This window comes from Halopseudomonas sp., from assembly GCF_036960865.1.
Taxonomy (GTDB): domain Bacteria; phylum Pseudomonadota; class Gammaproteobacteria; order Pseudomonadales; family Pseudomonadaceae; genus Halopseudomonas.
This window is the reverse complement of sequence record NZ_JBALWE010000006.1, coordinates 1-57,671: the sequence shown is the minus strand read 5'-3', so window position 1 is coordinate 57,671 and position 57,671 is coordinate 1. Positions and strand designations below refer to the sequence as shown.

The following is a 57,671-nucleotide window of genomic DNA, read 5'->3' as shown; positions in this document are numbered from 1 at the left end:
CCGGGTTTTTTGTTTGTCCGTAGAGTTCTCGGTGAGAGCCTTTGTTGGTGCGAAAGACGCTGCTTTGATGGTAAGTGTGTCTGGCTGCGGTGCGGGTATCGCAGAGTGTCACCTACGCCTCATGGCTAGCAGCTCCGTTTGTAATGCCTGCCGGACACTGACGCTAGTTGCCGCGCACCAGATACGGAACTGCTTCTCGTGTTGATGTGCGGCATCCATCAAGCGATCTTGCGGGGTTACTCCTGCGCCTTCATCCGCTTGTCGAATGCTGTGATGCTCCCATACTCCCCACACAATTACGCTGCAGGCGCTCACTCAGGGCTGGGTCCAAGCTGCGCGGAAAGACGTCTAGAGGGCAGGGGGGTGAGATCAGGTAGCCCTGAATTTCATGGCAGCCGGCGCTCCAGATAAGCTGAAGCTGTTCTTCGGTTTCTACGCCTTCACACACGGTACGTTTGCCCAGCTCCCTGGACAGTGCGGTAATCATTCTGACAATGGCCCTGGCATCCACCTTGGAAAGCAGTTCCGTCACGAAGGAGCGATCGATTTTCAGAGTGTCGAATGGGAACCGACGCAAGTACGACAGGGACGAGTAGCCCGTGCCGAAGTCATCCAGCGCCAGACGAACGCCCGTGAGGCGTATGTCATTAAGCAGGGACATGGCTTGATCTGCGTCTTCGATCAGAACCGACTCGGTGAGCTCCAGCTCGAGTTTTTCCGCAGGCATGCCGGAGTTTTTCAGTACCGTTTTCAACTGGCTGAGATAATCCCCGAACTGGAATTGGGAGGCAGATACATTGACGGCAATGGTCAGCCCGGACAACTCGTTGGTGCCGGCGCGGCAGGCCTCGTTCAGCGCCCAGATATCAAGGCGGTCGATCATGCCGCATTGTTCTGCGATAGGGATGAACTCCATCGGACTAATGCTTCCCAGCTCAGGGTGCTGCCAGCGCATCAAGGCCTCCGCGCCGGTAATCTGCCAGCTTTGCAGGTCAACCTTGGGTTGCCAGTACAGGCTGATCTCGCCGTTGTCGATGGCATGGCGCAAACCATGCTCGATGCTTAGTCGCCGACGACTGGCCTCGCCAAGCTGGGGTGAGTAGGCGACCCAACGGCCGCGGCCGGACTCCTTGGCGGCGTACATGGCGATGTCTGATTCCACCAGCAGATCATCCAGGCTGCAACGGGATTCGTGTCGTACGGTGAAGCCTACACTGGCGCCAATACGGAACTGGCGCTCGGCCAGGGTGATGGGCTCTGAAACGCTCTCAACGACCTTGCAGGCCAGCGCCTGAGCAGCCTCAACACCGTTGGTGGACCACAGGGCAATGGCAAACTCGTCGCCGCCGAGGCGGGCAATCAGCGCATTCTCACCGACACAGGAACGCAGCCTTCTAGCGACTACCCTCAGGATTGAGTCGCCAACACTGTGGCCATAGTTGTCGTTGACAGCCTTGAACCTATCCAGGTCGATACACAGAAGGGCCAGCGGCTGATCGTGTTCGATGGCTCGGTTGAGGGCTTCTCGCAGGTGAAAACGGTTGGCCAGTCCGGTGAGCGAGTCGGTGTGGGCCAGCTCGCGCAGCTTGTGCTCGCTTTTCACTTTGTCGGTCACATCCGTGAGAACGCCGCGCCAGCCCAGAAATGCGCCATTCACTGAATATAGGCATTTGCCGGTCATCAATAGAGTTTTATCGCCATCTGGCCTCGGCATGGTCAGGCGCAACTCACGAAAGGCCTGCCCGGCTGAGCTCAATACTGCCAGCTGCGTAAGGTGATCTGGGCACCGCACGCCAAGCAACTGCTGAAAGCTGTCGGTGTCGTGTTCGCCGTCACGCAGCAACAAAACATCGGTCAGGCGTGGAGAAACATGGTTCAACTTGCCATCAAGCCCGGTTTCCCAGAGCGCATCGCCGGCATTGTGCTCAAAGTCCTGCAGCAGCGCGGACATCTCATGCTCCTGGCGTTCCGACTGTGCCTTGGCGGCAATCAGATCGGTAGATTGTCGCCACGCTACCAACGAGCCGATCAACACCATCGGCGAGTAGAGCAATACCAAGAGGGCAACGCCAACATAGACAGTTTGCGCCGACAGCCACAGCGCGCCTATGGCGGCAAAAGAGTAGATAACGGTGTAACTGATACTGGCGTAGGGCAGTGGGCTGAGCACAAAGCTGCCAGCGCTGATCATACCCGTCACTATGGTGGCGATGGCCATCTGCTGGCCGCGAGAGGCATCGGGGAACCACGTTAGAACCATCCACGCCCACATAAGTGCAAGGAGGGTGGCATGCACGGTGGCGTTGTGTGCGCTTCTGGTTGACGCCTGAACAAGCGGGCGCTTGCGCGACTTGTACCAACCCAACGCCGAAAAGGCGCAAACTCCTGTCAGTAAAGCGAGCCAAATAACTAGGCTGGTAGGAACGTCCGGTGCAAAGGCCAGAAGAACGCAGGCGCCACTGCCGACGTTGGCCAGCATCATGGGCAATGAAACGCGGACGATCGAAGTGAGCTGGGTGCCGCGCAGGCGAGCCATATCCGCATCGTTTGATGAATACATCGTCGCTATATCTGCGAACAGCTGACGTACCTTGGCTATGCGATCTTTCAACGACGCTCACTCGGTTGGCAAGGCAAAAGCGGGTCTTTTACTAATGACTCTAGCAGAAGGCCACAAACTGGAATAAAAAGGCGAGCCGTGTGGTCGGCCTTGCCTAGGGCACGGGGTCGACGTCGCTGGGCGACGTCGACCATTAGTTTCTTATGCCTTGGCTGTAAAGTCACTGGCCGCGTGACGTTCTGGGAGTTGTTCTGACTCGTCACCCCACACCCGATTGACCATTCGGCCGCGCTTCACCGCCGGGCGCTGCGCTATGCACTTTGCCCAGCGCTGCACGTGTTTGTACTCATGCACGGAGAGAAACTCCCCGGCACTGTAGAGCGCGCCTTCCGCCAGCAGGCCGTACCAGGGGTAGATGGCGATGTCAGCAATGCTGTATTCGCTGCCGGCCATATATTCGCGTTCTGCCAGATTGCGATCAAGTACATCGAGCTGACGCTTCACTTCCATGGCAAACCGGTTGATAGGGTACTCAAACTTCTCCGGCGCATAGGCGTAAAAGTGACCAAAGCCGCCGCCCAGATAGGGTGCCGAACCCATTTGCCAGAACAGCCAGTTCATCGCCTCGGTACGCTGGGCGTGATCCTTTGGCAAGAGCACGCCAAACTTCTCCGCCAGGTAAAGCAAAATGGAAGCAGATTCAAACACCCGCGTTGGCGGAGTGGTGCTGTGGTCCATCAATGCCGGAATTTTGGAGTTGGGATTAACCTCGACAAAGCCGCTGGAAAATTGATCACCCTCGTTGATGCGGATCAGCCAGGCATCGTACTCGGCATCGGCCAGACCCAGTTCCAGCAGCTCCTCAAGCATGATGGTGGCTTTTACGCCGTTGGGCGTGGCCATTGAGTACAGCTGAAACGGATGTTTGCCGACCGGCAGTGCTTTTTCATGTGTGGGGCCGGCAATCGGGCGATTGATGTTGGCGAATTTGCCGCCGCTTTCGGCGTCCCAGGTCCAGACTTTTGGCGGTTCGTACTGCTTTTCGTTGCTCATATTGCGTGGTCCTGAACTGTGGATGGCGAGCCCGAGTGAGTCACGGACTCGGTGCAGGTAGCCGAAATCCTAGCATGGAGACGGCTACGCCACCTGATACGATGCGTCAGACTTTGTAATACGCCAGCAGGGCGCGGAGCTTCTCCGCCAGCTGCGTCAGGTTCTGGCTGGCAATGCGGGTCTGCTCCGTCTGCTCGCCGTTCTTCGAAGCTTCATCACTGATGCGCAGCACATTGCGGTTGATCTCTTCCGACACGTGGCTTTGCTCTTCGGCCGCACTGGCAATTTCCGTATTCACCTGATTGATACGGGTGACCGCGTTCATCACGTCACTGAAGGCCCTGCCGGCGGCCTCGGCGACTTCGGCGTTGCGCGCGGCCAGCGCGCGGTTACTTTCCATCATGCTGGAGGAGCGGCTGACCCCGGTCTGGACTCGGTCGATCATGCTGTGAATCTGTTGAGTGGAGGCTTGGGTGCGTTGGGCCAGCGAGCGCACTTCATCGGCGACCACGGCAAAGCCGCGACCCTGTTCACCGGCGCGGGCGGCCTCGATGGCGGCATTCAGTGCCAGCAGGTTGGTCTGTTCGGCAATGCCGACAATTACTTCCAATACCTTACCGATATCGTTGCTGGCCGAAGCCAGCTCGTCGATGACCTGCATGGAGGCGCTGATTTCGTCGGCTTGCTGCTGGATGCTGCTGACGGTGCTGTTCATGGTGCCGCGACCCTCTTCCGCTTCACGGCTGGCCTGGTTGGCGGCCGTTTCTCCAGCAGCGGCGCTCTGGGCGACACTCTGGGCGGTAAGACTCATTTCGTGCATGGCCGTGGCGACCATTTCGGTTTCGCGGTTCTGCACGCTCACCGAGGTGGCGGATTGCTCGGCGATACGCGCCAGCTCGTCGGCTTGCTTGAGAATGGTGTGGGACGATTCCAGCGCCTCACGGATGGTGTGCTGGATACGATCCAGCAGGCGGTCGAAGGCGCCAGCTAGGATGGCAAACTCATCACGACCGCGCGCGTTGAAACGCACGGTGAGGTCACCCTTGCCGTCGGCAATATCCTCGATCGCGGCAATGGTGGCATTCAGCGGGCGGCTGACAATGAACTTCATCAGCAAACTGATACCAATCACCAGAATGACGCCGGCCAAGGTGATCAGCGCGGCGACCGCCAGCGAATCCTTGACGATAAGCGCGCTTACCTCGTCATTTGAATAGCCCAGCACAATGTCGTAGCCCCAGGGCGCGAACGGCGCTGTCTCTATGTGCCACTGGCCGTCGGTATCGGCCAGGGCGGCGCTGACCTGTTCGTCGGACAGGTGGGAGGAGTGCATACGAATCTTGCCGGTGGGGTCGCGCAGCGCTACAAAACCGTCTTCCAGAATACGCGCATCAGCAATTGCCTCGGCCAACGAGGAGAGATTGGCGGAGTAGCCGACATACCAGATGCCCAGAACCCGACCGCTGGCGTCCTTGATCGGCTCATAACCTGTGAGGTAAGGCTGCCCGAGAATATCGACCTGACCATAAAAGGCCTGCCCGGCGAGTATCGCCTTGATCGCCGCGCCGTCTGGCGCCAGTTGCGTGCCGATGGCACGTTGGCCATCGCGCATCACGTTGGTTGAAACGCGGATGAAGTTGTCGCCCTGCCGGGAGAACAGCGTTGCGGTGCCGCCCATCACCTTGGTCAAGCCATCAACCAGCGCAAAGTCGTTCGCTTGCGGTTGGTAGCCCAGTTGCAACTGCGGCGCCGTGGCCGAGCCGACTTGCACGTTGCCCCCCAACGAAGGCTCGCCCAGTTCGGAGCCACGCTCGATCAACAGCGCCATGCTGTTGCGTACACGCTCACTCATGATCGCGTCGGTAACGCCCAGTAAACGCAGCACGTCGTTACGCAAGCCGGTCGACTCGCTGGTTGCGCGAACATGGATCAATCGTGTTTGGGTGATAGAGCTGATAACCACGCCGACCAGAATGAAAACAATCAGCAGGGCGGCCAACGTGGCGACGAACTTCTTTTGCAGGGTCATCAGGGGGCTCTCCGGGCTGCCAATAGTGATGGGACCTGCAAGTGATATCGGCCGAACTGGGGCGTTGTTTAATTAAACAGTTGACCGTGGGGTCCGTCGCGTAATGGTGACTGAGGAGTGCTTCAGGCTGCGCACTACTGGTGCAGGTTGATGCGCAGGCGCACTACCGTTGTGCGCGTTACAGGCGATTGCCCTCTGCAGGCCGCATGGCCGGTATACCGCGTGCTGGCATGAACAATGCTTAGAGAGTCATCTTGTATACAAGTTGGTATTCAAAGATTTTTTGGTGGCTAAGCGCTCGCAGGGTGACGCCGCGCTGCCTGAGGTTAATCAAGGAGCTCTCCATGTCGAATATTGATCGCCGTACTCTTCTCAAACTCGCGGGCCTGATTGGCGTAACAGCAGCCATGCCCTTCAGTCTGGCCCGCGCTGCCGACAAGCCGCTCGTGGTGGGCTTCATTTACGTGGGCGCCCGTGATGACTTTGGTTACAACCAGGCCCACGCTGAGGCGGCCGCCATCATTAAAACCCTGCCGAACGTGGTCGTCATTGAAGAAGAAAACGTACCGGAAACGGTTGCGGTGCAGAAGTCGATGGAAGCCATGATCCGTCAGGACGGCGCCACCCTGATCTTCCCGACCTCCTTTGGTTACTTTGACCCGCACGTGATCAAGATGGCCGAGCGCTTCCCGGACGTGCATTTTGCCCACTGCGGTGGTCTGTGGACCGAGGGTGTGCACCCGACCAATGCCGGCAGCTTCTTTGGCTACATCGACGAGGGTCAGTACCTCAATGGCGTAGTCGCCGGTTTCGCCAGCAAGAGCAAGAAACTCGGGTTCATCGCCGCCAAGCCGGTGCCGCAGGTGCTGCGCAACATCAACGCCTTTACCTTGGGTGCGCGCTCGGTTGACCCGGAAATCACCACGACCGTGATTTTCACCGGTGACTGGTCATTGCCGATCAAGGAAGCCGAGGCAGCCAACAGCCTGATCGACCAGAGCTGCGACGTGCTGACCTGCCACGTAGACGGCCCCAAGGTGATCGTTGAAACGGCAGAGAAGCGTGGCGCTATGACGTGCGGCTATCACGCTGACCAGTCGGCGCTTGCGCCCAAAGGCTATCTGACCGGCGCCGAATGGAATTGGGAAACCCCGTACCGTGCCCACGTCGCGGCGTCTGAAGCGGGCCAGCCGATGATCAACTTTCTGCGTGGCGGTTTGAAGGAAGGATTCGTCAAGACATCGCCCTACGGGCCAATGGTGAGCGATGAAGCCAAAGCCAAGGCGGATGCTGTCAAGGCCGAGATGCTGGCAGGTGGATTCTCTATCTTCAGAGGCCCGCTGAAGGACAATCAGGGTAACGAGGTAATTGCTGCGGGTACTGCGCTGGGTCAGACCGATGTCGTGCTGGAAAGCATGGACTATCTGGTTGAAGGCGTACGCGGTCAGATCTGAGGCAACTGATGATACCTCGCAATGCGATATACCGGACCGGGGCGCTGTTGCTCCCCGGTCTGCCGACACTTCTTGCTGCGCTGACAACCTTTGTCTTGTTCATGCTGTTCCTGCTGGTACAGGGCAAGCCTGCGTGGCAGGCCTGCCAACTGGTAGTACAAGGCGCATTCGGTTCGGCGTTTGCCTGGGAGAACACCCTACAACGCGCGGCGCCGTTGATGTTGACGGCGCTGTGCGTCGCGCTGCCGGCCCGTGCCGGGCTGATCATCATCGGTGGTGAGGGCGCGCTGGTACTGGGCGGGCTTGCCGCTGCGGTAACCCCGCTGTGGCTGCCGGCCATGCCGGTCGCGCTATTGCTTGTGTGCATGGCGCTGTCGGCGATGGTGGTGGGTGGCTTCTGGATCGGCCTGAACGGCTGGATGCGCCAGAAACGTGGCCTGAATGAAACCATCGGTAGCCTGCTGCTTTCCTACGTGGCCATCGCCATCTTCAACCAGCTGGTCGAAGGCCCGCTGCGCGACCCGGCCAGCCTCAACAAGCCCTCAACCATACCGCTGGATGACAGCGTGATGATCGGCCCGATCAGCGATGCCTTTCAGGTCCACTGGGGGCTGGTGGTCGGCGTTATCGCCTGCATTCTCGCGCAGGTGCTGGTGCGCAACAGCGTGACCGGTTTCTCGCTGCAGGTGGTCGGCGGCAATGTACGTACCGCACGGATGATTGGCCTGCCGGTGGATCGTCTGGTGATTCTCACCTGTGTGCTGGGCGGCGCCTGCGCCGGGCTGGCCGGGATGTTCGAGGTGGCCGCAGTGCAGGGCAGTGCCAACGCCGCAATTATTGCTGGCTACGGCGCGAGTGGGATTCTAGTCGCCTTCGCGGCACGGCAGAACCCGCTGGCAATCATCGGCTGCGCGATCCTGCTGGGCGGTATCGAAGCCAGCGGCAGTCTGCTGCAACGTCGTCTGGGATTACCGGATGCGACCACACTCATTCTTGAAGGGATTCTGTTCACCAGCTTGCTGGCCTGGGAAGCGTTAACGCCGCGCATCGTCGCCTGGCGGCTGCGTCTGAACGAACGAGCACTCCAGACGCAGGGGGCGTTGCAACATGGCTGATCTTGATCTGGCAACTTTCTTTCTGGCGCTGCTGGCCGGCGCCATTCGTGTCGGTACGCCCTTCATCTTTGTCAGCCTCGGTGAGTGCCTGACGGAGAAGAGCGGGCGCATCAACCTGGGCCTTGAAGGCATTCTGGTCAGTGGTGCGATGGCGGGTTACGCGGTGGCCTACCTCAGCGGCTCTGCTTGGACTGGCGTGCTGGCCGCAGGCGGTACCGGGCTGCTGCTGGGCCTGCTGCACGGTGCGATCTGCTCGCTGCCGCGGGTCAACGACATTGCCGTGGGTATCGCCTTGATGGTGCTCGGCACCGGGCTGGCGTTCTTCCTTGGCAAGAGCTTCATCCAGCCGCAGGCCCCGTCGCTGGTGGCTATTGGTCTGGGCGGCTGGAGCGACGACGAGCGTGTGCGCTCGGCGCTGAGCATCAACGTGCTGTTCTTTATCGGCGTGGCACTGGCCTTTGTACTGCATTGGGGGCTGCGCAGCACCCGCTGGGGTCTGATGTTGCGGCTGGTCGGTGATCACGCCGAGTCCGCTCGGGCGCTGGGCTACCGCCCAGTGCTGGTGCGCATTGCCGCGACTGCCGCTGGTGGCTTTCTGGCCGGCATCGGCGGCGCCTATCTGTCGCTGTATTACCCCGGCAGTTGGAACGAGGGACTGTCGAGCGGGCAGGGGATCATGGCCGTGGCGTTGGTGATCTTTGCCCGCTGGCAACCGCTGCGCTGCCTGTGGGCCGCCTTGCTGTTCGGCGCTGCCGGGGCTGTTGGCCCGGCGCTGCAGTCCGTTGGCATCAGTTCCGGCTACTACCTGTTTGCCGCTGCACCCTATGCACTCACGCTGGCAGTGATGTTCATCACTTGCCGCCCCAATCAAACCCTGAGTGGCGCCCCGGGCGAACTCAGTCTGACTCGATAGGAGCTAACCATGTCCAGTGGTCTTGGTGGTCTGAACAAGTCGCCGAACGGTGTTGTCATCGGTCTGGCGCAACTGGCCTTGCCCGATCCGCATACCCGCGCAGAACTGTGGGAGCAAACCCAGAAGGTCGTTGCCATGGTCGGCAAGGCGCGTCGCAGCGTCGCCGGCATGGATTTGATCGTGTTTCCGGAGTACTCGCTGCACGGTCTGTCGATGGATACCTCTGACGACATCATGTGCACCCTCGACGGACCGGAAGTCACCGCGCTGCGTCAGGCCTGTGTCGACAATGCGATCTGGGGCTGCTTCTCGATCATGGAAGCCAACCCCAACGGCAACCCTTACAACAGCGGCATCATCGTCAACGATCAGGGCGAGATTCAGCTGTATTACCGCAAGCTGCATCCGTGGGTCCCGGTCGAGCCGTGGGAGCCGGGCAACCTGGGTATTCCGGTCTGTGACGGGCCCAAGGGCAGCAAGCTGGCGCTGATCATCTGTCACGACGGCATGTTCCCCGAGATGGCGCGTGAGTGTGCCTACAAGGGGGCGGAGATCATGATTCGTACCGCCGGGTACACCGCGCCCATTCGCCACTCCTGGCAGATCACCAATCAGGCCAACAGCTTCTGCAACCTGATGCAGACCGCCAGCGTCTGCATGTGCGGCTCGGATGGCACCTTCGACTCCATGGGCGAGGCGATGTTTGTCGACTTTGACGGCACGCCGATGGCGGTGGGTGGCGGTCGCGCCGATGAGATTGTCAGCTGTGAAATGCGCCCAGACCTGGTGCGCGAGGCGCGTATTCACTGGGGTGTGGAAAATAACATCTACCAGTTCGGCCACCGCGGCTACACGGCCGTCAAAGGCGGCGCGCAGGATGCGCCCTACAGCTACATGCACGATCTGGTTGCCGGCAAATACTGCCTGCCGTGGGAAGACGAGGTGGTGCACACCGATGGCACCTCCTGCGGCTTTGACACTCCCGAGCGTACCTATCAACCGGCTGAGGAGAACTGAGCCATGACCGAACGTTATCTGCAGTCTGCTCCCTATCCCTGGCCCTACAACGGCAACCTGACGCCTGAGAACACCGCGCTGATCGTTATCGACATGCAGACCGACTTCTGCGGCAAGGGCGGTTACGTCGACTCGATGGGCTATGACCTGTCGCTGACCCGCGCGCCGATCGAGCCGATCAGCCGAGTGCTGGAGGTGTTGCGCGAGCAGGGCTTCTGGATCATTCACACCCGTGAAGGGCATCGCCCGGATTTGTCTGATCTGCCGGCGAACAAGCGCTGGCGTTCGCAGCGTATCGGCGCGGGAATCGGCGACACCGGCCCCTGCGGGCGCATTCTGGTGCGCGGTGAACCAGGCTGGGAAATCATCCCGGAACTGGCCCCGATTGACGGCGAGATCATCATCGACAAGCCGGGCAAGGGCTCGTTCTGCGCTACTGACCTTGAGCTGATTCTGCGCACCCGCGGCATCGAGAACATCATTCTGGCCGGCATCACTACCGACGTCTGCGTGCACACCACCATGCGTGAAGCCAACGACCGCGGCTTCGAGTGCATTCTGCTCGAAGACTGCTGCGGCGCGACTGATCACGCCAACCATCTGGCTGCCCTGAGCATGGTCAAGATGCAGGGCGGGGTATTCGGCGCGATTGGTGACTCCGCCATGCTCATCGACTGTCTCAAGCGGAGCTGAGCATGCGAGCTCTGAGTCTGGAAACCATTGGCGCTGGCAAGGTATTTGGCAGCTTCCGCGCGCTGAGCAATGTCTCCATGCGGGTACGCGCCGGAACGGTGCATGCGCTGCTGGGTGAGAACGGCGCCGGCAAGAGCACGCTGGTCAAGGGGATTGTTGGTTACGGCCCGCTGGACGAGGGCAGCGTACTGGTGGGCAGCAAGGAGCAGAGTATTCAGTCCCCGCGTGATTCTCACGCCTTGGGCATCGGTATGGTGTACCAGCATTTCACCGTTGCCCCCGGCCTGAGCGTGGCCGAGAACCTGGTGCTCTCGCGTGGCGAACTGCCCTGGGCGATCGACTGGAAGCAGGAGCGGGCGGCGCTGGATACGTTCATGGCTCGCATGCCGTTCAAGCTCGATATTGAACGGCCGGTCAGCTCGCTGGCCGCTGGCGAAAAGCAGAAGCTGGAAATCCTCAAGCAGCTGTACCTGGATCGGCGTTTCATCATTCTCGATGAGCCAACCTCGGTGCTGACCCCGCAGGAAGCCGAAGAAGTGCTGGGCCTGATGCAGCAACTGGCACATGCCGGCGAGCTGTCGGTGCTGATGATCACTCACAAGTTTGGTGAGGTGATGCGCTTTGCCGACGATGTGACGGTGCTGCGGCGCGGCAAACTGGTTGCCAGCAAGGCGGTGGCCGATACCGACGAAGCCGAACTGTCCGCCTGGATGATGGGCGAGAGCCGCGAGCAGCAGACCGCGCTGGAGCGGGTGGAGCATCTGGCCGAACGCACGCCGGGGCTGGAGGTCAGCAGCCTCAAGGTGGCCAACGACCGCGGCACGCTGGCGGTCAAGGGCGTCTCGTTGTCGGTGCGGCCGGGCGAGATTGTCGGGATCGCCGGTATTTCCGGCAACGGCCAGCGCGAGCTGACCGAGGCGCTGCTTGGGCAACGCCCAGCCAGCTCGGGCGAGGTGCGCGTCAATGGCCGGCCCTACGGTGCCAGCCGCGCCGAGATGCAGCGGGAAAAGGTCTACAGCCTGCCGGAAGAACCGCTGCGCAACGCCTGCATCGCCGGCATGAGCGTGGCGGAGAACCTGGCCCTGCGTGATTACGACCACGCACCGCTGTGCCGCAGTGGCTGGCTGATCAACCGCCGGGCCATTCGTAAGCGTGCCCGCGAGCTGATCAGCCGCTTTCAGGTGCGCCCGGATGATCCGGACCGGCCCATCGGCACGCTGTCTGGTGGCAACGTGCAGCGCGCCGTGCTGGCCCGTGAGCTGACGGAGGATGTGGCGGTGCTGATCGTCTCCAACCCGGTATTCGGTCTGGACTTTGCGTCTGTGGCGCTGATTCACCGGCGCCTGTTGGAGGCGCGCAACCGGGGCGCCGCCGTGCTGCTGCTCAGCGAAGACCTGGACGAGCTGCTGGAGCTGTCGGACCGAATTCTGGTGATCCACGATGGCGAAATAAACCACGAAACCGTCCCCGCAGCGGCCGAGCGCCAGGTGCTCGGCCGCTATATGGCGGGTACCGAACAAGCGGCTCAGCAGGTGGCAGGATGATTGAGGTAACAGCGGTACCCGATAACTTTGCCTTTGATCCTCAGCGCACCGCGCTGGTGGTTATCGACATGCAGCGTGACTTCATTGAACCCGGCGGCTTTGGTGCGGCGCTGGGTAACGATGTCACACCGCTGGCGTTGATCATCCCCGCGGTCCAGCAGCTGCTGGCGCTGGCAAGGCAGGCCGGGCTGCTGGTGATACATACCCGTGAGTCGCACCTGCCGGATCTGTCTGACTGCCCGCCGGCCAAGTGCGCAGGCGGGCCGCCGGGCATGCAGATTGGCGACGTTGGCCCCATGGGTCGGATTCTGGTGCGCGGTGAACCCGGCAACCAGATTCTGCAAGCCGTTGCGCCGCTGGCGGATGAGTGGGTGATCGACAAACCGGGCAAGGGCATGTTTTACGCCACCGGCCTACACGAGCGCCTGCAGGCGCAAGGTATCGAATCGTTGATCTTCGCTGGCGTGACGACAGAGGTTTGCGTGCAGACCAGCATGCGCGAGGCTAATGATCGCGGTTATCGCTGCCTGCTGATCGATGAGGCCACAGAGAGCTATTTCCCCGAATTCAAACAGACAACGTTGGCCATGATTACCGCGCAAGGCGGCATCGTCGGCCGCGTTGCCCACCTGCAGCAGCTGCAGGCGAGCCTTGGAGTGAGCAATGACTGACATCAACTTGCCGGCGGTCGTCAAAGAGGTGACCGAGGCGTTCATCGATTACGAGCGGGCCTTGCTGGTCAACGAGATGGATACGCTGGACCACTACTTCTGGGACAGCGAACACACCGTGCGGTACGGCGTGGCCGAGAACCTGTATGGCGCTGAGGCCATTGCGGCCTATCGCCGAGTCTGCGTGCCGGTCGGCCCTGGCCGCGAGCTCTACAATACGGTGGTCAGCACCTTTGGCGAGGATTACGCCACCGTCAGCACCCAGTTCCGCGACGGCGAGACCGCCCGCGTTGGCCGCCAAATGCAAACCTGGGCGCGGATTGACGGGCGTTGGCAGGTGGTTGCCGCGCATGTCAGTATCGATCTTTCGACACTGCAGGAATGAGCGCACATGGCGCAACCACAGGCTGCTTCGCTGGCCGATCAGGTCTACCGGCGGCTCAAGCAGGACATTTTTGAATTTGTGCTGCTGCCGCACGACCGTTTCAGTGAAAACCAGATTGCCGAGCGTTATCAGGTCTCGCGCACGCCCGTGCGCGACGCGCTCTACCGACTGGAGCGAGAAGGCTATCTGGAGGTGGGCTTTCGCCGCGGCTGGTCGGTCAAACCGCTCGATTTTGCGCGCATCGATGAGCTTTACGAGGTGCGTATCACACTGGAGTGTGCTGCGCTGGAGAAGCTGTGTGCGGCGGTAGACCTGCGCGAGCTGCTCGCCCCGCTGTGCAAACTTTGGCTGGTGCCCGAGGCTGAGCGTGAAACCGCCATGCAGGTTATGGCCGAGCTGGACGAAGCCTTTCACTGCGAACTGGTGCGCCTGGCGGGCAACGGCGAGATGACCCGCATGCATCAGGAGGTATGCGAGCGCATCCGGATCGTAAGGCGGCTGGATTTCTACAAGTCGCACCGTATTGCCCAGACCTACGAGGAGCATGCCGACATCCTGCGTGCGCTGCTGTCGCGCCGGCGCGATGAGTCGCTGCGTATGCTGCGGGCACACATTGAGCAAAGCCGGCAGGAGGTACACAAGATCAGCCTGTCGATGCTGGAGGCGGCGCGGCGTACCTATCGCGGTGGTTGAGCTGCTGCCAGGCGCAATGACAAAAAGCCCCGTCCATGCGGGGCTTTTTGTTTCTGCTCACTGTTCAGGTGCGCAGGATCAGCGCCAGCGGGCCGCCGCCGTTGGGGCCCTGGTGTTCGGCGCCGCCGGAGACGAACAGGCGAGTGTCACCCAATCTGCCGGCGAGTACGCCTCCTACCAGTGAGCGTGCATGGCGCGAGCCGTTGATGTCGCTGTCATCACTCATGACGTGACGGTTGCCGCGAATCTCACCGGAGGCCGAAGGCTCGGCCTTGACCAGCAGGCCGGTCAGATTCTCCGGCGTGATGGTCAGTTGAACGCCGCCGGGCATGCTGGCCAGTGCGCGGTCGATGGCGGCGGTATCCAGGGCGTCTTCCATTACTGCGTGGCCAATGCGGTAGGCCGGGTCCCAGCCGGCGGCGTTGCCCAGCACCAGCACTTCGTTGCGCAGCAGCTCAATGCCGGCTGAGGTGCTGGCGCGGGTGGAGTAGAGCGACCAGTCGCTGCAAATTTTCTCGTTGCTGAGCTGCTCTTCTATCAGATCGCCCAGCGCCACCGCTACGCCAAGTGCCGAGGCACCGCGTGAATAGCCCATCGACTCGTAGGTGTCGTGGCACGCGGTGGTATGCCCCCGGCTGGCGGCTTCGCTGATGCGTGAAGCGGTCAGCAGCGGGCATTTGATCTGCACAAAGTGCACATCATCTTCATGCTGGATGCCGGCGCTGGCCATGGCGCGGCGCACCGCGTCGCGGGTCTCCATGACCTGTTCCATGCGGCCGATTTCTTCCGGTTTGAAGTCGCGGGTAAAGGCGACGCCGGCCGCCAGACCAGGCAGGCTGTAATCGGCGTTCTGCTCGCTGCTGTCGACTTCAAATACCAGCCAGTGCGGGCTCAGACCGCCCTCGGTGCCACCGGACATGACAAAGGCAATACGCTCCTCAACCTTGGCTTCCGACAGGGTCAGTTTCTGGGCAAAGAAACGGCGCAGGGTGCTGGTGGCAAAGGCACGGGTGAAGTCGTTGACGCAGCCGTTGCCTTCGGTCTTGCCGAGCACGGCAATGACGCGGGTGGGGTCGATCTGGCCGTTGCTGATGGCCTGGGCCAGGGTAGAGATGTCGTCTGGCGAGCTGGCGCTCAGACGGGTGACGCGCGTTTTCATGGGCAGTACCTTCTTAAATGGGTCTGGTCAAATAGGGCAGGTCGAATGCGTCAGGCGAATTCGAAACTGATGTCCTGAGCGCCCTCCCAGAGGGTCTTCAGGCCGAGGGCGCGCAGGTTCTCGCGGCCCTCGATGATGGTCAGAAAGTGGTTTCCGGCCAGCTGCCCGAGCTTGCTGGAGAAGCTGCAGGCGCCGTAGGCCATGATGATCTCGGTCTCGCTGTAACCACCGGGATAGAAGAGCACGTCGCCAACCGAGGGGTGGCTGGTGTGGTTTTCAAAGCCGATCGGCTGCTCGCCGTTCTTGAGCTGATAGTCGCCCAGCGGCACCCAGGCGCCTTCGCCGCTCCAGCGCACGTGGATCAGTTTCTGGCGGTAGGGCAGCAGCGAGAGAAAGGCCGCCACGGTGTCGGGCGCGTCGGGGTGGCATTCGGCGATGAAGTCGAAGCCTCCGGCGCTGATCTTGATACGGGTCATGGGATATTCCTTCATGTCAGGAGCCTGGCTGGCCGATCCATTTGGTGACGGTGGGTGCTTGCCACTGGTCGATCTGCTCCAGGGCTTTGAGCGGATCGGCTTCGAGAATCAGCATGTCGCAGTGCTCGATCTTCATGAAGCCTTCCGCGGTGGCGTGGGTCAGCAGGGCGCGCAGCGGCACAAAGAAGTCGCGCACGTTGAGGCAGGCCAGCGCCTTCTGGTGCTCGGCCAGTTGGGTCAGGGTGGCGACCTCGAACAGCTCCTCCAGCGTGCCCAGCCCGCCGGGCAGGGCGACAAAGGCGTCGGCCAGCTCGGCCATGCGCGCCTTGCGCTCGCGCATGCCGGAGACCACCTCGTGTCCGGTCAGCTTGGGGTGCAGATGCCCGCGCGCCTGCAGGCGCTCGGTGATCACGCCGATCACCTCGCCGCCAGCGGCCAGCGCCGCATCGGCGACCACGCCCATCAGGCCCTTGGTGGTGCCGCCGTAGACCAGACGTTGGCCCCGTTCGGCAAGGGTCTGGCCGAGCTTTTTTGCTTGCTCGATGTAGTCTTCATGGGCGCCGAAGTTGGAGCCGGAGAACACTGCGATGCTGTTGATGTTCGGGTTGCGGGTCATGCGGCCTCCGAGCCTTTGCCACGTTGGGTCCAGCTGGTGAAGCGACTTTCAACCAGCGCTGATACTGAATAAAGCGCGACGCCCAGGGCGGCCAGAATGAACAGCCCGGCAAACACCAGCGGCACATCGAAGTTGCCACTGGCAATCATCATCACGTTGCCGATGCCCTTGTTGGAGGCCACGGTTTCGGCCAATACGGTGCCGATAAACGCCGAGGTGAGAGCGATCTTCAGTGAGGCGAACAGGTACGGCAGGGTGCGCGGCAGGCCGACGTTCCAGAGAATGTCGCGCTTCTTGGCGCCCAGTACGCGCAGCACGTCTTCCAGCTCCGGCTCGGTGGTGGCGAGGCCGGTTGCCACGTTAACCACCACCGGGAAGATGCCGATGACCATGGAGGTCAGAATCGCCGGGATGGTGCCCGAGCCGAACCAGACCACGAAGATCGGTACCACGGCGACCTTGGGAATACTGGAAAAGCCCACCAGCAGCGGATAGGCGATGTCGTAGGCGACCCGTGAGGAGCCGATGATCACGCCGATCAGCAGGCCGATAAACACGCCGAGAAAGAAGCCGATCAGTGTGGTCATCAGCGTCTGCTGGGTGTGTGGCCAGAGGATCGGCATCTTGTCGATCAGCACGGCAGCAATCTGGCTGGGTACCGGTAACACCAGTTCGGAGACGCCCAGCAGCCGGCACAGCACCTCCCATAGCAGAAAGAAGCCGATCATCGCGGAGAAAGACAACAGGTTGCGCCGCCAGCGCGGCAGGGGCTTGTTCATGCGGACACCTCCTCAAGCTGACGTTGTGCCGCAGTGCGCTGGGTGCTGCCGGGCGCGCGGGCCTCGGCGATGCTCATGCGCAGCGACTGCACCAGGCTGGTGAAATCTGCTTGGTAGCTTGATTCCAGCGTGCGCGGTCGCGCGAAGGTGACGCGCTGATCTTCGATGATGCGGCCGGGGCGCGAGCTCATGACGCAGATGCGGTTGGCCAGATAGGCCGACTCGCGTAGATCGTGGGTCACCAGCAACACGGTCGGTCGACGGTTGATCCACAGATCCTGCATGGTGTCCCACAGCTCTTCGCGGGTGAATTGATCAAGCGCGCCGAAGGGCTCGTCGAGTAGCAGGATGTCGGGTTCATGCACCAGCGCCCGGCACAGAGACGCGCGCTGCAACATGCCGCCGGACAGCTGCCAGGGTCGCTTGTTGCCAAAGCCGGCCAGGCCGACTTGTTCCAGCAGCGCCTCGGCGCGTTCGCGGAACTCGCCCTTGCGCTTGCGGCGGTAGTCCTGGCGGAACGGCTCGACGATCTTCAGCGGGATCATCACGTTATCCAGAATGCTCAGCCACGGCAGCATGGTCGGGTTCTGGAAGGCCAGACCCAAGCGCTTGGCGTGGCTGCCGATGGCGCCCACCTCGCGGCCGCCGACAATAGCAGCGCCGGCGGTCGGCTCCAGCAGGCCGGCGACCAGCTTGAGAATTGTGGACTTGCCGCAGCCGCTGGGCCCGACCAGGGCAACAAAGTCGCCCTTGTCGATGCGCAGCGTGGTGTTGTCCAGCGCGACCACATTGCCGCCATAGCGAACAGTCACATCGGACAGTTCGATCATGGGGCGATTGGCGCTGGTGGATGAGGTGTCAGTCATGAGTCTGCTCCTGCGGCTCAGCGCCGTGGCTCCGCGGTCGGGCGCACACCTTCAGGCGTGCTCAGGATCGCGTCGGTGTAATGCTCGGTGTTCTGCGGGCGCGGTGTCGGCATTTGCTGGATAGCTTTGACCGAACGGCCCCAGCCGGCAGCCTCGGTGACCAGTTCGCCGTTGCGCATGACGAACTTGCCGCGCACCAGCGTATGCAGCGGATAGCCCTTGACCGGGCGACCATGCCAGGGCGAGATCTTGCTGGTGCTATGCAGCTGGTTTTCCGAGAGGATGCCGCTGCGCTGCATATCGACAATGGCGATGTCGGCGTCGGCGCCGGGGGTGATGATGCCCTTCTTGCCGTAGATGCCCCAGGCCTTGGCCGGGCTGACGGAGCTCCAGCGCACGTAATCCATCAGGCTGGCGCGCTCGCGGTTGACTTCGGTGAGCATCAGCGCCATCTGGGTTTCAATGCCGGGGAAGCCGCAGTCGCACTCCCATATGTTCTCGCGGGTCTTTTCTTCCGGGGCGTGCGGCGCGTGGTCGGTGGCGATCATGTCGATGGTGCCGTCCATCAGCGCATCCCACAGCGGCTGGTTATGCCGTGGCTCGCGAATCGGCGGGTTCAGGCGCAGGATGCCGCCCAGGCGGTCGGTATGGTCGGTGTTGAGCAGCAGATACTGCGGGCAGGTCTCAACGGTCACGTCCACGCCACGGCGCTTGGCCTCGCGGATCAGAAACAGCGAATCGGCGGCGCTGTGGTGGGCGATGTGTACCCGTGCGCCGGTCCATTCGGCCAGGGTCAGCACGCGGCCAATGGCTTCAATCTCGGCCACCACGGGGCGCGCGGCCAAGTGCGCCAGGGCGTCGATGCGTCCTGCGTCCTGCATGCGCTTCTGGCGGCGGGAGAGAATGGAGGAGTTCTCGGCATGCACCACGGTGCGAATGCCGAGCGGGGCCAGCTTTTCGAAGCCTTCGAGCAGCGCGCCATCGGTGGGCGCTGGCAGGTTGCCAAAGGTGTTGCCAACAAAGGCCTTGAAACTGGTGCAGCCGGCGTCGATCAGTTCTTCCAGGTGGCCGACGGTGTCGTCACCCAGCAGGCCGTGGATGCCGTAGTCAACATAGGATGACTCGGCGGCTTTCTGCTTCATGCGCAGGGCTTCGATGGTGCCGGTCGGCGGGTTGGTGTTGGGCATGTCGAAGACGGTGGTCACGCCACCGCAAGCGGCGGCCGCCGAGCCGGTCTTCCAGGTTTCCTTGTGGGCGTAGCCCGGGTCGCGGAAATGCACGTGGCTGTCGATCGCACCCGGCAGCAGGAACAGGCCATCGGCTTGCACTACCTCGCGAGCAGAGGGCATCAATTCATCACGGCCCACGGCAACGATCTTTTCGCCGTCGATGGCCACGGAGGCTTCGATTATCTGGTGGTCTGATACCACGCGAGCGCCGCGGATCAGCAGGTCAACTTGATTCATGTGTTACTCCTAAAGCATGGCCCAGCCGCCATCGACCGGGAGGTCGACGCCGGTGATCTGGCGGGAGACGTCGCTACCCAGAAACAGGCAGGCGTTGGCAACGTCCTGGTCGGTGGAGACGCGTTTGAGCGCGTAGTCGGCCGCGTGGCGGGTGGCGGCTTCTTCCGGGCTGATACCCAGGGTTTTGGCCATGTTGGCGCACACCTTGTCGCGAAAGCGCGGGCCGTCCACCATGCCGGGGGCAACGCAATTGACGTTGATGCCGTGCGGCCCGGCTTCCAGCGCAAAGCTCTTGGTAATGCCACGCAGTCCCCATTTGGAGGCGGAGTAGGCCATGCGACCGGCGCGGCCGCGCATGCCGAAGGTGCCGCCAACGTTGACGATCTTGCCGCTGCCTTGCTTGATCATCGCGGGCATTACTGCGCGCATGGTGTTGAAGCAGCCGGTCATGTTGAGCTGAACGATCTCGTCGAACTCGCTTTGCGTGGTCTCCCAGCCGGTCTTGCCGATCGGGCCGGAGCCGCCAGCGACGTTGACCAGTACGTCGATGCGGCCGAAGCAGTCGACTGCCGCGGCTGCTAAGGCCTCGGCATCGGCACTGCGGGTCATATCGCAGGGCACCACTTCTACTTCGCTGCCCAGCTCGGTGACTTCGCGGGCGACTGGTGCGATAGCGTCGAGGTCTCGCCCGGCTAATACCAGGCGGGCGCCTTCGCGGGCAAAGGCGAGGGTGACGGCCCGGCCCATCCCTTTGGCCGGTCCGGTGATGACAACCACTTTGTCCTGCAGATCAAGATTCATCAGTGTCTCCCGTTGCTCAGAGTTTGCTCGGGCGGTCAGCCCGTGCTGGCAGGAAGCTGCGGTCGAAGATCTGCGCCGGTGCCGGGGCGTTCTCCAGCTGATTGGCCTTGACCACGATGTCGATGTTGTTCTGCAGGCGCTGGTCGCTGACATCACCCAAACCAATGTCGGCCACTTCCGGATGGCTCATGTCGTTGCGTACGGTGGTCAGCATCTTGTCGGTTTCGACGGCGCGGTTGAGCAGCGGCTCGCGGCGCATCAGCGCGTTAATGGCTTCTTCGGGGTTGGCGACGGCGTCCTGTATCGCCTGGTTGATGGCGGTGACAAAGCCGCGTACGGCTTCGGGATGCTCGGCGATGAACTCCTGGGAGAAGAAGATCGAGTTGGAGTACAGGTCCATGCCGTGATCGCCGTAGCGAATGAAGCGCAGCTCCTCATCCGGGTTGATGCCCATGCCCTTGGCGCTGAAGCTAATGGTGGTGATGTAACCAAAGGCGGCGTCGATCTGGCCGCGCATCAGCAGCTGCTCACGCAGGTTGGGCGCCATGTTGTTGATGGTGACCTTGGACTGGTCGATGTCGGTCATCTCGGCGAAGGCCGGGAACAGCTTCAGTGCGGCGTCGTTGGCCGGAGCGCCGACGGTTTTACCCTCCAGGTCCTTGGGCTCGGTGATGGGGCTGTCTTGCTTCACCGCGATGACGAAGGGCGGGGTGTTGTAGATCATGTAGACGCCCACCGGCGCGCGCTCAGGCTGGGTCGCGGCCAGTTGGATCAGCGCGTTGGTGTCGCCAAAGCCCGCGTCGTAGATACCGGAGGCCACCTTCGGAATAGACGCAGCAGAGCCTTCGCCTTGGTCGATGGTGACGTTGAGGTCGTGCTCCTTGAAGTAGCCCTTGTCTTCGGCGAGGAAGAACCAGGCCTGGGCGCCTTCGTACTTCCAGTTCAGAACCAGATCGATATCGGTAGCCGCCTGCGCGTTGGCAGCGGCGAACATTCCCAGGCCAAGGCTGAGGGCTGTGAGGGTTTTGGCCAGACGTGGCCGACGGATTTTTGCTGACATGTTCATGACTCCTGATGGTGTGATGCGATGGCGGTATTCAGCGCAGCGGCCGTGGCAACAAAGCCGTGGCACTGCGCAACAAGAAAGCGGATGGCGCGGCTGACATAGGCGGGCGACGGCGTGGCGCAGGCGTCGCGCAGCAGAATGCAGTCGTAGCCGAGAAAGGCAGCATCCTGCAGGGTGGAAAAGACACAGCGGTCGGTGTTGATGCCGGCGAACAGCAGGGTGGTGATGCCCTGGCCGCGCAGGACGGCGTCCAGCTCGTTGTCCCAGAAGCCGCTCAGGCGGTGTTTGAAGACGCGAATATCCTCTGGCTCGGCAGGCAGTTCAGCAATGTTCTGCGCACCCCATTGGCCCTGTACCACGGCCGGACCGTGATCAATGGGCGAATGATCGCCGTAGCCAATGCCGGCAGCACTGCGTTTGCCCATAAAGTGCACGATTGGTGGCAGGTTCATCCGGTCGGCACGAATGCCCCAGTTGAGCCAGATCACCCGGCCGCCGGCGTGTCGCCAGCTCGGCAGCAACTGCCGCAGACGCGGTACCGGCCGGCGCGTTATGCGGGTGCTGATGCCTTTCTGGGCGAACCAGCCTTCGGGATGGCAGAAGTCGTTCTGCATATCCACCACGATCATGGCGCTGTGTGCCAGATCGAGTTCAAGCGCGCCCTGATCGCTTGTCAGCGTGAGCAGGTTGGGCTGCACTGCGGCGCGCGCCAGGCTGATGACGCCGTCCTGCTGCTGCCAGGCGTTGCTCGGGTGGGGGCCGTAAGCGGTGATGTTGCTGTGGTCGTTTTTCATGCCGGGACCAGAAGCAGCACCTGTGCCATAACCGATGCCAAAAAGACAGCTTATTACGAGCATTGCGTTGCCGTTTTGGCAACGGTTATGCTGAAGCCTTGTGCTGAGTGGCCCGGCGCGTGCGTGTCTTGTATCACAGCCCCTTAGCGGCGCAACGCGGAGCGGGCCAGTTTGCCTGGCACGGGTTGGCACGAGAATAGTGCGCTATCGGTCAGTACCGGTCGGGTGCACCAGTATGCGGCCTTGTGCTGCACTAACGCGGTGCCGATAGCGTGCGGCTTGGTTAATAACAGGAGTCAGGCTGTGAACCATCTGAGGTTTCTGCATTATCTGGATGAGGTGGCTCGGGTAGGGTCCATTCGGCAGGCCGCCGAACGCTTGCATGTAGCACCTTCGGCGGTAAATCGGCGGATTCAGGATCTGGAGGAGGAGCTCGGCACCCCGTTATTCGAGCGGCTGCCACGCGGCATGCGATTGACGGCGGCGGGCGAGTTGTTTGTGAATTACATTCGCAGCCGCGCGGCGCACCTGGAGCAGGTTCGTTCTGAGATCGAAGATCTGCACGGCTTGCGGCGGGGGCGGGTGCGCATTGTGGTTAGCCAGGCGGCGGCGGGCGCCTTTCTGCCGGAGCGCATTGCCGGCTTTCGGGCCAAGCATCCGCTGGTCGAGTTTCAGGTGCAGGTGGGCGACCACAGCCGCGCGCTGGATGCGCTGCGCACCTTCGAGTCGGACCTGGCGCTGATTTTTCACCTCACCCCAGAAGCCGGGATCGAGCGCATCGATGAAATGCAGCAGCCTCTTTGTCTGGTCATGCATCACAGCCATCCGTTGGCGGCACAACCGGGCCCGGTAAGGCTGCGTCAGTGTCTCGACTACCCGGTGGTGTTGCCCACACGTGATATTGCGGGGCGCCAGTTGCTGGATGCCTACCTGGCCAAGCGCTCGATCAAGCTGCGCCCGGCGATTGAAAGCAACAGTTTCGAGTTCCTGCTGGGCTATCTGCAGCACGAGCAGGCGCTGAGCTTTCAGATCGAGATCGGTATCGCGCGTAACAACGGTGAACTGGTTCATCGCGAGATTGCCGACCGCGGCTTCCCTGCGGCAAATCTGGTACTGGCGTCGTTGCAAAATCGCCAGCTGCCGGTGGTGGCCTATGCCTTTGCCGATTACCTACGGGGCACCTTCCGCTGAGACGGATAGTGCCGCCGCCCACTAAACCAGCTCGCTGCCAACCTCCCACCAGGTGGGTAACAGGGCGCGTACGCTGCGCTGCCCAAATCGGTCATCGAGCAGGTAGACCACGCCGTTGTCCTGGGTGGTACGTATCACTCGGCCGGCGGCTTGTACCACCTTCTGCAGCCCGGGGTAGAGGTAAGCGTAGTCATAGCCGTTGCCGCCCTGATCAGCAAACATGGTTTGCATCCGCTCTTTCATTTCCTCGTTCACCGGGTTGATCTGCGGCAAACCTAGGGTGGCGATGAACGCGCCAATCAGACGGCTGCCGGGCAGATCGATGCCTTCACCAAAAGCGCCCCCCAGCACCGCAAAACCAATGCCCTGGCCGTGCTCGGTGAAGCGCGCCAGAAAGGCACTGCGCTCACCCTCGTTCATGCTGCGCGACTGCGCCCAGACGGGGATTGCTGGGTAGCTCTGCTGAAAGCGTTCCAGCGCCTGTTGCAGATAGGCGTAACTGCTGAAAAAGGCGAGATAGTTGCCGGGCTGTTGGGCAAACTGCTGTGCAATCAGGTCTGCGATGGGCTGCAGGCTGGCGGTGCGATGCTGGTAACGGGTGGAGAGGTTGCGGATCACCGCTACGCGCAGCTGAGCGGGCTTGAACGGCGATTCAACTTCCAGCCAGCGGCTCTGCTCCGGTAGCCCGAGCAGGTCTGCGTAGTACTGCGCCGGACTCAGGGTGGCCGAAAACAGGGTGGTGCTGTGGGCACTGGTAAAGCGTTGTTTGAGAAAGGGCGCCGGCACCATGTTGCGCAGACACAGGGTCGAGAGGGTACGCTGGCCACCCAATCCTTCGTGTCGGGTTATATCGAACAGCGAGTGGGGACCATAGGCTTCCGCCAACCGGCAGAACAGCATGGCGTCGAAATAGAAGCGCAGCAGCGCCGCATCGTTACCCGTGGGCTGCTCGGTCAGGTGATCGGTGATGGCGCTGACCGCTTTTTGCAGGCTGGCGATGAACAGGTCGGCGATGGTCGGATAGATCTGATAGTCATCGACCTGATCGCGGTGCAGGGCGTTCCAGTGGCGGGCTACCCGGTCCAGCGAACTCTTCAATGCCTTGGGGGCGCTACGGCGCAACACGTTGAACACCTGTTGATCAAGCTCGGCGGTGTACATGCCGCGGGCGCGGTCAATCAGGTTGTGCGCCTCATCCACCAGCAGGGTGACGCGCCAGTCGTTGAGCACGGTCAGGCCGTAGAGCAGGGCAGTCATGTCGAAGTAGTAGTTGTAGTCGCCCACCACCACGTCACTCCAGCGGCATAGCTCCTGGCTCAGGTAGTAGGGACAAATGCTGTGCTCAAGGGCAATGCGGCGTACGTTTGCCTGATCCAGCCAGCGCGCGTTTACCGCCGCCAGACGCGCGGCTGGCAGGCGGTCGTAGAAGCCTTCGGCCAGGGGGCAGGAGTCGCCGTGGCAAGCCTTGTCCGGGTGTTCGCAGGCTTTCTCGCGGGCGGTGTGTTCGAGCACCCGTAACGGCATGTTGTCCTGTTGGCTACGCAGGGTGCTCAGCGCCTCAAGCGCCAGTTGCCGGCCGGGTGTTTTTGCGGTGAGAAAAAACAACCGGTCCAACTGCTGCTCGGGGAAGGCCTTGAGCTGCGGAAACAGAGTGCCCAGGGTCTTGCCGATGCCAGTGGTTGCTTGCGCCATGATGGTATCGCCATCGCGCGCCGCGCGAAAAACCGCCTTGGCCAACTGCCGCTGACCGGCGCGAAAACTGGCGTGCGGAAAGCGCAGCTCCTGCAGACAGGCATCACGCTCACCGCGGTGCTCGGTTTCCTGTCTGGCCCAGGCAATGAAACGGTCGCATTGCAGGGCAAAGAAACGCCGCAGGTCGTCCGCCTTGAAGGTCTCACGATAGGGCGTTTCTTTCTGGCTGACAACGTTGAAGTACACCACCGCCAGGTCGATCTCTTCCAGCGACAGCTCTGCGCACAACAGCCAGCCGTAAACCTTGGCTTGCGCCCAGTGCAGGCTGCGGTGGTTGTCAGGAATGCGCGATACGTCGCCGCGATGGGTCTTGATCTCTTCCAGCAGGTTTTGCGCGGGGTCGTAGCCATCGGCACGGCCGGTAACCAGCAGGCCCGGGTAGCTGCCAGCCAGCGCCAGCTCGCTGACATAGCCATCACCACGCCGGCTGACCACGGTCTGATGCCCGGCGATCCCCTCCTGGGCGGTAGGGGCGGGGGTGAAGCGCAGGTCGAGATCACCTTCCTTGGCGGTGAACTCGCAGAGCGCGCGAACGGCGACCCGGTAACTCACGCGCTTTGCTGCCACTGCACGTAACACACCTCAATCGGCATCTGATGCTCCGCGCAAAAGGCCAGCCAGCGCCGCTGGTTATCCTGCAGTCGGTCGCCTGGCCCCTTCACCTCGATCATGCGGTAGCGTCCCTCGTCGGGCCAGAACTGGATCAGGTCGGGCATGCCGGCGCGGTTGGCCTTTATATCGCGTAACAGGCGTTGGAACCAATGCTTCAAATGTGCCGCCGGAATGCACTGCAGGGCAGTCTCCAGCAGTGCCGGATCTACCGCCGTCCAGAACACGAAGGGCGATTGAATACCCTGTTTTTGCTGAAAGTGATGGCGGATGGTTTGCTGGTACTGCTGGCTGTCGAGCTGGGCCAGGCAGCGGTCGAAAAGAGCGCGGCGCCGCGGATAAAAATCGGCGCTATGCAGATCCGCCGGCGCGCTGTGAAAGGGGTGAAAAAACGCACCGGGCAGTGGGGCGAAGATAGCCTCCCAGCAGAGCAGACCAAAAAGGCTGCTGATCAGGGTATTTTCCACGTAATACACTGGCGCAGCGCCTTGCTCAAGATGCCTGGCCACCGCCTGCTCTACACCCATATCGGGCTGCAGTGGCAACACCAGATGCTGCTCGGGCGTTTGGATTGGGGCGCCAGGTGCCGCTTTAGCCAGCTTGAGTTTGCGAGCAAGGCGGGTTACCGCGCGCTCAACCAACTGCCGCTCGGCTTCGTTCTCCGGGACGAGCAGGGCGTGTGTGGCCAACTGGTAGGCGTCCTGCGCCTGACCAGACTTTTCCAGCAAGCGGATACAACGTTGCCGGGCACCGGTATGAGTGCACCGTTGGTATAGCGCCAGCGCCAGCGTCTGCTGCTGTTCGCGCTCAAGTTGCTGCGCCAGTTGAAACAGCAACCGTTGATGGCGTTGTTCGATCCAGGTGTTATCACTGTGAAAATCGCCGAGCAACGCCAGGGTCTCGCCTACGCTGGCGCCATCGTTGAAGGCATCGCGGCAGTGCCGCAGCCGCAGGTAATCATCCATGTCTTGGCGCCGGCCAAAGGCGCGTGACTCTGCTGATAGCGCCACTTGTTCATAACGGTAGATACCCAGATCGGCGAGTACGAACTCCGACCAGCTCTGCGCCAGATTGCCGAAGAACAACAGGCGAAAACGCTCACAGATATCGCTGATAGTGAGGCTGACGATGGGTTCATCAGGTACGCCCGGCCAAGAATGATAAGGCAGTTGCGCAGGGTGCAAGGCCCCCAGGGCGGTGGTCAGTAGGGCTTTGCTCTGGTGCCTGGCGGCCGCGGGATTGGGGAACAGGGCGCAAAGCTCATTCTTCAGCAGCAGGGTGGCCAGCTCGCCTGGCTGCAGGGGCAGGTCATCACGCAGCCAGCCGTTGATCAGTAAGGGCGTTGCGGCGGTCTCCATATCACCTATCTCGTCATACTGCAGTTTGCCCAGCCGGAAGTGCTGGCCTTTGCGCATGATCAGGCGCACCAGCAGTGCACGCGAGATTTTTGGCGTGGCGGCAAAGGTGTGGGCAAAGCCAAGTTCCTGTTTGTTCAGCAGATCGGGATAGCGCGCGACCACCCAATCAAGGACGGTCTGAAAGTTGCTGAGGTAGTAGAAGTCGGCAGCGTTGGGTATAGGCATAAATACAGTACTGGTTGTGCGTACAGTATTGTGGCGCCGTGACGCTGCGCTTGCAAGTGAGAGCGGGGGCGGCTGCGCTGCCGTTCATCAGCCCGCTGGTGGTCAACCAGAGAGCAGCGGAGTGATGTCAGTAGAGATCATTCAGGTTCAATGCGAGCATGGCGGCCAGCTCAGTGACTGGCAGTGGTTTGCTCAGGTAGTAGCCCTGCACCATATTGCAGCCGAGCTTGCGCAGGAATTGCAGCTGCGCCGACTGCTCGACTCCTTCGGCCACGACCTCAAGCCCAAGCTTGTGCGCCAGCAGTATGGTTGCCTCTACGATGGCGCTGTCCCCAAGGTTATCAGGTAGTTCACTGACAAAGGTGCGGTCGATTTTCAGCGCATGCAGTGGAAACCGTTTGAGGTAGGCAAGTGAGCAGTAACCGGTGCCAAAGTCATCAATGGCTACGCGAACTCCCAGCCGCTGCAGGGCCTCTAGGGTGCCGGCGGAGGTCTCAAGATCGTTGATCAGCATCTGCTCGGTAATTTCCAGCTCCAGCTGATTGGGCGCAAAACCGGTGTCCGCTAGCACCTCGGCAACCTTCGCGGCCAGGTCGCCAGCGGCGAACTGCCTGGCCGACAGATTAACCGACATACGCAGCGCCTGCTGGGTGTCGGCCTGTTGCGCCATGGCGTCAAGGCAGGCTTGTTTGAGCACCCACAAGCCTACCTTGACGATCAGGCCGGTCTCTTCCAACAGCGGTATGAAATCATCGGGCTGGATCAGGCCGCGCTCGGGATGTTTCCATCGCAACAGCGCCTCCATACCCACTACCTTGCCACTGCGCATATCTGCCTGAGGCTGGTAGTAAATGACAAACTCGTTGCGCTCCAGCGCCCAGTGCAGGTCGGACTCCAGTGCGAGCAGGTCTTGCTGGCGCTCATTCATGGCCGGCGCATAGAACCGGAACGCACGCCCACCTGCGGCCTTGGCCTGATTCATCGCGGAATCGGCGTTGCGCAGCAATGCCTCTACCGTCTCACCGTCGTCTGGCCAGATGGAGACGCCGGCGGTAAAGCTGAGAAAAATGTCCTGTTCGGCCAGGCGAATGGGGGCTTCGAACGCGCGCTTGAGTTTATCCAGCACACCAACGATGGCTTCTGGTGCGTTCAAGTCACTGGCAACGATTACAAACTCGTCCGCGCCGTAGCGCGCGAGCAGGTCATTCGGTCTGATGTGGCGGCTGAGACGCCCACTGATCTGCTGCAGCAACAGGTCGCCAGTACCATGGCCGAGGCTGTCGTTTATCCGTTTGAAGTTGTCCATGTCGAGAAAGAGCACGGCCATTCTGGATTGGTGTTGCTCGGCGCGCTGAATCTCGCTTTGCAGCTGTTGCCCCAGCATCACTCGGTTGGCCAGGCCGGTAAGACTGTCATGGGTTGCCTGATGCTGCAGCTCGGCTTCAAATTGTTTACGCTCACTGATGTTGCGGGCGATGGTTGAAAAATAGGCGGTTTTTCCCGACTTGTCGCGATGCGCCATGATCACTTCTGACAGATACAGCTGCTCGCCATTCGACAGTTTGAGCATGGACTCACGCTCGACAACGCCGTGCTTGTCGGCTTGAGCCAAGGCACTGAGTATCAGCTCCTGTGCCGTTTGCATGGCGTGGTTGAGCTGGCTTTCTACTCGATAGGGGGTTTCATAATCGGCGTCACCAAACAGCTCGTGGCCGGAGCGGTTCAGGTACATCACCTTGCCTTCTGCATCGCTGATGGCTACGGCGTCGGTGGTTGCCTCCAGGATCGCATTCAGTCGCAGGCGGTCCTCTTCGGCCTTGATTCGCTCGGTCACATCGCGGCCAGTAGAGACGAAATGGGTGATACGGCCCTCGGCATCCACCAGCGGTGAGATGACCTTTTCTTCGAAGAACACGTCCCCTGCGAGCGTGCGGTTGAGCAGCGTGCCACGGTAGGTGCGGCCTTCGCGCAGGGTCTCGTTGATGGCAGCGTAGGCTTCGGGATTCTGCTCTGGCGCTTTTAACAGCGTGAAGTGTTTTCCCTGGGCCTGGGCAGCGCTGTAACCGGTCATGCGCTCGAAGGCCGGGTTGACGTACTCGATATGGCCCTCGCGGTCGGTGATGAAAATACTGTCGGCTGCTTGGTCCACAGCCTGCGAGAGTTTGCGCAGCAGTTGCCGCGAGGCACGGTTGGTCTTCTCTGTGGCGCGTTCGTCGATGGCGCGCTGAATGACCGGTGCCAGCCGCTGCAAATCATTCTTGACGATGTAGTCCTGGGCTCCGGCCTTGATGGCTTCTACGGCGGCGAATTCCCCTAGGGTGCCGGAAACATAGATGAAGGGCAGATCCTCGCTGTACTGGCGAACCGAGGCAAGGGCATGGGCGCCGTCGAACAGAGGCATGCTGTAATCGGACAACACGACATCCCAGTCGCCGTTGGTGAGAGCCTGTTGCAGCGAATCTTCGGTCTCGACCCGCTCCCAGAAGACCGACCAGCCCTGAACTTCCAGGTGGTTGATAACCAGCAGCGCGTCATCCTCGTTGTCTTCGACAACCAGGATGCGCCACTGTTTTTGCGGGTCTTCCGGTTTTCGCGGTTCCATTGTCCCTCCTGCCTAGGCTTCCATTGCCGGGTTGTTGAGTTGTAGCCAGTAGTGCCCAAGGTCACGGGTAACCTGTACAAACTCCTCAAAATCGACCGGCTTGCGCAGATAGCTGTTGGCGCCACATCCGTAGGCATTCTGCAGGTCGCTGTGTTCCAGCGACGAGGTGAGCACGACCACGGGTATCAGGCGCGTGTCGGCGTTGGCACGCAGCTGGCGCAATACTTCCAGCCCCTCGACCTTTGGCAGGTTGAGATCCAGCAGAATCAAGGCGGGCTGATTGGCCGCGCTCTCCTTGTCGGCGAACAGCAGGTGCAGAGCCTGCTCTCCGTCCTCGGCCACGCTGATCTGATTGGTGATGCGGTTGCTCTTGAGCGCATGCAGCATTAGCGCTACATCGTCCGCGTTATCCTCGACCAGAAGTATCGATCGGTTTTTCATGGTCTGCCTTTTACCAGCTTGAGTTTGAGGAAAAAGGTGGCGCCCTGACCCGGTGCTGATTCGGCCCAGATGCGGCCATTCAGTTTGGCCATTATTCGTTCGATGGTTGCCAGGCCGACGCCGCTGCCGGGAAAGTCATTGCCGCTATGCAGTCGCTGAAACGGGATGAATAGTTTATCAGCGTAGTTCATATCGAAGCCTGCGCCGTTGTCACGTACGAAAATCACTTCGTCGTCACCCTGCATTTCTGTCCCAACCTGTATCTGCGGGTGCTCGGTCTTGCCGGTGAACTTCCAGGCGTTACCTATTAGATTCTGGACCGTGACCTGCAGTAGCGCCAGATCTCCTTCCACGCAGATGTTGGACTGTATCTGTATGTCGATTTCGCGCTCGGGCTGCAGCTCCCTGAGGTTTTGTACCGCCGCTGTGGCCAGATTGCTCAGATTGACTTCGGTCGACAGAACGTCGGCCCGGGAGACGCGGGCAAGCAGCAGCAAATCGTCAATCAGCTTGCTCATTTTCTGCGCCGCCTTGCGGATGCGGTTGAAGTAATCGGCCTCCTGTTCATCCAGCCTGCCAGATAGGCTGCTGGACAGAATCTGGCTAAAACCGTCAATCGCTCGCAGCGGTGCGCGCAGGTCGTGTGATACCGAATAGCTGAAGGCCTCCAACTCGCGGTTCACCACTTGCAGCTCGGTGTTTTGTGCGGTCAGGCCGTTATTCAATTGCTTGATCTTGTCCTCGGTCTCGCGACGCTCGGTAACATCCCGGATGGCGCAGAACACCAGCGTTTCCGACGGCGTACGAATGGGGCTTAGGCTGACTTCGACGGGGAGCTCGCTGCCATCCTTGCGTTTAGCCTGCAAGCGCAGGCCTGACCCCATCAGGCGCGGCCGAGGCGCGCTGACATAGCCTTGGCGGTGCTGTATATGGCCCTTGCGCAGCTCTTCGGGTAGCAGCACTTCAACCTTCTGCCCGAGCAGCTCCTGCTGGGTGTATTCAAACAGCCGTATGGCCTGTTCGTTCAGCAGCACTATGGTGCCATTGGTATCGGTAATGATGATGGCATCAGGTGCTGCCTCTATCATGGCGCGAAATTTGGCTTCACTGTCCTGCAGGCTGGATTCGGTATGCCAGCGCTGGGCGATCGAGCGCGCCAGCAGGTAGGCCAGGCCGACTGACAGCAGGACAATCAGCGCGCCCGCCTGCCATAACCCTTTTTTCAACGGGCCCGTCAGCTCGTCAAGCTGCGTGCTTGAAAGGTACGAAACAACGTAGAGACGCCCCAGTGCCTGCTCGAACTCAGGGCTATCGGCGGGCGTTAGGTCAAGGGGGGCAAAGGCGTAGTGGTCGTCGGCATCCAGCAATTGGCCTATGGATTCACCCTGAATAATCTTGCTCCACAGCGTGGCTTTTTCATTGGTCAGGCTATGCTGGCGGTGCTCCGACAACATGAAGCCCCATTCCTTCTCCGTGGCGGGGCCTTTGAGCCAATAACCGTTCTGATTGATCAGCCACAATTGGCCGGTGCGCGGTGAGTCGAGCGCTGCTAGGGCATCAAGCAGGTTGTCACCGCGGTAATTCATCACCAGCAGACCTGCGGTCTTATCCTGTTCGTCGGCAACCGGCGTGGCTACTCGAATGGTCGGGTTCAGCGGCCGTTCGATTTCGCCGTGTTCAATGTTCAGATCGAAGGGGGAGAAATACAACTGCCCAGGATGCAGTTGCAGACCGGATTCCACGTAGTAACGAGCGCTCTTGTTCTGCAGTTGGTCTGACGGCTTGGTGACGATTTGATTGTTGCGTCGTTCAACGCGCACGCGTTCGAGCCCTTGCGGATCCAGCAGGCGTAACTGATCGTACTGTGGGTTGAATTGCAGGAAGGACTTGAGCGCGTGGGCGTTGTCTGCCAACTGCGGTGCCAGATTGCTTGGCGTTGGCGTCAGGCTGGAGAGGGTTGCCAGATAAAGCGCATCACCGCGAATGTCACCGAGGCTGGTCTCCAGCAGCATCAAGGCTGCCTGGACCTGAGCTCGTTGCTCAGCATGGGCGATCACTGTGCGTGCGGCTACGTTGCTGTTGATCAGTAGTGCTATGGCCAGCAAGGTAATGATGACCAGAGGAACCCAGATCACCATGAAGTAATAGCGCACGCTTTTACGCGGTTTTATTTTTTCAGGCATATATTCATCCTTGCTGCCAACGCGGGCCTTTGCGCCTGACCACAAGTATAGAAGCTGCGACGGAATTTGCCGTGGGGGGCTACAGCAGATTTGCGGTGCAGAGTTCACTCTTGCGTCATCAATATGCCGGCCTCCAATCGGCTTCAGGGCATGACAAACTCGCTAACAACATGGTGTAGACTGCGGCTGTCTGGCGATAGGCCGCCTATATCGAGGGCAAAGGGTGTGACATGCTGTTGAGTCTTGTATTGCTGCTGGCGCTCCTGCTGAATGCCTGGGTGCTACTCGCTCTGTGGTTTCATCGTCCGCATCGGGCGCAACTGCGCTATGTGCCCATCGCGCTTTGGGTGTTGCTGTGGACCACCTCGGTGGTGTGCCTGTGGCGTGGAGAATACCTGGCTGCCGCGGCGTGGCTGGCAGCCGGACTAACGCCGGTCCTGTTATGGTGGCGCGGTCTGCTGCCAACGGGGCAGGGCGACTGGGCAGATGATGTCGCCTACACCACGACCGGCGCGGTCGACGGCGATACCCTGAGTCTGCAGCGCGTACGTGAATTTCGCTGGTTCAGCCGCACCGAGTATGAACAGGTCTGGAGTAGTCGCGAATATCAACTGTCTTCTCTGCAAAGCGTAGACATGATCACTTCGTTCTGGGGCCTGCGACCCATTGCCCATGTACTGGTGTCCTTCGGCTTTGGCGACGATCGCTACCTGACCTTTTCGGTTGAAATACGCCGCAAGCGTTGCGAGGAATTCTCGGTACTGGGTGGTTTTTTCAAACACTTCGAGTTGAATATCGTGGCCAGTGAAGAGCGCGACATGGTGCGTGTGCGCACCAATTGTCGTGATGAGGATGCCTACCTTTACCGCACGCGAATTTCCCCGGAGCACGGCCGCGAACTCTTGCTGGGCTATGTAGAAGCTGCCAACAAGCTGGCCGTGGAGCCGCGTTTTTACCACACCCTGAAAGCCAACTGCACCACCATCGTCTATGCCTTTGCCAAGCGCACCTACCCCGGGTTACCGCTGGACTATCGACTGCTGCTCAGCGGCTATCTCGATGAGTATGTGTTTGCGCGTGGCGGGCTGCAACAAGGCTATTCTCTGGCTGAGCTACGTCAGCGTGGCTGTATCACCGAGCGGGCGCGCGCGGCAGACGACGCCGCCGATTTTTCTCGACGCATTCGTGAGGGTGTGCCGGGCTGCAACGGCACAGCCAGTCCGACAATCTAACGGAGTCAGCATGCACAATTTCAAACGTCTGGTGTTTTTGACCGCACTGGCCATGCCTTTGGCCGCACAGGCACAGCAGGCCCCTGAAGTGTCGGACAATGTGGCGGATATCGTGGCCGACGCAAGTATGGCTCCGGATGTGCGCATCAAGCGCAGCATGGCGCTGTTGCAGGAGCGCTCCCGGGTGCTGCGCGATCAGGGCGACAGTGAGGCGGCCGACCAGCTGCAGCGCTGTATTACCTACCTGTTGCAGGCGCCGCCGGAAGCCGAGGCGGCTGAGCTAGCCGCACAGTCGGTCGAAGCCGCCACAGCGGGAGAGATTGCAGCGGCGCTGGTGTTGGCCGAGAGCGCGGCGACCCTGGCTGGTGCGCTGCCAGACTCGGTTGGCGATCCGGTGCTGGAATAAGAAAGTTATTGGTGAGCACGGGAGCTCTGTTGCTCCCATCTTCGGAAGGCAAATGATGAAAGTCGGTTTATTGCAGTGTGACGATGTACGTGAAGACCTGCAGGCAGCACACGGGAATTACCCCGAGATGTTTGAGCGGCCGCTGCGCCACCGCCTGCCAGATATGGAATACCGGGTGTACCGCACCCACGAGGGTGAGCTGCCAGCCAGCGTCGACAGCTGTGATGTGTACCTGACCACCGGTAGCAAATTCGGTGTATACGATGGCCTGCCCTGGATTGATGCCTTGCAGGCCTTTGTGCTGCAGCTGTGGACCGCGGGAAAGCCGCTAGTGGGTGTCTGTTTTGGTCATCAGTTAATGGCCAGAACCTTGGGCGGCGAGGTGCTTAAATCACCCAAGGGCTGGGGTGTGGGTATGTCCTTCAATGACGTGCTGGTGCACAAGGAGTGGATGAAACCGGCGGCGACGGCACTGGATCTGATCGTCAGTCATCAGGATCAGGTGGTGCAGTTACCACCTCAGGCCGAAGTCTTGGCCAGCAGCGACTTTTGTCCTTACTACCTGCTGCAATACGGTCAGCACTTTCTCAGCGTGCAGGGCCACCCCGAGTTCTGCAAGACCTACTCGGCCGATCTGATGACGGCACGCGAGGCGAGCATTCCGCCCACACGGTTGCGCGCCGGGCGCGCTTCGCTGGCAGCCGAGGTGGATGATCAGGTGATGCTCGACTGGATCGTGAGTTTTTTGCAGCACGCCCGCTAAGGCCGGTTTTTTGCCGTCGACTCGGCAGGCGCGTATCCTGACGGCTGGTCGGCGCGATGCGGACCGCTATTTGGTCAAGTGGAGAAAGGCGCATGATTGTTCTGTCCAACGAGGTTCAGCTCGGAGACTGGGAGGTGGATATTTCCGCTGTCCGCTCCCAGGGTGCGGGCGGCCAGAACGTCAACAAGGTAGCCAGCGCTATCCATCTGCGCTTTGACATTCAACGTTCCAGTCTGCCGCCGTTCTACAAGGAGCGGTTGTTGCGCCTGTCTGATCAGCGCATCACCAAAGACGGTGTGATTATCATCAAGGCGCAGCAGTTTCGTACTCAGGAGATGAACCGCGACGACGCGATCGAGCGTCTGCGTGAGCTGATTCTCAGCGCGATAGTGGTGCAAAAGAAGCGCCGGCCGACACGCCCAACCCGCGGTTCTCAGGTAAGACGGGTGGATAGTAAAGTAAAGCGGGGGCAGGCCAAGCAGTTGCGGGGGAAGGTGGATATCTAGGGGTGGCGGTGTTACTTGTTTGTGCTGCTCGAGAGACTCGCCTGGGCGAACGATAACCAGCCGATCAGCAAGGTCAGGCATCAGAAGATTTTTACCTGTTACCTTGAGATCAGGCATGGCTCAAGGCGGACCGTTACCGTTCCTCAATCTTCCGCTTCTGCATCCCGCAAGCGCTCCTGCCGAGCTGCTTCCTCCTCCAGCACGGCCCTGATTTCAGCCACAACACTGTCTACGTCAGCCTCACCCTCGGGATCAGCAAATTGCCCGGTCAGCTCCGTTTCCGGCGCCAGTTTGCCTTCTTCATACAGTGCCCACATCTCGGCGGCGTAGCGGGTTTCCAGCAGGTCGGGCGCGTACTGGCCGTAATACTCGGTCATGTTGCGCACATCACGGTCGAGCATTTTACGCGCGTTGTTGTTGGCGGCGGCGTCAACGGCCTGGGGCAGGTCAATGATGACTGGGCCGTAGGCGTCGACCAGAACATTGAATTCGGAAAGATCGCCGTGTACCAAGCCAGCGCAGAGCATCAGCTTCACGTACTCCATGACGGTGGCATGGTCTTCGCGCGCCTGTTCGGCCGACATCGAGACGTCATTGAGGCGCGGCGCCACATCGCCGTCATCATCAGTGACCAGTTCCATCAGCAGTACGCCGTCAAAGCAGCCGTATGGGGTAGGTACGCGGGCGCCGATGGCGGCGAGGCGATAGAGGGCGTCTACCTCGGCGTTCTGCCACGCCGATTCCTGCTGGTCGCGACCGAACTTTGAGCCCTTTTCCATAGCGCGCGCACGGCGCGAATTACGCACCTTGCGGCCTTCCTGATAGAGCACAGCCTGCTTGAAACTGCGCTGGGCGGCGTCCTTGTAAACTTTGGCGCAGCGAATCTCGTTCCCGCAGCGAACAACGAAGACGGCGGCTTCCTTGCCGCTCATCAAGGGACGTATGACCTCGTCGATGAGGCCGTCTTCTACCAGTGGTTGCAAGCGCTTGGGGATCTTCATAGCGCCCTTATACCCTAAATGGATAGAGGGTGTTAAGTGGCGCTGTAAATGTTGCCCTTAGTTCCTTGAATTAATTCATAAAGCGCGCCGTTCGTTGCCTCAAACCGGGCCGCTGGCGAGCGTGCGGTTGGCGCCGCCCGGCAGGCTGGTGAGGGTCTTGCTGCGGCTGCTGTCGATCACATAATCCCGTGCCTTCACCGTGCTGACGAAGCGCCAGTCGGCGCGAACCTGCTCCGGGGTGAAGGTCACCAGCAGGTAGCCGCGCTGGCTGGCGTTGAGGTACTGCAGATCATCCACTAGCGTGGTGATCGCCTGCTCGGCACTGGGGATGGCAGCAGCGGGCAGGCCCAGGTAGCTTTCCAGGCCGGGCGAGGTGACCCCGGCGGTTGCAAACTCGACACCAACCGGGTCGCCAGCCAGGGTGCTGAGGTTGTTGGCCCAGGCGTTATGGGTATCGCCGGCGAGCACGACCAGGTTTTTGTCCAGACTGCGGGCCAGGCCAAAGATCACTTCGCGCTCATAGGCGTAACCATCCCAGGCATCCAGGTTGTAAGGGATCACGGTTTCTACACGGGCAATCTCCGCCGGGGTCAGGGACGGGTCGCCGGCCTGTACGCGCAACTTGAGCGTAACCAGCTCGGTCAGCGCGGTCGCCAGGTCAGCGCCGGCGGGGTTGCTCAGTGCCGTCAGCATTTCTGCCGGCAACATCATGCGGCCCATTAACACCTGCTGGCCCAGTACCTGCCAGGTGGCGGTGGATACGGCCATCCGGCTTTGCAGCCAGTTCATTTGGGTCTGTCCAAGCAGGGTGCGATCACTGGAACTGACATCGGCAGCAAAAGCAGCGGCGTCAAACCCGCCAGGGGTGTAGTAATTCGCGTAATTGAGCTGCTCATCCCGGCCGATAATGCGGGTATCGAGCATATGCAGGCTGACCAGGTCGCCAAAATCAAAGCTGCGGTAGATGGTCAATTCGTCGTCTTCGCTCGCGGGGCGCACAGGCAGCCACTCGAAGTAGGCTTGCAGCGCGGCGAGCTTACGCTCGTTGAAGTCGCCTTCACCCTCGTTATGGTTCTCGGCGCCGTCGGTCCAGGTGTCATTGGCAACCTCATGGTCATCCCACACGGCGATAAAGGGGGCGGCAGCATGCAGCGCCTGCAGATCGGCATCGGTGCGATACAGCGCATAGCGCTTGCGGTAGTCGGTCAGGCTGAACAGCTCACCATTGTTGTCGTTGGGCAGGCTGCGACCCAGCGCTGCGGCATCTTCGGTGGCGTAGCCTCCGCTGCCGTATTCGTAGATGTAGTCGCCCAGGTGCAATACGGCGTCCAGATCGGATTCCTGTGCAGCCTGCGCGTAGGCGTGAAAATAACCCGCCGGAAAGTTGGAGCACGACAGCACGGCAAAGCGTACCTGTTCAACACCGGCGCTGGGCAGGGTCTTCATCTTGCCGATTGGGGAAACCTTATCCGCTGCCTTGAAGCGATAGTAGTAGGTCTGGCCTGGGGTCAGATTCTGCACATCGACTTTGAGTGTATAGTCGCGCGCTTCGCTGGTGCTGGCGGTGCCGCTGTGCAGCAGGTCGGCAAAGCCAGCATCACTGGCCACTTCCCAACTGACTTCGATATCAGCACTTGAGCTGTCCTTGGGCGTGACGCGCGTCCAGACCATGATGCGATCGGCCAGCGGGTCGCCACTGGCGACGCCGTGCTCGAACGCCAGTTGGCGTGTGGTTGCCGGGTCTGATGATGAAGAGCTGCTACTGAGGCAGCCCTGCAAACCGGTGGAAACCACCACGCCGCCCAATGCCAGCGCTGAAGCGCGAAGAAAATCCCGTCGAGTAAAACCAGCCATGCTATTGCTCCCTTTGCTGAACTCAGATTGAGGTGAAGGCGGGGGAATAATGGCAAGCCTGTGTGACAGGTTGAGGAAGGCGCGCCAGAGCGGCTAGTCGGATTCGACAAACCACTCTTCAATGGCCTGGCGCGTGAGTTCCTGCCTTTCATCGGGTCGTGGTGCCCAGTTGCGCCAGCAGCGTGTGGCGTGGGTGAGAAATTCGAACAGCGGTAGATGTTGGCGAAGTACGCGCTGTTTGCGATGGCTGATCACGGGATTGAAATAACCGAAGTAGTCGAACATCTGTCGCGGATTCTTGCGTACCCACAGCCAGGAACCCATCTCGAGCGTGAAGGGCAGAAACAGGTTGTCGGGATGCTGCTCCAGACCCGTGTCGTACAGATGGTCCCACAGATCGCCGTGGGTGGTGTAATTGATCGACTGCGGCTCAATGATGTACGGATGGTGGTTCGGGTAGGTCTGCTCGAATAGCCGCTTGAGGCTTAGCACCTCGGCGATATGGGCGATTGGCTTGTGGCTGCGCGCATAACTGCACCAGAGCCGGTCACGGCGGCCGAAACCGCTGTGACAGTCCACGCTGATGGCAAAGGGCGCTTGCTGCATGCGCTCCTGCACCACCTTCACCACAGCCGCCGATTCCGGCTCCATGGGCGTCCCCAATTTGCCGCGATACCACGGCAGGCGTTTGCTGATACGGTGCCCGCTGACCAGCCAGGGCACCGGGCCCATCGCATCCACCGGCGCGTTGCGCATCAGATCGACACCGTTGAGGTTGCTGCGTCTATGGTGCCAGATGCCGCCGGGGTTGATCATCGGCATGAACAGCAGCCGAACACGCTCAAGCTGTTCGCGCAATTGATCATCCCAATCCAGCCGATGTACTAGGCTGTGCAGCCAGGAAATCAGCACCTGGGTGCCGATGCGCTCCACCCCGTGCACGCCGCCGAAGAACCCGATAACAGGCGCGTTGGGTGAACGGCTGCCGAGTTCGATAACGCGTACGGGAATGCGCAGGTTGCCGATGGGCACCTTTAGCGGGGTGGTAACGCGTACGTGGCGTGCAGCCTGGTGCAGCAGTCGTTCCAGCTGGGTGTGTTCTGGGAGGTGGCGTTGGATCTGATGTAGCGCGTCGGTCATGATTGGCCCGGGCAAGGTGTGTTTTTACCCTAGCGGGAATGTATGACAGTTGGATGATGGTTGTGTTGCTTGCTGGGCTTTTGGATGGGGTTTCTATTCAGATACAGGGGTGACATGTACTGTGTGGGATATTGCAATATTCACACTATAAGTCATTGTTTTTTATTGGGTCTGTGATCTGGCATGGCTTGTTTTTCGCCTTTATGGCGAGTGACTTTTCTTTGCTTGGCCAAAGAAAAGTAACCAAAAGAAAGGCCACCCCGACCAAGCTGGCCTTCGGCTTCTCTGCGTTACTCGGTGCCGAGCGGCGCCGCGAAAACTCGCTTCGCTCAGACAACTCGCGACGCTTTATCGCTCGGCCCCTGCGTTACTCGACAGCTTGGATGGGGATGAGCAGCCGCAGAGTGGCGTGGTGTTGAGGTTTGGTTGTTTAGTTATATCCGCAAAAAACAAACAACTGCACGGACCAAAAATCCCATCTGAGCGGGCGAGTAGCGCAGAGCTGTCGGGAAAAAGCCCGAGGACTGTCTGAGGAGCGTAGCGACGAGTTCCGCAGGGCCCCGACAGATCGAGCAACGCAGCGAACCCGCAGGGCCGCGCAGCTGGGTGCCCTGGGGAGTTGTTAGAGGGGAATGGGCAAGCATTCTCCTCTAACTCGCCTAGAGGCGAAAACCGTAATTAGCTGGGCACAGTGGTTGGAGAAGGCAAGCGTAGCCGACGCGGGTAAACCGTCTGCACACTCGGAGTCGTAGGGTGGGAGGCCGAAGCCACCCACCATGGTGGACAAGCCTGCGGCGTTGTCCGTCCTACAACCCCGTTTGGACGACTAACTCAATCCACCAAAGCCCCATTAATGATCGCCCGCAACTCCTGCCGCACCGCATAGGTCGATGAAGGAATCAGCTGCGTCATAAAGATCATCAGCACATCCTCGACCGGATCGATAAAGAAATTGGTGCTGGCCATGCCGCCCCAGCCGTATTCACCTACCGAGCCGACCGTCTGCGATTTGGCCACATCCGTCTTGACCGAAAAACCCAGACCAAAGCCGGTGCCGTCATAGGGCGTTTCACTGAATGAGCCAATAGCCACTCCGGGCAGGTCCTGATTGCCGGGCAGGTGGTTCATGCGCATGAACTCCAGGGTCTTGCGGCCGATGATGCGTGCGCCATCCAGCTCGCCGCCGTTGGCCAATGCCTGGGCAAAGCGGTAGTAATCGTCGATGCACGAGACCAGGCCGCCCCCACCGGACAGATAGCCATGTGCCTTGACAAAGGCCGAGTTCTGCGGGTCGTCCTGCAGGCTGAAGGTGTCGCCGGGTTGGTATTGATAACAGGCGGCAAAGCGCTGCAGTTTTTCCTGCGGCACGGTGAAGAAGGTATCGGGCATGCCGAGTGGCTGGAAAATATGTTTGGCAAAATACTCATCCAGGCTCAGACCGGAGAGCGCCTGCACCAGATAGCCGCACACATCGGTTGCAACCGAGTAGCCCCAGGCGGTGCCTGGAGAAAATTCCAGCGGTAGCCGCGAGAGTTCGTCTATTAGCCGGTCGAGGGTGTGGCCGGGACCGCCATCGAGCTTCAGGCTGCGGTAGGCGGCGTCGACATTGGTGCGATTCATGAAGCCATAGGTCAGGCCCGATTGGTGGGTCAGCAGATCGCGAATGCTCATTGGCCGTTGTGGCGCGGTGGTCAGCATTTGCGGATGGCTGCCGGTCTTGTAGACGCGCAGGTCTTTCCAGGCGGGGATGTATTTGTGCACTGGCTCATCAAGCAGAAAGCGACCCTGTTCGTACAACTGCATCAGCGCAATCGAGGTGATGGGCTTGGTCATGGAGTAAATGCGGAACAGAGTGTCGCGCTCGACCGGAAGGCCTCGTTCGACATCGCGCAGGCCCTGCGCCTTCAGCCAGGTGATTTCGCCGCGGCGTGCTACCAGCGTGAGGGTGCCGGGCAGTTTGCCCGGATCGAGGTAGGCGCGTTGCAAGTGATCGCCGATGCGATCCAGGCGGCCAAGGTCCATTCCGGCGATGCAGTTACTCTGTTCCATGGGAAATTCCGGTTATTGATCAATGACTTGATAGTAGCCTGTCGGCGGCGCCAACAGAAACCCCCGTAGGCCGCGAATGACGCATCATGCAGCGCTCTGATGCGGGCAGAAAAATAGTTGTTCGCCGCCGCTGAAATCCATTGTGGAGCGCCCTGAATTCGGTGTAAAAAGCGGCACCGAAGCAAAATGAGGGTTGCGATGAAATGAGCGAACAATCGCCCTGTCTGAATTGCGGTGCCTGTTGCGCCACTTTCAGGGTTTCTTTTTATTGGGGCGAGACTGACAGCGCGCCCGGCGGTGACGTACCCACCCAGCTTACCGAACAGATTTCCCCTTATCGCGCCTGCATGCAAGGCACCAACCAGCCCAAACCTCGCTGTGTGGCGTTACTGGGCACAGTGGGTGAGGGCACGCGTTGTAGCATTTATGAAAAGCGTTCCAGCCCGTGCCGGGACTTTCCCTATCATGGTGAAAATGGCGTAGACAGCCCGGGTTGCCAGCAGGCGAGGGCTGCCCACGGTCTGCCGCCACTCCCCGATAGCCCGCTTCGTCCCCGGCTTGTGCCGATCATCGCGGCCTGAGCTGGCTCACGCAGCCGCTGCGTTGGCGGGTTGTCCGGCACTGGCCACCACCGAGTGCACCAGGTAGAGCTTGCGCATGCTGTCGACGGTCAACACGAAAGGATAGATATCCTGCTGGCCCATGCTGCGAGCCAGTACATTGAGTACGCTGCTGAGTTGCACCCAACGATTGACGAAGGCGAGGAACCGCTGGCGGTCATCTTCGCCGTGCTCCAGTGCGGCCAGCTGACTGCTGTCGAAGGGGTCGGTCTGCAGTGTCAGGGTGTCGAGCTGCAGGCCGAAGTCTAGGGCGGCATTCAGGGTGTCGGTCATGTGCAGGTAGTGCGCCCAGGTTTCTGCCCAGTCTTCCCAGGGGTGGGTGGCGGCGTAGCTGCTGATAAAGTGATCTTTCCAGTCGGCGGGCGGCCCCTCGTTGTAATGCCGCTTGAGAGCTTCCTGATAGTCCTGCCGATCATCGCCGAACAGGGCGCGGCAGGGTTCCAGCCAATGGGTGTCGCGTACCAGTCGATCCCAGTAGTAATGGCCGCTCTCGTGACGAAAATGGCCCAGCATGGTGCGATAAGGCTCATGCATGCTGACGCGCATGCGCTCCCTGTGCGCGGGGTCGGCCTCATCAATGTTGAGCGTGATCATGCCGTTCATGTGGCCGGTCATGACCGGATCTTCGCCGGGTTGTTGGCGCAGAAAGTCGAAACCCAACCCCTGTTCAGGATCAGCGCTGCGGGGGATAACCGGCAAGCCCAGCATCAACAATTGAGCAACCAGTCGGCGCTTGGCGACTTCGGTTTCGTGCCAGAGCTTGGCATTTTCCTCCAGGCTCAGGTCGGGGATGGTTTCATTCAGTGCGCAAGCGAGGCAGAAGGGCGAGCTGTTGTCGCCGGTAACCAGCCAGTTGCAGGCAGCGGGCGCGGTCAGATTCTGACAGCGGCGATAGCGGCGTTTGGGCTGACCGGCATCGGCCTGCAAGTGCCAAAGGCCCTTTTCGCTGGCAGCCTCGAGGCTGAACAGGCTGCCCTTGAGCGGGTGATAGCCCAGTTCTGCCCCGCAGCGCAGGCACTTGGTGTTGTCAAAGAATACGGCCTGGCCACACTGGCAGCGCTGCACCTGACCGGTTGGCTGGTAGTCGAACAGCTGCTGGCCTTCGGTCGCTCGGACCAACTGATCAAAATAACTCATCTGTCCCTACCTTTACCCGTCCGCTGGCGCGCTAATGCGCGCCTTTGGCTTAAGATTGTGATTGAGACTGAGTTTGCGCGCTTTCTTCTGGTTGCGCAAAGTAGGTCTGGCGGATGGCCTCGTGCAGCTCGTCGAAGTCGACCTGAATCTCGTCGACAAAGGCGTGAAGGCGATCCGGTTCGGCGGCTAGCACGGCGATCTCGGCCTTGGCCAGGTCCTGTCGGCAGGTTTCGACCTCGTTCAATGCTGCTTCATGCCGCGGTAATGTCAGTAGCGCATTGGCCAGGCGCTCCAGAGCACAGGCGACGCTGCGGGGGAACAGCCGATCCTGCAGCAGAAACTGCAGTACGTCCGGCCCGCGGATGCGCAGGCGCACATGCTGGCGGTACATCTGATAGCCGCTGAGCGACTTGAGCACACTCATCCACTGCAATGTCTCGAAGGGCTTGAGGTCTTCGGGTGTCCGTGGCAACAAGTTGGCCGAGCGCACATCAAGTACGCGGGTGGTCATGTCGGCCCGTTCCAGTTGACGGCCGAGCATCAGGAAGGAGCGCACCTGCGTGTAGCTTAGGGTGCTTTCAATCAGTCCGTTGACTGTTTGACAGCTGCGGATCACTCGGCCAAGGAAGGCGTCGCGCCGGCGCGGGGTAATGCCCGAGCCTACCTGTTCCTTGACGTTGAGGTACATCTGGTTGACCTCTTCCCATATTTCCCGGGGAATCACGTCGCGGGTGGTACGCAGATTCTCCCTTGCTGCGCTCAGTGAACTGAGAATCGAGCCGGGATAGCGTCTATCGCCGCACATGAAGGTCAGTACGCTGGCCTCATCGCGGGTGGGGTAGTGCTCGTCAAACAGTTCATCGTTGCCAGTGATGGCGATAATTTCCGACCAACCCAGTTCGGTAGTGCGTGGCAAATCGAGCAACAGGTGGCTATTGACGCTCAGCAGGCGCGCGGTATCTTCGGCGCGTTCCAGGTAGCGGGCCAGCCAGTACACATTTTCGGCTACACGTGAAAGCATGATTCAGTTCCCCGCCATGTCTACGATCCAGGTGTCTTTACTACCGCCGCCCTGTGACGAATTGACGACAAGTGAGCCCTTGGTCAGTGCCACCCGCGTTAGCCCGCCGGTGGTGACCCAGTTGCTCTCGCCGGACAGGATGAAGGGCCGCAGATCCACGTGGCGAGGTTCCATTTCCTTGCCGCAAAGGGTGGGAGAGGTCGATAGTCTGAGCGTCGGCTGGGCCATGTAGTTGCGCGGGTCGGCCTTGATCAGTTCAGCAAATTTGGCGCGTTCTTTGTTGCTCGCATGCGGGCCGATCAACATGCCGTAACCGCCGGACTCATTTGCCGGTTTGACCACCAGCTTGTCGAGGTTGGCGAGTACATACTTGCGGTCTTCTTCGAACATGCACAAGTAGCTGGGCACGTTGGGCAACAGCGGTTGCTCGCCCAGATAGTACTCGATGATCTTCGGCACGAAGGCGTAGACCACCTTGTCATCCGCCACGCCGGCACCCGGAGCGTTCGCCAGCGCGACGTTGCCCTTGCGCCAGGCCCGCATCAGCCCGCGCACACCGAGCATAGAGTCGGGGTTAAACACCTCGGGATCAATGAACATATCGTCCACGCGGCGGTAGATAACGTCTACCCGTTTCAGACCATCGATCAGACGCATGTACACGCAGTCATCATCGCCCACCACCAGATCCGGGCCTTCTACCAGTTGCACGCCCATCTGCGCCGCAAGGTAGGAGTGCTCGTAATAGGCTGAGTTGTAGATGCCGGGAGTAAGAATGACGATGTTCGGATCGTCGCCTGGCCGTGGCGATAGCGAGGCCAGCATGTCGTATAGCTGAGAGGTGTAGTCATCAACAGGTTGAATGCGGCCGCTGGCGAACAGGTCCGGCAATACCCGTTTGGTAACGTTGCGGTTCTCCAGCATGTAGGACACACCGGAGGGGACCCGCAGGTTGTCCTCCAGTACATAGAGGGTGCCGTCGTTGTCGCGCACCAGGTCTGAGCCGCAGATATGCGCCCAGACGTTATGCGGGGTAGAAATGCCGACACACTGCGGACGAAAGTTGACCGACTGGGCAAGCACTTCAGCAGGGAATATACCGTCCTTGACGATCTTCTGGTCGTGGTAGAGATCATCGATGAACATGTTCAGCGCCTGCACGCGCTGCTTCAGGCCGGCGTCGGTCTTCTGCCATTCACTGAGAGGGATGATGCGCGGCACTATGTCGAACGGCCAGGCGCGGTCGATCATGTTGCCTTCGGTATAAACGGTAAAGGTGATGCCCATCAGCTGGATGGCCACCTCGGCCGCAGTCTTGTGCTCGGCCAGCTCACGCGCATCAAGGTTGGCGAGGTACTGGCACAGCAGGTTGGCTTCCTGCCTCGGCTGTCCTGGTGCCTTGATGAGTTCGTCGTAAAAGCCCTTGGATAGGTAATTTTCCCAGTTTACTTTGCTCATTCAGCTACTCTGTCCGCTAGGGGAGGGATGGCAGATCTGCTGCAATTGCCATACCAGATAACACCGGGTGAATGTTTGGCTCACCTCGTCTGACGGTGGCCAGGTTGTGGTGATGAGTTACTGCTGTACTGGCTAGTGTCACATTAGCGTGTTAAGAAATCAGGTGCGTAATAGGCTTGTATCATCCAAGGTGTTGGCATAGCCATTGCTTTGCTCTGGTAACGCATCTGCCGACCATATAACCGGGATCATCCAGCATGACTATCCGTGTAGCACTCAGGCACTCCACGCACTACGACTTTGATCGTCCGGTCACTGTCGCACCTCATCAAATCCGCCTCAAGCCGGCGCCGCACTGCCGCACGCCAATTGATGCCTACAGCCTCAAGGTTAGCGGAGGCGAGTACTTTATCAATTGGCAGCAGGATCCTTTTGGCAATCATATTGCTCGGCTGGTGTTTCCGGAGAAGATGGAAAAGCTGCACATAGACGTGGAAGTGGTCGCGCCGATGACGGTGATCAACCCCTTCGACTTCTTTGTCGAGGAGTACGCGGAAACCTTCCCCTTCGAGTACAGCAAAGAGCTGAAGCGGGAGCTGGCTCCCTATCTGGATGCAGAAAAGCCGGGGCCTCTGCTGCACAAGTGGCTTGAGGGCGTTACCAGTAAAGAGACGACCGTGAGCGACTTTCTGGTCGAGATAAACCAGCGGTTGTCGCAGGATATTGCTTATCTCATTCGTATGGAGCCGGGTGTCCAGGCGGCGGAAGAGACGCTGGCGCTCAAGCGCGGCTCTTGCCGAGATTCGGCCTGGTTGCTGGTGCAGATTTTGCGCAATCTGGGTCTTGCCGCACGCTTTGTATCGGGTTATCTGATCCAGCTGACGGCGGATGTAAAAGCGCTGGACGGCCCCTCGGGTACGGATGTCGACTTTACCGACCTGCACGCCTGGACCGAGGTTTTTCTGCCGGGCGCAGGCTGGGTCGGGCTTGACCCTACCTCGGGGCTGTTTGCCGGCGAAGGGCATTTGCCTCTGGCCGCTACGCCTGAGCCCAGCAGCGCCGCGCCCATTACCGGGGCAACCGGCAAGTGCGAAGTTACCTTTGATTTTCATATGAGCGTCACCAGGGTGCACGAAGACCCGCGCGTGACCCTGCCGTACAGTGACGAGCAGTGGCAGGAAATCAATGCGCTCGGCGCCATCGTGGATGCGCGTTTGGACGAGCAGGATGTGCGTTTGACCATGGGTGGCGAGCCCACCTTCGTCTCGATTGACGATATGGATGCACCAGAATGGACCATCGCTGCGCAGGGGCCGACCAAAAGGGGGCTTTCCGAAGCGCTATTACGGCGCCTGCGCCCGCATTATGCACCGCACTCGCTGATCCATTATCAGCAAGGCAAGTGGTATCCGGGTGAACCACTACCGCGCTGGGCGCTGGCCTGCTATTGGCGCCGTGACGGTAAGCCGATGTGGCAGGACGATCAGTGGCTGGCCGACATGGAGAAAGATTACGGTTACGGCGATGCCGAGGCGCAGCTGTTTGCCGAGACCCTGGTCAAGCGGCTGGGCCTGTCTGCGCAGTACCTGATCCCGTGCTATGAAGATGCCTATTATTACCTGTGGATCGAGCAAACACTGCCGGCGGACGTCGATCTGACCAAAGCCGATCTCAAGGACGATGAAACTCGCCGTCGTCTGGCGCGTCTGCTGGAGCGTGGCCTGGATGAGATTACCGGTTTCGCGCTGCCATTGGCGGCCGGCAAGGCGAAGAATGTCTGGCAGACCGGCGAATGGCCGCTGCGCCGCGAGCATCTTTATCTGATACCGGGCGATTCGCCCATGGGCTTGCGGCTGCCGCTATCGGCATTACCGGAGAAGAAGCGTGAAGAGCCACAGGCTGCCTCGCTGTTTGAGCCGGCCACGGAGCTGACCGACATCCATGGTGAGGTCGCGCGATTATACAGCGCCTCCCAGCAGCCAAACGCCGGCGCCGGGCAAGGCAGCCATCATATGGCGGCCGGCCAGGAATGGCAGGAGCAGATTCCGACGCTGCAGGAAGAGGGCATCATTGGCACTGCGCTGTGCATTGAGCCGCGCGATGGCAAGCTCTTTGTCTTCATGCCGCCATTGACCCAGCTGGAGAGCTATCTATCGCTACTGGCCACCCTGGAGCAAACTGCTGCCGAGCTGAAGATGCCGCTGTGCATTGAGGGGTATGCACCACCGTCTGACACGCGTATCGAGAAGTTCATGATCACGCCGGACCCGGGGGTAATCGAGGTCAACGTGATGCCCGCAGGCAACTGGCCCGATTTGGTGAAAAACACCGAGATTCTGTACGAAGAGGCGCGGTTAACACGTCTGGGCACCGAGAAGTTCATGCTCGATGGCCGGCACACCGGGACCGGCGGCGGAAACCACGTGACCCTGGGTGGGCGCACGCCGTCGGAGTCGCCCTTCCTGCGCCGCCCGGATCTGCTAGCCAGTATGTTGACCTTCTGGCAGCACCATCCGAGTCTGTCCTACCTGTTCTCCGGCATGTTCCTGGGCCCCACCAGTCAGGCGCCGCGGATTGATGAGGCGCGCCACGAGGCGCTGTACGAATTGGAAATTGCACTGGCGCAGATGCCCACCGGTGAAGTGCCCCAGCCCTGGCTGGTGGATCGGCTGGTGCGTAACCTCCTGACCGACATCACCGGCAATACCCACCGCGCCGAGTTCTGTGTCGACAAGATGTACTCCCCAGACAGCGCCACCGGGCGTTTGGGCCTGCTGGAGCTGCGTGGTTTTGAGATGCCGCCCCATGCGCGCATGAGCCTCATGCAGCAGTTGCTGATCCGCGCGCTGGTCGCGCGCTTCTATGCCGAGCCCTATCGTCAGCCATTGGCACGCTGGGGAACCGCGCTGCACGACAAGTGGATGATGCCGCACTATATCTGGCAAGACCTCTGCGATGTGCTGGACGATCTGCGCGCGCACGGCTTTGCCTTCAAGGATGAATGGTTTGCGCCTTTCCTGGAGTTCCGTTTTCCGCATGCCGGCGAGGTGCAGTATGGCGATGTGCGTATCGAGTTGCGCCAGGCGATAGAGCCCTGGCATGTACTGGGCGAGGAGGTGAGCGGTGGTGGGACAGCTCGCTACGTTGATTCGTCCGTGGAACGCATGGAAGTCAAAGTGACAGATTTCAACGCCGCGCGTTACACCTTGACCTGCAACGGCTACAAGGTGCCTCTGCAACCCACGGGCGTCAGCGGTGAGGCGGTTGCCGCAGTGCGTTTCAGGGCCTGGCAGCCACCCTCGGCGCTGCACCCGATGATCACCATTCAAGCGCCGCTGGTGTTTGACTTGGTCGATAACTGGAATCAGCGCTCGGTTGGCGGTTGCACCTATCATGTCGTGCATCCGGGTGGTCGCGGTTATGAAACCTTCCCGGTTAACGCGAACGAAGCGGAAGCCAGGCGCATGACACGTTTCTGGGATTACGGCCATACTCAAGGCTCGATGGCCGATGTGCGGCAGGCAGCGGGGCAGGAATATCCGCATACCCTGGATTTGCGTCGTGCCGCAGTAGCCAGCCGTGGTTTATAATGGCTGACCAAATCCCATAGTGCCGGGCCGCCGATGTCGGTGGCCTTCAGGAAGCTTTGCATGCAACAGGCAGGTAACGCAGTCTCTCCGCTAAAAACGCTGCTGGGGGACTATCCCGGTCACACTGGCCATGACGAGCTTCTGGATGCCGATCACCAGCCCCGTGCGCATTGGCAGGGCTTGCTGGACGATATTGCCAGCCTGGGCACCGACACTCTGGTCAGCCGCAGTGAAGAAGTTCAGAACCTGCTGCACGAGAATGGTGTCACCTTCAACCCCTACGAGGACGACCCGGGCCAGCTGCGCTCCTGGCAGCTTGATTGCGTGCCTTGGGTCATCAGCACCGAGGAGTGGGAGACGCTGGAAGCGGGACTGCGCCAGCGCAGTCGCCTGTTGGAAAACCTGCTGGACGACCTGTATGGCGCGCGGCGGGTGTTTCAGGAAGGCCTGCTGCCCCCTGAGCTGATTTTTACCCATCCCGGCTTTCTGTTCTCCGCCGCCGATGATCCGCAGCAGGTTGATCGTCCGCTGCTGATTTTCCACGGCACCGATGTCATACGCGATGAGCGCGGTGGCTGGCAGGTGCTGGGTGATTGGACACAGTCACCTGCGGGCGTGGGTTATGCGCTGGAAAATCGCATCACGCTGGCGCGGGCATTGCCCAGCATTTACCGGGACGCCCCGATCAAACGCCTGGCAGGTTTTCTGCAAGCGCAGCACCGCTGCCTGGCCAGCCTGACCAAAACCCAGCGCGAGCAGCCGAACATTGTGCTGTTGTCGCCCGGCCCCGGCAGCCCCGGTTATTTTGAACATGCCTGGCTGGCCAACTATATGAACTTCTCGCTGGTTGAAGGCGATGATCTGGTGGTGCGCGACGGCCAGGTCGCCATGCGTACTTTGGGTGGCTTGACCCAGGTTGATGTCATCCTGCGACAGATCAACGATCCCTGGTGTGATCCGCTGGAACTGCGGCCGGATTCGCTGCTGGGGGTGCCGGGGCTGCTACAGGCTGCACGTTGCGGCAATGTACACATCGCCAATGCCCTCGGCGCCGGGATTCTCGAGCATCCTGGGCTGTCGGCCTTTCTGCCGGACCTCTGCCGTGCTCTGCTGGGCGAAGAGTTGCTGCTGCCGTGCCGCGAAACCCTCTGGTGCGGCTCTGCCGATAGCCTTTCGCAGGTAGACGATGAGCTGGATGAGTGGGTCCTGCGCGACATCAGTCGTCCGGGCAAGCTCTATCGGGCGGACCAGATGGGCCTGGATGCTCTGCGTGATCTGCGCACCCAGTTGCGGCACCATCCTTACCTGTTTACTGCCCAGCGGCAGATCGCTGGCGGCGTAACGCCGGGCTTCAATACCCAGACGCGCAGTTTTGAGCGCCAGCAGACCACTTTGCGGTTTTTCAGCCTGGTCGAGCCGGATGACCTGCTCAAACCGGTGAATGAGCGCAACTATCGCGTCATGCCGGGTGGTCTGGCGTGGCAGGGCGAGGCGGGCGCACCGCTGATGAAGAGCCGCCTGGTAAAAGACGTCTGGGTTCTGGCGCCCGTGCCACAGCCGCATATCAGCTTGTTGCGCCAGGCCCAAGGCCCGATCGTGGTAACCCGAGATGGCAAGGACCTGCCGTGCCGCGTGGCGGAAAGCCTGTTCTGGCTAGGTCGTTACGGCGAGCGTCTGGACACCCGTGGTCGCTTACTCCGTGAGTCGCTTGCCAGACTGCTGCAGGATGAACGGCAGGACGGCGGCTCTACACTGATGCCGGATCTGCTGCGGGCGTTGGAAATTCCACTCGACGACGAAGCCAAGAAAGACGATGCGCCGGTCGTTGCAGGGCGCGTTTCCCGTGAGTACATACTCACCCGTGATCGCCTGTTGCAGATGTTTTCCGATGATCTCCCGGAAGGCTTGCCAGTGCTGTTTGGGCATTTTGTGCGCAACAGCCGTGCAGTGCGAGACCACTTGGGCGACGACACCTGGCGCGCCATCAACAGCTTGCGACAGCAGTTCAACAGTATGTCGCGCACGCGCGGCGTGGTGGTGGGGCAGCGCCACCTTGAGGCGATGGTGCTCGACCTGGCGGCGTTCTTCGGCCTGTGTAACGAGACCATGCCGCATCACTATGGCTGGCGTTTTCTCGATATAGGCCGTTTCATTGAGCGCCTGCTGGGGTCGCTAGAGCTGCTCAAGCTTGCTTTGCTCACCGCCGAGGAACCGGGCATTCCGTTATGGGAGGTGGTGTTGGCGACCACCGACAACCTCACCGTGTACCGCCGTCGCTACCGCTCCCAGTTGCACCCGCTGGCGATTCTTGATTTGCTCCTGTTTGATGAAACCAATCCGCGTTCGATCGGTTACATGCTTAAACGCCTGGAAAGACAAATCGCCAAATTGCCCTCGCCAGGCAGCTCGCCGTATCGCAATACCGAGCAGCGCCTGGTGATTCAGGCGACCAGCACGCTGCATCTGGTCGATATTGCTACGCTGACCGATCTGGAAGGCTCTGCCGAAGCCAGAGAGGCGCTGAGCAATCTGCTGGATCAATTGATCGAACCCATGTCCGAGTTGTCTAACGCGCTCTCGCACAGTCATTTCAGCCACGTTGAAGCACCGCGTCAGCTGGTAAGCATGCATTTCAGTGGGCAACCCTGACCGAGGCCGTGATGAAATACCAGCTACGCCATACTACCCATTACGAATACAGCGGCGCGGTCACGCTGAGCCACAACGAGGCGCGTATTCTACCGCGTAACCTGCCGTGGCAGGACTGTACCGACACCCAACTGGTGATATCACCGACACCGGACCGCCTGCGTGAGCGCACGGACTTTTTCGGCAACCGGGTGGTGTATTTCTCCATTGAGTCCTTGCACGACAGCCTGGACGTAACCGTCAGCAGCAATGTGGTCACGCGCCCGCGGCTGGCCGCCGATTTCTTCAGCAGTATTGGTTGGGAGGCTGCTGCTGGGGAGTTGCAGCAGGACCCACGCAAAACCAACCGCGATTGTCTGGAAGCACGTTTGTATGTGCTCAGCTCGCCGTTCATCTTTCAGCACAGCCGACTCGCGGAGTACGCGCGCGATTGCTTCACGCCGGGGCGTAACCTGGTTGACGCGGTGCTGCAACTGAACAGCAAGATCTTCAACGAGTTTATCTACGACCCCGAGTTCACGACGGTCGCTACGCCCCTGGCTGATGTGCTCGCCAGTAAGCGCGGGGTTTGCCAGGACTTTGCCCACTTGATTATTGGCTGCCTGCGCTCCCTTGGCTTGGCGGCGCGCTACATCAGTGGCTATATGGAAACCTTGCCACCGCCCGGTGAAGTGAAGCTGCTAGGCGCTGATGCGACTCACGCCTGGGCTGCGGTTTTCATTCCGGGCTGGGGCTGGCTGGAAATAGACCCCACCAACGGCTGCATGCCAGACGAGCGTTACATTGTGCTTGGCTGGGGCCGCGACTTTGCCGATGTGACGCCCCTCAAGGGCGTGATGACCGGCGGTGGCGATCACGTGCTCAGCGTGGCAGTTGATGTGATCCCCCTGCGTGAGGAAGCGTCGCTGCTTTAGCAGCGCTTGCGCGACCTCGGTCTTTTCATCTCCATTTCGCGTTTCTATCGGTGTTCAGGCACTGAAGCTTGATTCGCCAATCCAGTGCATTGCCGGACGAATATGGCCTGGCTGCCTCTACCTGTCTGCATAGATAGAGCAGCGTGAGCAAGGCATCGAACAGACTGCAAGGCCAAGCACTGGTTGTCGGGTCCGGGTAAACCAGTAAAATGCGCCGATTCTATTTATCCGCTGCTGGAGTTGCCGCATGCCCCATCCGTTAAGCCCCCCCAACCGTCTGGCGCCGCTGTGTCTGGCATGTTTGCTTGCCTCGCCTGCACAGGCGCAAGAGGCGGTGCAGCTTGAGGCCATGACCATCTCTGGCGAGAAACTGGACGCGGTAGCGCAGGCTCGAGAGCAGCTGCATGAGGTGCCTGGCGGCACCAATCTGATTGATATGCAGCAGGTAGCGCAGGGGCGGGTGGCCGGTGTGGCTGATGTGCTGGCCTATCAGCCTGGTGTGTATGCTCAGTCACCTGGCAACGAAGGGGTTAAAATCAGCATCCGTGGGTCGGGCATCAATCGCGGCCCCGGCGCGCATGCCTCCGGTAATCACATCATGCTTGAGGGTCTGCCGCTGACCGGCTCAGGGGGCACGCCCTATGAGCTGCTGGAGCCGTTATGGCTCAGTCGTGCCGAAGTGCTGCGCGGCGCCAACGGCTTCGACCGGGGTTCGCTGGCACTGGGCGGTGCCGTCGACTACATCACCCGTAGCGGTTTTGATGCGCCGCGTCTGCAGTTGCGTATGGAGGCGGGCAGCGACGGCTACCTCAAGCGTCACATCGCCTCTGGCCAGGTCATCGACAACCTCGACTACTACGTCGGTGTCACCGATCTGCACTACGACGGGCAGCAGGATCACGCTGCCGGCAGTGGCAAGGGGATCGTGGCCAACCTGGGTCTGCAGCTGAGCCCCGATCTGGAAACCCGCTTCTTCCTGCGTTACCGCGAGACTGAACATCAGTCGCCTGGTCGCCTCACCCAGACGCAGATCGACGATGACCCGACTCAGGCCAGCGCCGCCAATATCGCCCGTGACGCCAAACGCGAGCAGCCTGGCAGTACCTGGCTGGCGAACAAGACCACGCTGCGCCTGGACGACGTCAGTACGCTGGAAATGGGATTGGTTTATCACCATTACCCGATGGACCTGATGGAGAGTCCGTACCGCATTCGGGTGGATTACAGTGATGTCAGTGCGACCCTGAATTACCGTCGGGAACACGAGCTGTTCGGGCTGAATTCGAACACCACCGTCGGCTGGCGCACCACCACCAACCTGCCAAGCAGCGATGCCAAGGAAACCGCCTACCAACCGCTCAATGCCAGTGGCACTGTCTATCCGGTGGGCACTCTGATGCGTAACTACACGCACCAGGGCTCAGACAACGTGCTGCATATCAGCAATGAGCTGGAACTGGCGCGTAACCTGTGGCTGACCAGTGGCCTGGCGTTGATTTATACCGAGCGTGAGGTCGAGGTGACCTGGCCGGAAACCGAGCAGGAACTCAACGAAGGCACCTGGGATTATGCGCCGCGCCTGGGGCTGCGTTATCGCCTGGATTCCGGTAGCGAGCTTTACGGGAACCTGTCGCGTTCTGTAGAGCCGCCGCACCCGTGGTCGATGATATGGGGTTCGCCCACGCGTTTCCCGGTCAGTGATCAGCCCTGGAGCAATCGCCAAAGCGCCCCGGTCAGCCTGGATAACCAGACCGCAACCACCTTTGAGGTTGGGGCCCGCGGTGACTCGCTGATCGGTCTCTGGGATCTGGCGTATTACTACGCGCAGGTGCGCCATGAGCTGCTGACCATCGAGATCGAACCAAACATCTTCGCCGAATCCAACGCCAGCCCGACCGTGCATCAAGGGCTGGAAGTCGGCTTGATCAGTCAGCTCTGGCAAGGCGGCGACCTGGGGGCGCTGGCGCTGCGTCAGGCGTACACCTTTAGCGACTTCCATTACCGCGATGACGACACCTTCGGCGATAACCGATTACCGGGCCTGCCGCGTCATTACTATCAGGGCGAGCTGCGCTATCAGCACCCACAGGGTATCTATGTTGGCCTCAACGCACAGCATGCCTCCAAGGTGCCGGTGGATTATGCCAACTCCTGGTATGCCGATGCCTACACCACCTTTGGTGCGACCTTGGGGTACGACGCGCCCCGGCAGGACTGGCAGGCGTGGCTTGAGCTGCGCAACCTGACCGACGAGCGTTACGCCGCCACGGTTACGCCGGGTTACGACGACAACGGTGTTGAGGCAGCACGCCTGACCCCAGGCGAAGGACTTGGTGTCTATACCGGGTTTTCCTGGAGCTGGCTGTAAGGTCGGAGGTGAGCGGCGTGACCGCTCGTCCTGTCTACTGGAAAGCCTGCCTGACTCTGCTTCACTGAAGGGTAGGCCCTTGGTGATTCAGTCGGGAGGTACCCCATGTCTTTTGATCAGCATCATCCCGGTGAGAACAACTTGCCACATTTGCCATCGCCGGAACTGGACCCGCCCCACAGCCACTGGGAAGGTCCGATCGAAAGTGAAGAGCTTAATGAGCTGGATGCTGGGGAGGTCTACCGCATGCTGCATGAGGACGATTAAGCAGCATCGTTACTTTCGATAACCAGATGAAGAGCCAATAAAAAACCCGGCACATAGGCCGGGTTTTTTATTGTGGCTTACAGCTCGGGATCTCCCGCTGTAACGCGCAGGTGCGCGTTACATGTTCGGGTAGTTCGGGCCGCCGGTGCCTTCAGGGGCCACCCAGTTGATGTTCTGGGAGGGGTCCTTGATGTCGCACGTCTTACAGTGCACGCAGTTCTGTGCATTGATCTGGAAGCGCTTATCGCCGTTGTCTTCGGTCACGATCTCATAGACGCCGGCCGGGCAGTAGCGCTGCGCAGGCTCGTCGTACAGCGGCAGGTTCTTCTCCAGCGGGATGCTTGGGTCTTTCAGCGTCAGGTGAACAGGCTGATCTTCTTCGTGGTTGGTGTTGGAGATAAACACCGAAGACAGCTTGTCGAAGCTGATAACGCCATCTGGCTTGGGATAATCGATCTTTTGTGCGTCGGCCGCCTTCTTCATGCAGGCGTAATCCGGCTTGGTATCGTGCAGGGTCAGCGGGATCTTGCCACCGAACCAGTTCTGATCGATGTAGTTGAACGCGCCGCCCATCAACGGGCCAAACTTGTGAATCGCCGGCCCGAAGTTGCGGGAGGCAAACAGTTCGTCATACAGCCAGCTGGCCTTGAAGCCATCGACGTAGCCGGTCAGCTCATCGCCGCCTTCACGGCCGGCTTTCAGAGCCTCTACAACCGCGTCAGCTGCCAGCATGCCGGATTTCATCGCGGTGTGGCTGCCCTTGATCTTGGCGAAGTTCAGAGTGCCCAGATCACAGCCGATCAGTGCGCCGCCCGGGAAAACCATCTTCGGCAGCGAGTTCAGGCCGCCTTTACAGATCGCACGAGCACCGTAGGAAACACGCTTGCCGCCTTCCAGGTACTGTTTGATTACCGGGTGGTGCTTGTAACGCTGGAACTCGTCGAAGGGCGACAGGTGCGGGTTGGCGTAGGACAGGTCAATGATCAGACCCACAACAACCTGGTTGTTCTCGATGTGGTACAGGAATGAGCCACCGGTGTTCTCGGTACCGACCACGTCCAGTGGCCAGCCAGCGGTGTGTACCACCAGGCCTTGCTCGTGCTTGGCCGGGTCGATGTCCCAGATTTCCTTGATACCGATACCGTAGTGTTGGGCGTCGGCTTCTGAATCCAGATTGAAGCGCTTGATCAGTTGCTTGCCGATGTGCCCGCGGCAACCTTCAGCAAACAGGGTGTATTTGGCACGCAGCTCCATGCCGGGAGTATAGAAGCCTTCCTTCGGGTTGCCTTCGCGGTCAACACCCAGATCACCAGTCAGAATGCCGCGAACCACGCCATTCTCGTCGATCAGTGCTTCCTGTGCAGCAAAGCCCGGGTAGACTTCAACCTCAAGGGCTTCAGCCTGTTCGGCCAGCCAGCGGCAGAGGTTGCCGAGGGAGATAATGTAGTTGCCTTCATTGTGCATGGTCTTGGGCACAAAGAGGTCAGGGATGCGGCTGCCTTTCTCGGCACTGGTGAGCATATAGATGTCGTCACGAGTAACCGGTGTGTTCAGCGGAGCGCCAAGTTCTTTCCAGTCAGGGAACAGCTCTTCCAGTGCGCGGGGTTCAAACACGGCACCAGAGAGGATGTGGGCGCCAACTTCGGAGCCTTTTTCTACGACGCAAACGCTGACTTCCTGGCCGGATTCAGCTGCCTGCTTTTTGATTCGACATGCAGCTGCCAGGCCGGATGGGCCAGCACCTACGATGACAACGTCAAACTCCATGAATTCGCGTTCCACTATGTATCTCCTAACTCTAGGCCGGTCACAAGTATCGATTTTCGTATGATCTTCCATGATCGATTAGCCGCGAAGTATAACAGCCCGTTGTTTCGGCTCCAATGCAAAGATGGCGTTTTGTCTCGCTCTTGCGCCTATGGTCGGGTTGCAAGTATTGACCGTCTGTGAGCTGGCCGTCATGATAAAGAGCTTTTGAATGACGGGCCCGCTTTAGTCTGAATGTGAATAAAATGGACTTTTCAGTCATTTTTTTTTGCGGGTTTTGTTTTGGTCCATCCGAAAATGAGGCAATCATGAAGGTACTTGTAGCGGTTAAGCGAGTCGTTGATTACAACGTCAAGGTTCGCGTCAAGGCGGACAACTCCGGCGTCGATCTCGCCAACGTCAAAATGTCGATGAACCC

At 60.4% G+C, this 57,671-nt stretch carries 45 protein-coding genes and 1 pseudogene; 21 read left to right on the top strand and 25 right to left on the bottom strand.

Annotated features, from left to right (window positions below; translation table 11 throughout):
• Nucleotides 1-250: 250 nt before the first annotated feature.
• The 3 genes from V7747_RS09835 to V7747_RS09825 form a co-directional block, all read right to left on the bottom strand.
• Complete coding sequence (locus V7747_RS09835; protein WP_335615866.1) at nt 251-2,260, bottom strand: putative bifunctional diguanylate cyclase/phosphodiesterase; 2,010 nt, start codon at nt 2,258-2,260, stop codon at nt 251-253.
• 501 nt (nt 2,261-2,761) lie between these two features.
• The gene (gene yghU, locus V7747_RS09830; RefSeq protein ID WP_335615865.1) at nt 2,762-3,613 is read right to left on the bottom strand and encodes a glutathione-dependent disulfide-bond oxidoreductase; all 852 of its coding nucleotides are present in this window, start codon (nt 3,611-3,613) and stop codon (nt 2,762-2,764) included.
• Nucleotides 3,614-3,719: 106 nt separating this feature from the next.
• Complete coding sequence (locus tag V7747_RS09825) at nt 3,720-5,642, bottom strand: methyl-accepting chemotaxis protein (RefSeq protein ID WP_335615864.1); 1,923 nt, start codon at nt 5,640-5,642, stop codon at nt 3,720-3,722.
• Between the two features lie 344 nt (nt 5,643-5,986).
• Here V7747_RS09825 and V7747_RS09820 point away from each other — a divergent pair, with 344 nt between their 5' ends.
• From V7747_RS09820 to V7747_RS09780, 9 genes are read left to right on the top strand one after another with little or no spacing between them, the layout of a single operon-like run.
• Nucleotides 5,987-7,096, top strand: a complete 1,110-nt coding sequence (locus V7747_RS09820; protein WP_335615863.1) for a BMP family ABC transporter substrate-binding protein — start codon at nt 5,987-5,989, stop codon at nt 7,094-7,096.
• A gap of 8 nt (nt 7,097-7,104) precedes the next feature.
• Nucleotides 7,105-8,211, top strand: coding sequence for an ABC transporter permease (locus tag V7747_RS09815; RefSeq protein ID WP_335615862.1), 1,107 nt, complete (start codon nt 7,105-7,107; stop codon nt 8,209-8,211).
• The gene (locus tag V7747_RS09810; RefSeq protein WP_335615861.1) at nt 8,204-9,124 is read left to right on the top strand and encodes an ABC transporter permease; all 921 of its coding nucleotides are present in this window, start codon (nt 8,204-8,206) and stop codon (nt 9,122-9,124) included. The genes V7747_RS09815 and V7747_RS09810 overlap by 8 nt, the downstream gene beginning before the upstream one ends.
• Nucleotides 9,125-9,133: 9 nt before the next feature.
• Entirely contained in the window at nt 9,134-10,141 is a 1,008-nt protein-coding gene (locus V7747_RS09805; RefSeq protein ID WP_335615860.1) for a formamidase, read from the top strand.
• Between the two features lie 3 nt (nt 10,142-10,144).
• Nucleotides 10,145-10,834, top strand: coding sequence for a biuret amidohydrolase (gene biuH, locus V7747_RS09800; RefSeq protein ID WP_335615859.1), 690 nt, complete (start codon nt 10,145-10,147; stop codon nt 10,832-10,834).
• Between the two features lie 2 nt (nt 10,835-10,836).
• Nucleotides 10,837-12,378, top strand: a complete 1,542-nt coding sequence (locus tag V7747_RS09795) for an ABC transporter ATP-binding protein (protein ID WP_335615858.1) — start codon at nt 10,837-10,839, stop codon at nt 12,376-12,378.
• Entirely contained in the window at nt 12,375-13,049 is a 675-nt protein-coding gene (locus tag V7747_RS09790; RefSeq protein ID WP_335615857.1) for a cysteine hydrolase family protein, read from the top strand. The genes V7747_RS09795 and V7747_RS09790 overlap by 4 nt, the downstream gene beginning before the upstream one ends.
• Complete coding sequence (gene hpxZ, locus V7747_RS09785) at nt 13,042-13,434, top strand: oxalurate catabolism protein HpxZ (protein ID WP_335615856.1); 393 nt, start codon at nt 13,042-13,044, stop codon at nt 13,432-13,434. Before V7747_RS09790 ends, hpxZ begins: the two co-directional genes overlap by 8 nt.
• Nucleotides 13,435-13,440: 6 nt before the next feature.
• Nucleotides 13,441-14,127 carry a GntR family transcriptional regulator gene (locus V7747_RS09780; protein ID WP_335615855.1) on the top strand — a complete coding sequence of 229 codons (687 nt, stop codon included), beginning with the start codon at nt 13,441-13,443 and terminating at the stop codon, nt 14,125-14,127.
• Nucleotides 14,128-14,191: 64 nt separating this feature from the next.
• Here V7747_RS09780 and V7747_RS09775 read toward each other — a convergent pair whose 3' ends face one another.
• Genes V7747_RS09775 through V7747_RS09735 form a run of 9 tightly spaced genes read right to left on the bottom strand, consistent with a single transcriptional unit; the run spans nt 14,192 to nt 22,150 of the window.
• The gene (locus V7747_RS09775) at nt 14,192-15,286 is read right to left on the bottom strand and encodes a ring-opening amidohydrolase (RefSeq protein WP_335615854.1); all 1,095 of its coding nucleotides are present in this window, start codon (nt 15,284-15,286) and stop codon (nt 14,192-14,194) included.
• Between the two features lie 50 nt (nt 15,287-15,336).
• On the bottom strand, nt 15,337-15,762 hold the full coding sequence (locus tag V7747_RS09770; RefSeq protein WP_335615853.1) for a DUF3830 family protein: 426 nt from the start codon (nt 15,760-15,762) through the stop codon (nt 15,337-15,339).
• 16 nt (nt 15,763-15,778) lie between these two features.
• A complete protein-coding gene (locus V7747_RS09765; RefSeq protein ID WP_335615852.1) occupies nt 15,779-16,378 on the bottom strand; it encodes a TIGR00730 family Rossman fold protein in 600 nt (199 codons plus the stop codon).
• Nucleotides 16,375-17,157 carry an ABC transporter permease gene (locus V7747_RS09760; protein ID WP_335615851.1) on the bottom strand — a complete coding sequence of 261 codons (783 nt, stop codon included), beginning with the start codon at nt 17,155-17,157 and terminating at the stop codon, nt 16,375-16,377. The genes V7747_RS09765 and V7747_RS09760 overlap by 4 nt, the downstream gene beginning before the upstream one ends.
• On the bottom strand, nt 17,154-18,023 hold the full coding sequence (locus tag V7747_RS09755) for an ABC transporter ATP-binding protein (RefSeq protein WP_335615850.1): 870 nt from the start codon (nt 18,021-18,023) through the stop codon (nt 17,154-17,156). The genes V7747_RS09760 and V7747_RS09755 overlap by 4 nt, the downstream gene beginning before the upstream one ends.
• 17 nt (nt 18,024-18,040) lie before the next feature.
• Nucleotides 18,041-19,489 (bottom strand): allantoinase AllB, encoded by a 1,449-nt coding sequence (gene allB / locus V7747_RS09750; protein WP_335615849.1) that lies wholly within the window; start codon nt 19,487-19,489, stop codon nt 18,041-18,043.
• Nucleotides 19,490-19,498: 9 nt separating this feature from the next.
• Entirely contained in the window at nt 19,499-20,290 is a 792-nt protein-coding gene (locus V7747_RS09745; RefSeq protein WP_335615848.1) for an SDR family NAD(P)-dependent oxidoreductase, read from the bottom strand.
• Between the two features lie 16 nt (nt 20,291-20,306).
• Nucleotides 20,307-21,350, bottom strand: coding sequence for an ABC transporter substrate-binding protein (locus V7747_RS09740; RefSeq protein ID WP_335615847.1), 1,044 nt, complete (start codon nt 21,348-21,350; stop codon nt 20,307-20,309).
• A gap of 2 nt (nt 21,351-21,352) precedes the next feature.
• Nucleotides 21,353-22,150, bottom strand: coding sequence for a cysteine hydrolase family protein (locus V7747_RS09735; protein ID WP_335615846.1), 798 nt, complete (start codon nt 22,148-22,150; stop codon nt 21,353-21,355).
• Between the two features lie 303 nt (nt 22,151-22,453).
• On the opposite strand from V7747_RS09735, the gene V7747_RS09730 reads away from it, so the two are divergent.
• Nucleotides 22,454-23,341, top strand: a complete 888-nt coding sequence (locus V7747_RS09730) for a LysR family transcriptional regulator (protein WP_335615845.1) — start codon at nt 22,454-22,456, stop codon at nt 23,339-23,341.
• 21 nt (nt 23,342-23,362) lie between these two features.
• On the opposite strand, the gene V7747_RS09725 is transcribed toward V7747_RS09730, so the two are convergent.
• From V7747_RS09725 to V7747_RS09705, 5 genes are all read right to left on the bottom strand, one after another.
• The gene (locus tag V7747_RS09725) at nt 23,363-25,645 is read right to left on the bottom strand and encodes an ATP-dependent DNA helicase (RefSeq protein WP_335615844.1); all 2,283 of its coding nucleotides are present in this window, start codon (nt 25,643-25,645) and stop codon (nt 23,363-23,365) included.
• On the bottom strand, nt 25,642-27,285 hold the full coding sequence (locus tag V7747_RS09720) for a VRR-NUC domain-containing protein (RefSeq protein ID WP_335615843.1): 1,644 nt from the start codon (nt 27,283-27,285) through the stop codon (nt 25,642-25,644). Before V7747_RS09720 ends, V7747_RS09725 begins: the two co-directional genes overlap by 4 nt.
• Nucleotides 27,286-27,412: 127 nt before the next feature.
• A complete protein-coding gene (locus tag V7747_RS09715) occupies nt 27,413-29,887 on the bottom strand; it encodes an EAL domain-containing protein (RefSeq protein WP_335615842.1) in 2,475 nt (824 codons plus the stop codon).
• 12 nt (nt 29,888-29,899) lie between these two features.
• Entirely contained in the window at nt 29,900-30,328 is a 429-nt protein-coding gene (locus tag V7747_RS09710) for a response regulator (RefSeq protein WP_335615841.1), read from the bottom strand.
• Nucleotides 30,325-32,511: a sensor histidine kinase gene (locus V7747_RS09705; protein WP_335615840.1), complete on the bottom strand. Its 2,187-nt coding sequence runs from the start codon at nt 32,509-32,511 to the stop codon at nt 30,325-30,327. Before V7747_RS09705 ends, V7747_RS09710 begins: the two co-directional genes overlap by 4 nt.
• A 230-nt stretch (nt 32,512-32,741) precedes the next feature.
• On the opposite strand from V7747_RS09705, the gene V7747_RS09700 reads away from it, so the two are divergent.
• The 4 genes from V7747_RS09700 (at nt 32,742) to arfB (ending at nt 35,418) form a co-directional block, all read left to right on the top strand.
• On the top strand, nt 32,742-33,743 hold the full coding sequence (locus V7747_RS09700) for an Lnb N-terminal periplasmic domain-containing protein (RefSeq protein ID WP_335615839.1): 1,002 nt from the start codon (nt 32,742-32,744) through the stop codon (nt 33,741-33,743).
• Between the two features lie 10 nt (nt 33,744-33,753).
• Complete coding sequence (locus V7747_RS09695) at nt 33,754-34,149, top strand: hypothetical protein (protein WP_335615838.1); 396 nt, start codon at nt 33,754-33,756, stop codon at nt 34,147-34,149.
• A gap of 52 nt (nt 34,150-34,201) precedes the next feature.
• Nucleotides 34,202-34,912 (top strand): glutamine amidotransferase-related protein, encoded by a 711-nt coding sequence (locus tag V7747_RS09690; RefSeq protein ID WP_335615837.1) that lies wholly within the window; start codon nt 34,202-34,204, stop codon nt 34,910-34,912.
• A 92-nt stretch (nt 34,913-35,004) separates the two neighbouring features.
• Nucleotides 35,005-35,418, top strand: coding sequence for an alternative ribosome rescue aminoacyl-tRNA hydrolase ArfB (gene arfB / locus V7747_RS09685; protein WP_335615836.1), 414 nt, complete (start codon nt 35,005-35,007; stop codon nt 35,416-35,418).
• Between the two features lie 143 nt (nt 35,419-35,561).
• Here arfB and V7747_RS09680 read toward each other — a convergent pair whose 3' ends face one another.
• From V7747_RS09680 to V7747_RS09665, 4 genes are all read right to left on the bottom strand, one after another.
• Complete coding sequence (locus tag V7747_RS09680) at nt 35,562-36,419, bottom strand: PA4780 family RIO1-like protein kinase (RefSeq protein WP_335615835.1); 858 nt, start codon at nt 36,417-36,419, stop codon at nt 35,562-35,564.
• A 99-nt stretch (nt 36,420-36,518) separates the two neighbouring features.
• Complete coding sequence (locus V7747_RS09675) at nt 36,519-38,273, bottom strand: alkaline phosphatase D family protein (RefSeq protein ID WP_335615834.1); 1,755 nt, start codon at nt 38,271-38,273, stop codon at nt 36,519-36,521.
• A gap of 93 nt (nt 38,274-38,366) precedes the next feature.
• Nucleotides 38,367-39,413, bottom strand: coding sequence for a DUF2817 domain-containing protein (locus V7747_RS09670; protein ID WP_335615833.1), 1,047 nt, complete (start codon nt 39,411-39,413; stop codon nt 38,367-38,369).
• An 831-nt stretch (nt 39,414-40,244) separates the two neighbouring features.
• Entirely contained in the window at nt 40,245-41,462 is a 1,218-nt protein-coding gene (locus V7747_RS09665) for a serine hydrolase domain-containing protein (RefSeq protein WP_335615832.1), read from the bottom strand.
• 203 nt (nt 41,463-41,665) lie between these two features.
• Between V7747_RS09665 and V7747_RS09660 the strand changes: the two genes are divergently transcribed.
• Nucleotides 41,666-42,043 (top strand): YkgJ family cysteine cluster protein, encoded by a 378-nt coding sequence (locus V7747_RS09660; RefSeq protein WP_092283489.1) that lies wholly within the window; start codon nt 41,666-41,668, stop codon nt 42,041-42,043.
• 6 nt (nt 42,044-42,049) lie between these two features.
• Here the strand turns inward: V7747_RS09660 and V7747_RS09655 are convergent, their stop codons facing one another.
• The 3 genes from V7747_RS09655 to V7747_RS09645 are packed head-to-tail and all read right to left on the bottom strand — an operon-like array spanning nt 42,050 to nt 45,698.
• Nucleotides 42,050-43,219 (bottom strand): zinc-binding metallopeptidase family protein, encoded by a 1,170-nt coding sequence (locus V7747_RS09655; RefSeq protein ID WP_335615831.1) that lies wholly within the window; start codon nt 43,217-43,219, stop codon nt 42,050-42,052.
• A 49-nt stretch (nt 43,220-43,268) separates the two neighbouring features.
• A complete protein-coding gene (locus tag V7747_RS09650) occupies nt 43,269-44,240 on the bottom strand; it encodes an alpha-E domain-containing protein (protein ID WP_335615830.1) in 972 nt (323 codons plus the stop codon).
• 3 nt (nt 44,241-44,243) lie between these two features.
• Entirely contained in the window at nt 44,244-45,698 is a 1,455-nt protein-coding gene (locus V7747_RS09645; protein WP_335615829.1) for a circularly permuted type 2 ATP-grasp protein, read from the bottom strand.
• A 257-nt stretch (nt 45,699-45,955) separates the two neighbouring features.
• Here V7747_RS09645 and V7747_RS09640 point away from each other — a divergent pair, with 257 nt between their 5' ends.
• The 5 genes from V7747_RS09640 to V7747_RS09620 all read left to right on the top strand — a co-directional run bounded on the left by V7747_RS09640 (nt 45,956) and on the right by V7747_RS09620 (nt 55,486).
• Complete coding sequence (locus V7747_RS09640) at nt 45,956-49,288, top strand: transglutaminase family protein (protein ID WP_335615828.1); 3,333 nt, start codon at nt 45,956-45,958, stop codon at nt 49,286-49,288.
• Between the two features lie 60 nt (nt 49,289-49,348).
• Nucleotides 49,349-51,937: a circularly permuted type 2 ATP-grasp protein gene (locus V7747_RS09635; RefSeq protein ID WP_335615827.1), complete on the top strand. Its 2,589-nt coding sequence runs from the start codon at nt 49,349-49,351 to the stop codon at nt 51,935-51,937.
• Between the two features lie 11 nt (nt 51,938-51,948).
• Entirely contained in the window at nt 51,949-52,851 is a 903-nt protein-coding gene (locus tag V7747_RS09630) for a transglutaminase family protein (RefSeq protein ID WP_335615826.1), read from the top strand.
• A gap of 247 nt (nt 52,852-53,098) precedes the next feature.
• On the top strand, nt 53,099-55,219 hold the full coding sequence (locus V7747_RS09625) for a TonB-dependent receptor family protein (protein WP_335615825.1): 2,121 nt from the start codon (nt 53,099-53,101) through the stop codon (nt 55,217-55,219).
• A 105-nt stretch (nt 55,220-55,324) separates the two neighbouring features.
• Entirely contained in the window at nt 55,325-55,486 is a 162-nt protein-coding gene (locus V7747_RS09620; RefSeq protein WP_335615824.1) for a hypothetical protein, read from the top strand.
• Between the two features lie 117 nt (nt 55,487-55,603).
• On the opposite strand, the gene V7747_RS09615 is transcribed toward V7747_RS09620, so the two are convergent.
• Nucleotides 55,604-57,268 carry an electron transfer flavoprotein-ubiquinone oxidoreductase gene (locus V7747_RS09615; RefSeq protein ID WP_335615823.1) on the bottom strand — a complete coding sequence of 555 codons (1,665 nt, stop codon included), beginning with the start codon at nt 57,266-57,268 and terminating at the stop codon, nt 55,604-55,606.
• Nucleotides 57,269-57,561: 293 nt separating this feature from the next.
• Between V7747_RS09615 and V7747_RS09610 the strand changes: the two are divergent.
• Nucleotides 57,562-57,671: pseudogene (locus V7747_RS09610) on the top strand (electron transfer flavoprotein subunit beta/FixA family protein); the annotation flags it as partial.

Excerpts from the sequence above, each read along its gene's own strand:
- V7747_RS09835 (WP_335615866.1), bottom strand. The coding sequence starts at position 2,260 with ATGGTTCTAACGTGGTTCCCCGATGCCTCTCGCGGCCAGCAGATGGCC.
- yghU (WP_335615865.1), bottom strand. The coding sequence starts at position 3,613 with ATGAGCAACGAAAAGCAGTACGAACCGCCAAAAGTCTGGACCTGGGAC.
- V7747_RS09825 (WP_335615864.1), bottom strand. The coding sequence starts at position 5,642 with ATGACCCTGCAAAAGAAGTTCGTCGCCACGTTGGCCGCCCTGCTGATT.
- V7747_RS09820 (WP_335615863.1), top strand. The coding sequence starts at position 5,987 with ATGTCGAATATTGATCGCCGTACTCTTCTCAAACTCGCGGGCCTGATT.
- V7747_RS09815 (WP_335615862.1), top strand. The coding sequence starts at position 7,105 with ATGATACCTCGCAATGCGATATACCGGACCGGGGCGCTGTTGCTCCCC.
- V7747_RS09810 (WP_335615861.1), top strand. The coding sequence starts at position 8,204 with ATGGCTGATCTTGATCTGGCAACTTTCTTTCTGGCGCTGCTGGCCGGC.
- V7747_RS09805 (WP_335615860.1), top strand. The coding sequence starts at position 9,134 with ATGTCCAGTGGTCTTGGTGGTCTGAACAAGTCGCCGAACGGTGTTGTC.
- biuH (WP_335615859.1), top strand. The coding sequence starts at position 10,145 with ATGACCGAACGTTATCTGCAGTCTGCTCCCTATCCCTGGCCCTACAAC.
- V7747_RS09795 (WP_335615858.1), top strand. The coding sequence starts at position 10,837 with ATGCGAGCTCTGAGTCTGGAAACCATTGGCGCTGGCAAGGTATTTGGC.
- V7747_RS09790 (WP_335615857.1), top strand. The coding sequence starts at position 12,375 with ATGATTGAGGTAACAGCGGTACCCGATAACTTTGCCTTTGATCCTCAG.
- hpxZ (WP_335615856.1), top strand. The coding sequence starts at position 13,042 with ATGACTGACATCAACTTGCCGGCGGTCGTCAAAGAGGTGACCGAGGCG.
- V7747_RS09780 (WP_335615855.1), top strand. The coding sequence starts at position 13,441 with ATGGCGCAACCACAGGCTGCTTCGCTGGCCGATCAGGTCTACCGGCGG.
- V7747_RS09775 (WP_335615854.1), bottom strand. The coding sequence starts at position 15,286 with ATGAAAACGCGCGTCACCCGTCTGAGCGCCAGCTCGCCAGACGACATC.
- V7747_RS09770 (WP_335615853.1), bottom strand. The coding sequence starts at position 15,762 with ATGACCCGTATCAAGATCAGCGCCGGAGGCTTCGACTTCATCGCCGAA.
- V7747_RS09765 (WP_335615852.1), bottom strand. The coding sequence starts at position 16,378 with ATGACCCGCAACCCGAACATCAACAGCATCGCAGTGTTCTCCGGCTCC.
- V7747_RS09760 (WP_335615851.1), bottom strand. The coding sequence starts at position 17,157 with ATGAACAAGCCCCTGCCGCGCTGGCGGCGCAACCTGTTGTCTTTCTCC.
- V7747_RS09755 (WP_335615850.1), bottom strand. The coding sequence starts at position 18,023 with ATGACTGACACCTCATCCACCAGCGCCAATCGCCCCATGATCGAACTG.
- allB (WP_335615849.1), bottom strand. The coding sequence starts at position 19,489 with ATGAATCAAGTTGACCTGCTGATCCGCGGCGCTCGCGTGGTATCAGAC.
- V7747_RS09745 (WP_335615848.1), bottom strand. The coding sequence starts at position 20,290 with ATGAATCTTGATCTGCAGGACAAAGTGGTTGTCATCACCGGACCGGCC.
- V7747_RS09740 (WP_335615847.1), bottom strand. The coding sequence starts at position 21,350 with ATGTCAGCAAAAATCCGTCGGCCACGTCTGGCCAAAACCCTCACAGCC.
- V7747_RS09735 (WP_335615846.1), bottom strand. The coding sequence starts at position 22,150 with ATGAAAAACGACCACAGCAACATCACCGCTTACGGCCCCCACCCGAGC.
- V7747_RS09720 (WP_335615843.1), bottom strand. The coding sequence starts at position 27,285 with ATGCCTATACCCAACGCTGCCGACTTCTACTACCTCAGCAACTTTCAG.
- V7747_RS09715 (WP_335615842.1), bottom strand. The coding sequence starts at position 29,887 with ATGGAACCGCGAAAACCGGAAGACCCGCAAAAACAGTGGCGCATCCTG.
- V7747_RS09710 (WP_335615841.1), bottom strand. The coding sequence starts at position 30,328 with ATGAAAAACCGATCGATACTTCTGGTCGAGGATAACGCGGACGATGTA.
- V7747_RS09705 (WP_335615840.1), bottom strand. The coding sequence starts at position 32,511 with ATGCCTGAAAAAATAAAACCGCGTAAAAGCGTGCGCTATTACTTCATG.
- V7747_RS09700 (WP_335615839.1), top strand. The coding sequence starts at position 32,742 with ATGCTGTTGAGTCTTGTATTGCTGCTGGCGCTCCTGCTGAATGCCTGG.
- V7747_RS09695 (WP_335615838.1), top strand. The coding sequence starts at position 33,754 with ATGCACAATTTCAAACGTCTGGTGTTTTTGACCGCACTGGCCATGCCT.
- V7747_RS09690 (WP_335615837.1), top strand. The coding sequence starts at position 34,202 with ATGATGAAAGTCGGTTTATTGCAGTGTGACGATGTACGTGAAGACCTG.
- arfB (WP_335615836.1), top strand. The coding sequence starts at position 35,005 with ATGATTGTTCTGTCCAACGAGGTTCAGCTCGGAGACTGGGAGGTGGAT.
- V7747_RS09680 (WP_335615835.1), bottom strand. The coding sequence starts at position 36,419 with ATGAAGATCCCCAAGCGCTTGCAACCACTGGTAGAAGACGGCCTCATC.
- V7747_RS09675 (WP_335615834.1), bottom strand. The coding sequence starts at position 38,273 with ATGGCTGGTTTTACTCGACGGGATTTTCTTCGCGCTTCAGCGCTGGCA.
- V7747_RS09670 (WP_335615833.1), bottom strand. The coding sequence starts at position 39,413 with ATGACCGACGCGCTACATCAGATCCAACGCCACCTCCCAGAACACACC.
- V7747_RS09665 (WP_335615832.1), bottom strand. The coding sequence starts at position 41,462 with ATGGAACAGAGTAACTGCATCGCCGGAATGGACCTTGGCCGCCTGGAT.
- V7747_RS09660 (WP_092283489.1), top strand. The coding sequence starts at position 41,666 with ATGAGCGAACAATCGCCCTGTCTGAATTGCGGTGCCTGTTGCGCCACT.
- V7747_RS09655 (WP_335615831.1), bottom strand. The coding sequence starts at position 43,219 with ATGAGTTATTTTGATCAGTTGGTCCGAGCGACCGAAGGCCAGCAGCTG.
- V7747_RS09650 (WP_335615830.1), bottom strand. The coding sequence starts at position 44,240 with ATGCTTTCACGTGTAGCCGAAAATGTGTACTGGCTGGCCCGCTACCTG.
- V7747_RS09645 (WP_335615829.1), bottom strand. The coding sequence starts at position 45,698 with ATGAGCAAAGTAAACTGGGAAAATTACCTATCCAAGGGCTTTTACGAC.
- V7747_RS09640 (WP_335615828.1), top strand. The coding sequence starts at position 45,956 with ATGACTATCCGTGTAGCACTCAGGCACTCCACGCACTACGACTTTGAT.
- V7747_RS09635 (WP_335615827.1), top strand. The coding sequence starts at position 49,349 with ATGCAACAGGCAGGTAACGCAGTCTCTCCGCTAAAAACGCTGCTGGGG.
- V7747_RS09630 (WP_335615826.1), top strand. The coding sequence starts at position 51,949 with ATGAAATACCAGCTACGCCATACTACCCATTACGAATACAGCGGCGCG.
- V7747_RS09625 (WP_335615825.1), top strand. The coding sequence starts at position 53,099 with ATGCCCCATCCGTTAAGCCCCCCCAACCGTCTGGCGCCGCTGTGTCTG.
- V7747_RS09620 (WP_335615824.1), top strand. The coding sequence starts at position 55,325 with ATGTCTTTTGATCAGCATCATCCCGGTGAGAACAACTTGCCACATTTG.